Source organism: Streptomyces sp. NPDC090442 (assembly GCF_044769405.1).
Taxonomy (GTDB): domain Bacteria; phylum Actinomycetota; class Actinomycetes; order Streptomycetales; family Streptomycetaceae; genus Streptomyces.
Genome location: NZ_JBIVXW010000017.1, coordinates 1 through 57,671 on the forward strand (window position 1 = coordinate 1; position 57,671 = coordinate 57,671).

46 protein-coding genes, 2 tRNA genes and 1 riboswitch (1 of these 49 running past the window's edge) are annotated in these 57,671 nt (G+C 71.6%); of the genes, 23 read left to right on the forward strand and 25 right to left on the reverse strand.

Annotated elements, in window-relative coordinates; genetic code table 11:
• Nucleotides 1-150, reverse strand: a 150-nt coding sequence (locus ACIQU6_RS14410; RefSeq protein WP_403482042.1) for a helix-turn-helix domain-containing protein, incomplete at its 3' end; no start/stop codon positions are given.
• 257 nt (nt 151-407) lie between these two features.
• On the reverse strand, nt 408-602 hold the full coding sequence (locus tag ACIQU6_RS14415; protein WP_403481927.1) for an ArsR/SmtB family transcription factor: 195 nt from the start codon (nt 600-602) through the stop codon (nt 408-410).
• Between the two features lie 24 nt (nt 603-626).
• Here ACIQU6_RS14415 and ACIQU6_RS14420 point away from each other — a divergent pair, with 24 nt between their 5' ends.
• Complete coding sequence (locus tag ACIQU6_RS14420) at nt 627-794, forward strand: hypothetical protein (RefSeq protein ID WP_403481928.1); 168 nt, start codon at nt 627-629, stop codon at nt 792-794.
• A 557-nt stretch (nt 795-1,351) separates the two neighbouring features.
• Here the strand turns inward: ACIQU6_RS14420 and ACIQU6_RS14425 are convergent.
• A tRNA-Leu gene (locus tag ACIQU6_RS14425) sits at nt 1,352-1,433 on the reverse strand.
• A 480-nt stretch (nt 1,434-1,913) separates the two neighbouring features.
• Between ACIQU6_RS14425 and ACIQU6_RS14430 the strand changes: the two genes are divergently transcribed.
• Nucleotides 1,914-2,696, forward strand: a complete 783-nt coding sequence (locus ACIQU6_RS14430; protein WP_403481929.1) for an ABC transporter ATP-binding protein — start codon at nt 1,914-1,916, stop codon at nt 2,694-2,696.
• Nucleotides 2,697-2,759: 63 nt separating this feature from the next.
• Nucleotides 2,760-5,291, forward strand: coding sequence for an ABC transporter permease (locus ACIQU6_RS14435; protein ID WP_403481930.1), 2,532 nt, complete (start codon nt 2,760-2,762; stop codon nt 5,289-5,291).
• A 133-nt stretch (nt 5,292-5,424) separates the two neighbouring features.
• On the opposite strand, the gene ACIQU6_RS14440 is transcribed toward ACIQU6_RS14435, so the two are convergent.
• The 10 genes from ACIQU6_RS14440 to ACIQU6_RS14485 all read right to left on the reverse strand — a co-directional run bounded on the left by ACIQU6_RS14440 (nt 5,425) and on the right by ACIQU6_RS14485 (nt 17,604).
• On the reverse strand, nt 5,425-6,744 hold the full coding sequence (locus ACIQU6_RS14440; protein WP_403481931.1) for a class I SAM-dependent methyltransferase: 1,320 nt from the start codon (nt 6,742-6,744) through the stop codon (nt 5,425-5,427).
• 201 nt (nt 6,745-6,945) lie between these two features.
• Nucleotides 6,946-8,334: an NAD(P)/FAD-dependent oxidoreductase gene (locus ACIQU6_RS14445; protein WP_403481932.1), complete on the reverse strand. Its 1,389-nt coding sequence runs from the start codon at nt 8,332-8,334 to the stop codon at nt 6,946-6,948.
• Nucleotides 8,335-8,804: 470 nt separating this feature from the next.
• Nucleotides 8,805-9,761, reverse strand: coding sequence for an exopolyphosphatase (locus tag ACIQU6_RS14450; protein WP_403481933.1), 957 nt, complete (start codon nt 9,759-9,761; stop codon nt 8,805-8,807).
• Entirely contained in the window at nt 9,758-10,318 is a 561-nt protein-coding gene (locus tag ACIQU6_RS14455) for a DUF501 domain-containing protein (protein WP_403481934.1), read from the reverse strand. The genes ACIQU6_RS14450 and ACIQU6_RS14455 overlap by 4 nt, the downstream gene beginning before the upstream one ends.
• Before the next feature lie 87 nt (nt 10,319-10,405).
• Nucleotides 10,406-10,879: a septum formation initiator family protein gene (locus ACIQU6_RS14460; protein ID WP_403481935.1), complete on the reverse strand. Its 474-nt coding sequence runs from the start codon at nt 10,877-10,879 to the stop codon at nt 10,406-10,408.
• A 210-nt stretch (nt 10,880-11,089) separates the two neighbouring features.
• A complete protein-coding gene (gene eno, locus ACIQU6_RS14465) occupies nt 11,090-12,370 on the reverse strand; it encodes a phosphopyruvate hydratase (protein WP_403481936.1) in 1,281 nt (426 codons plus the stop codon).
• Nucleotides 12,371-12,685: 315 nt separating this feature from the next.
• On the reverse strand, nt 12,686-13,372 hold the full coding sequence (locus ACIQU6_RS14470; RefSeq protein ID WP_403481937.1) for a transglycosylase family protein: 687 nt from the start codon (nt 13,370-13,372) through the stop codon (nt 12,686-12,688).
• Between the two features lie 7 nt (nt 13,373-13,379).
• Nucleotides 13,380-13,549, reverse strand: a riboswitch (cyclic di-AMP (ydaO/yuaA leader).
• Nucleotides 13,550-13,799: 250 nt separating this feature from the next.
• Nucleotides 13,800-14,903, reverse strand: a complete 1,104-nt coding sequence (locus tag ACIQU6_RS14475; protein WP_403481938.1) for a transglycosylase family protein — start codon at nt 14,901-14,903, stop codon at nt 13,800-13,802.
• A gap of 239 nt (nt 14,904-15,142) precedes the next feature.
• Nucleotides 15,143-16,435, reverse strand: coding sequence for a cytochrome P450 (locus tag ACIQU6_RS14480; RefSeq protein ID WP_403481939.1), 1,293 nt, complete (start codon nt 16,433-16,435; stop codon nt 15,143-15,145).
• Nucleotides 16,436-16,728: 293 nt separating this feature from the next.
• The gene (locus ACIQU6_RS14485) at nt 16,729-17,604 is read right to left on the reverse strand and encodes a LysR family transcriptional regulator (RefSeq protein WP_403481940.1); all 876 of its coding nucleotides are present in this window, start codon (nt 17,602-17,604) and stop codon (nt 16,729-16,731) included.
• A 111-nt stretch (nt 17,605-17,715) separates the two neighbouring features.
• Between ACIQU6_RS14485 and ACIQU6_RS14490 the strand changes: the two genes are divergently transcribed.
• A complete protein-coding gene (locus ACIQU6_RS14490) occupies nt 17,716-19,005 on the forward strand; it encodes an MFS transporter (RefSeq protein WP_403481941.1) in 1,290 nt (429 codons plus the stop codon).
• 36 nt (nt 19,006-19,041) lie between these two features.
• Here the strand turns inward: ACIQU6_RS14490 and ACIQU6_RS14495 are convergent, their stop codons facing one another.
• The gene (locus ACIQU6_RS14495) at nt 19,042-19,533 is read right to left on the reverse strand and encodes an ATP-binding protein (RefSeq protein WP_403481942.1); all 492 of its coding nucleotides are present in this window, start codon (nt 19,531-19,533) and stop codon (nt 19,042-19,044) included.
• A 299-nt stretch (nt 19,534-19,832) separates the two neighbouring features.
• Between ACIQU6_RS14495 and ACIQU6_RS14500 the strand changes: the two genes are divergently transcribed.
• Together ACIQU6_RS14500 and ACIQU6_RS14505 are read left to right on the forward strand one after the other, a co-directional pair.
• Nucleotides 19,833-20,684 carry a helix-turn-helix domain-containing protein gene (locus ACIQU6_RS14500; RefSeq protein ID WP_403481943.1) on the forward strand — a complete coding sequence of 284 codons (852 nt, stop codon included), beginning with the start codon at nt 19,833-19,835 and terminating at the stop codon, nt 20,682-20,684.
• A gap of 8 nt (nt 20,685-20,692) precedes the next feature.
• Nucleotides 20,693-20,884 carry a hypothetical protein gene (locus tag ACIQU6_RS14505; protein WP_403481944.1) on the forward strand — a complete coding sequence of 64 codons (192 nt, stop codon included), beginning with the start codon at nt 20,693-20,695 and terminating at the stop codon, nt 20,882-20,884.
• On the opposite strand, the gene ACIQU6_RS14510 is transcribed toward ACIQU6_RS14505, so the two are convergent.
• Nucleotides 20,872-23,166 carry a tetratricopeptide repeat protein gene (locus ACIQU6_RS14510; RefSeq protein ID WP_403481945.1) on the reverse strand — a complete coding sequence of 765 codons (2,295 nt, stop codon included), beginning with the start codon at nt 23,164-23,166 and terminating at the stop codon, nt 20,872-20,874. The genes ACIQU6_RS14505 and ACIQU6_RS14510 overlap by 13 nt on opposite strands.
• 231 nt (nt 23,167-23,397) lie before the next feature.
• Here ACIQU6_RS14510 and ACIQU6_RS14515 point away from each other — a divergent pair, with 231 nt between their 5' ends.
• Genes ACIQU6_RS14515 through ACIQU6_RS14525 form a run of 3 tightly spaced genes read left to right on the forward strand, consistent with a single transcriptional unit; the run spans nt 23,398 to nt 24,986 of the window.
• A complete protein-coding gene (locus tag ACIQU6_RS14515) occupies nt 23,398-23,628 on the forward strand; it encodes a hypothetical protein (RefSeq protein ID WP_403481946.1) in 231 nt (76 codons plus the stop codon).
• The gene (locus ACIQU6_RS14520; RefSeq protein WP_403481947.1) at nt 23,606-24,115 is read left to right on the forward strand and encodes a DUF6879 family protein; all 510 of its coding nucleotides are present in this window, start codon (nt 23,606-23,608) and stop codon (nt 24,113-24,115) included. The genes ACIQU6_RS14515 and ACIQU6_RS14520 overlap by 23 nt, the downstream gene beginning before the upstream one ends.
• A gap of 25 nt (nt 24,116-24,140) precedes the next feature.
• On the forward strand, nt 24,141-24,986 hold the full coding sequence (locus tag ACIQU6_RS14525) for a helix-turn-helix domain-containing protein (protein ID WP_403481948.1): 846 nt from the start codon (nt 24,141-24,143) through the stop codon (nt 24,984-24,986).
• A 616-nt stretch (nt 24,987-25,602) separates the two neighbouring features.
• Here ACIQU6_RS14525 and ACIQU6_RS14530 read toward each other — a convergent pair.
• The 3 genes from ACIQU6_RS14530 to ACIQU6_RS14540 form a co-directional block, all read right to left on the reverse strand.
• The gene (locus ACIQU6_RS14530; RefSeq protein ID WP_403481949.1) at nt 25,603-26,616 is read right to left on the reverse strand and encodes a nucleoside triphosphate pyrophosphohydrolase; all 1,014 of its coding nucleotides are present in this window, start codon (nt 26,614-26,616) and stop codon (nt 25,603-25,605) included.
• 114 nt (nt 26,617-26,730) lie between these two features.
• Nucleotides 26,731-27,372 (reverse strand): SurA N-terminal domain-containing protein, encoded by a 642-nt coding sequence (locus ACIQU6_RS14535; RefSeq protein ID WP_403481950.1) that lies wholly within the window; start codon nt 27,370-27,372, stop codon nt 26,731-26,733.
• A gap of 316 nt (nt 27,373-27,688) precedes the next feature.
• The gene (locus ACIQU6_RS14540; protein WP_403481951.1) at nt 27,689-28,477 is read right to left on the reverse strand and encodes an HNH endonuclease family protein; all 789 of its coding nucleotides are present in this window, start codon (nt 28,475-28,477) and stop codon (nt 27,689-27,691) included.
• Between the two features lie 128 nt (nt 28,478-28,605).
• Here ACIQU6_RS14540 and ACIQU6_RS14545 point away from each other — a divergent pair, with 128 nt between their 5' ends.
• On the forward strand, nt 28,606-30,057 hold the full coding sequence (locus ACIQU6_RS14545) for a DUF2079 domain-containing protein (protein ID WP_403481952.1): 1,452 nt from the start codon (nt 28,606-28,608) through the stop codon (nt 30,055-30,057).
• Between the two features lie 216 nt (nt 30,058-30,273).
• Here ACIQU6_RS14545 and mfd read toward each other — a convergent pair whose 3' ends face one another.
• The gene (mfd, locus tag ACIQU6_RS14550; protein ID WP_403481953.1) at nt 30,274-33,816 is read right to left on the reverse strand and encodes a transcription-repair coupling factor; all 3,543 of its coding nucleotides are present in this window, start codon (nt 33,814-33,816) and stop codon (nt 30,274-30,276) included.
• Nucleotides 33,817-34,251: 435 nt separating this feature from the next.
• Between mfd and ACIQU6_RS14555 the strand changes: the two genes are divergently transcribed.
• Nucleotides 34,252-35,964, forward strand: a complete 1,713-nt coding sequence (locus ACIQU6_RS14555; RefSeq protein ID WP_403482043.1) for an MFS transporter — start codon at nt 34,252-34,254, stop codon at nt 35,962-35,964.
• A 110-nt stretch (nt 35,965-36,074) separates the two neighbouring features.
• On the opposite strand, the gene ACIQU6_RS14560 is transcribed toward ACIQU6_RS14555, so the two are convergent.
• The 3 genes from ACIQU6_RS14560 to ACIQU6_RS14570 all read right to left on the reverse strand — a co-directional run bounded on the left by ACIQU6_RS14560 (nt 36,075) and on the right by ACIQU6_RS14570 (nt 42,265).
• Nucleotides 36,075-37,046, reverse strand: coding sequence for a cellulose-binding protein (locus tag ACIQU6_RS14560; protein WP_403481954.1), 972 nt, complete (start codon nt 37,044-37,046; stop codon nt 36,075-36,077).
• A gap of 1,224 nt (nt 37,047-38,270) precedes the next feature.
• Nucleotides 38,271-41,252: an SUKH-4 family immunity protein gene (locus ACIQU6_RS14565; protein WP_403481955.1), complete on the reverse strand. Its 2,982-nt coding sequence runs from the start codon at nt 41,250-41,252 to the stop codon at nt 38,271-38,273.
• 5 nt (nt 41,253-41,257) lie between these two features.
• Complete coding sequence (locus ACIQU6_RS14570; protein WP_403481956.1) at nt 41,258-42,265, reverse strand: HNH endonuclease; 1,008 nt, start codon at nt 42,263-42,265, stop codon at nt 41,258-41,260.
• Between the two features lie 488 nt (nt 42,266-42,753).
• Between ACIQU6_RS14570 and ACIQU6_RS14575 the strand changes: the two genes are divergently transcribed.
• Together ACIQU6_RS14575 and ACIQU6_RS14580 are read left to right on the forward strand one after the other, a co-directional pair.
• Nucleotides 42,754-43,287: a YwqJ-related putative deaminase gene (locus tag ACIQU6_RS14575; protein ID WP_403481957.1), complete on the forward strand. Its 534-nt coding sequence runs from the start codon at nt 42,754-42,756 to the stop codon at nt 43,285-43,287.
• An 8-nt stretch (nt 43,288-43,295) separates the two neighbouring features.
• Nucleotides 43,296-43,853: an SUKH-3 domain-containing protein gene (locus ACIQU6_RS14580; protein WP_403481958.1), complete on the forward strand. Its 558-nt coding sequence runs from the start codon at nt 43,296-43,298 to the stop codon at nt 43,851-43,853.
• A 66-nt stretch (nt 43,854-43,919) separates the two neighbouring features.
• Here the strand turns inward: ACIQU6_RS14580 and ACIQU6_RS14585 are convergent, their stop codons facing one another.
• Nucleotides 43,920-45,368, reverse strand: a complete 1,449-nt coding sequence (locus tag ACIQU6_RS14585) for a sensor histidine kinase (protein ID WP_403481959.1) — start codon at nt 45,366-45,368, stop codon at nt 43,920-43,922.
• Between the two features lie 156 nt (nt 45,369-45,524).
• Between ACIQU6_RS14585 and ACIQU6_RS14590 the strand changes: the two genes are divergently transcribed.
• From ACIQU6_RS14590 to pth, 6 genes are all read left to right on the forward strand, one after another.
• Complete coding sequence (locus ACIQU6_RS14590; RefSeq protein ID WP_403481960.1) at nt 45,525-46,373, forward strand: hypothetical protein; 849 nt, start codon at nt 45,525-45,527, stop codon at nt 46,371-46,373.
• A gap of 29 nt (nt 46,374-46,402) precedes the next feature.
• Nucleotides 46,403-46,474: transfer RNA gene (locus ACIQU6_RS14595), tRNA-Gln, on the forward strand.
• Between the two features lie 121 nt (nt 46,475-46,595).
• Nucleotides 46,596-48,080: a bifunctional UDP-N-acetylglucosamine diphosphorylase/glucosamine-1-phosphate N-acetyltransferase GlmU gene (gene glmU, locus ACIQU6_RS14600; protein ID WP_403481961.1), complete on the forward strand. Its 1,485-nt coding sequence runs from the start codon at nt 46,596-46,598 to the stop codon at nt 48,078-48,080.
• Between the two features lie 73 nt (nt 48,081-48,153).
• The gene (locus ACIQU6_RS14605) at nt 48,154-49,128 is read left to right on the forward strand and encodes a ribose-phosphate diphosphokinase (RefSeq protein WP_274915312.1); all 975 of its coding nucleotides are present in this window, start codon (nt 48,154-48,156) and stop codon (nt 49,126-49,128) included.
• 211 nt (nt 49,129-49,339) lie between these two features.
• A complete protein-coding gene (locus ACIQU6_RS14610; RefSeq protein WP_403481962.1) occupies nt 49,340-49,921 on the forward strand; it encodes a 50S ribosomal protein L25/general stress protein Ctc in 582 nt (193 codons plus the stop codon).
• Nucleotides 49,922-50,010: 89 nt separating this feature from the next.
• On the forward strand, nt 50,011-50,601 hold the full coding sequence (pth, locus tag ACIQU6_RS14615; RefSeq protein ID WP_383423166.1) for an aminoacyl-tRNA hydrolase: 591 nt from the start codon (nt 50,011-50,013) through the stop codon (nt 50,599-50,601).
• A gap of 76 nt (nt 50,602-50,677) precedes the next feature.
• On the opposite strand, the gene ppc is transcribed toward pth, so the two are convergent.
• Nucleotides 50,678-53,452 (reverse strand): phosphoenolpyruvate carboxylase, encoded by a 2,775-nt coding sequence (gene ppc, locus ACIQU6_RS14620; protein ID WP_403481963.1) that lies wholly within the window; start codon nt 53,450-53,452, stop codon nt 50,678-50,680.
• 299 nt (nt 53,453-53,751) lie between these two features.
• On the opposite strand from ppc, the gene ACIQU6_RS14625 reads away from it, so the two are divergent.
• Both ACIQU6_RS14625 and ACIQU6_RS14630 read left to right on the forward strand, forming a co-directional pair.
• Entirely contained in the window at nt 53,752-54,738 is a 987-nt protein-coding gene (locus tag ACIQU6_RS14625) for an acyl-CoA desaturase (protein WP_403481964.1), read from the forward strand.
• Between the two features lie 7 nt (nt 54,739-54,745).
• Nucleotides 54,746-55,447, forward strand: a complete 702-nt coding sequence (locus ACIQU6_RS14630; RefSeq protein ID WP_403481965.1) for a TetR family transcriptional regulator — start codon at nt 54,746-54,748, stop codon at nt 55,445-55,447.
• 461 nt (nt 55,448-55,908) lie between these two features.
• Here the strand turns inward: ACIQU6_RS14630 and ACIQU6_RS14635 are convergent, their stop codons facing one another.
• Nucleotides 55,909-56,733, reverse strand: a complete 825-nt coding sequence (locus ACIQU6_RS14635) for a trans-aconitate 2-methyltransferase (protein ID WP_403481966.1) — start codon at nt 56,731-56,733, stop codon at nt 55,909-55,911.
• 195 nt (nt 56,734-56,928) lie between these two features.
• On the opposite strand from ACIQU6_RS14635, the gene ACIQU6_RS14640 reads away from it, so the two are divergent.
• Entirely contained in the window at nt 56,929-57,426 is a 498-nt protein-coding gene (locus tag ACIQU6_RS14640; protein WP_403481967.1) for a MarR family winged helix-turn-helix transcriptional regulator, read from the forward strand.
• A 62-nt stretch (nt 57,427-57,488) separates the two neighbouring features.
• Nucleotides 57,489-57,671, forward strand: the beginning of a protein-coding gene (locus ACIQU6_RS14645) for an SDR family NAD(P)-dependent oxidoreductase (RefSeq protein WP_274915305.1). The gene runs 591 nt beyond the window's last position; the window shows 183 of its 774 coding nt (coding positions 1-183); the start codon lies at nt 57,489-57,491; its stop codon lies beyond the right edge, outside the window.

The following is a 57,671-nucleotide window of genomic DNA, read 5'->3' on the forward strand; positions in this document are numbered from 1 at the left end:
TGCGCGGTAGCGGTCGGCCCACCGCTTGGCCGTGGTCGTGGAGACTTGGAAACGCTCGGCGGCCCTACGCAGGGGCCAGCCGTCCTCGACCACGCAGCGGGCCAGGCGCAGGCGTCCGGTCTCGGTCAGGGGTGCATTACGGTGGGGCACGAGGGCCTTTCTGGTCGCTGGTGCAGATCTCGCAATCCACACCAGGCCAGCAGGCCCTCACCCATTTCAAGGTCTTTCGACCGAGACCCCTGTCACCAACCTCCGTGGACAGAACAGCTAGGGCGCATCTGACGGGCGCTCCGCCCCCCAAGGCCACCGACAACGCCCCCAAGGGGCCGCCGGCACAACTGCCGGCGGCCCGTTCGCGCTGTTCGCCGCAGGCCGGGGCGCGGACCGGCGCCCGGGCCGGCCGGGCGTCAGTCCTCGGGCGAGAGGCGGGAGTTGGCCGGCGGGGCGTGCAGGACGGCGTCCAGCAGGCCCGGGAAACGGCGCTCGAAGTCCTCCCGGCGCAGCCGGCTGGGGCGGGCGCTGCCGTCCAGCCGCGTCGAGACCAGACCGCTCTCCCGCAGGATCCGGATGTGGTGGGAGACCGTGGAGACCTTGACCGGCATCTCCCGGGCCTTGCAGGTCGACTCGTGGACGCCCGCGAGCCGCCAGGGGACAACTGGAACTGCCCCCAACACCTCACCCCCCGCTTCACCGAGGACGAACTCCGCGGTGCGCTGCGCCCGTTCGAGGAGCGGCTCGACCAACTGGAGGCGGAGAACCGACGGTTGCGTGCCGAGCTGGCCGCCCGGGCGTGAGCGCGGCCCGTACCCTCCGACCGCCAGCCCGCCCGGCTCCACCCGGACACCGTTCAGGGCCCTGCGCAGAGAGCGCAGCAGGGTCGGCTCGCAGGTGAGGCCCCCGCGATCCGGTGGAGGCCGCGCCCCGGGGCGCCCTCATGGAGCCGCACCCGCGCCCGGCGCCTCGCGCCGCGCTACGCCCCATGGCACCGTCGTCGAGAGCAGGGAGGATTTGCCCATGGCCGTCCGGTCGTGCGCCGAGGGTGAAGTGCCGGGCGGGCGCGGCCACTTCCGGCGGGGAGTTGCACACGTCGTTGCGACTTCACCTACCGGCGGATCGTTTCTATCGGAGAAAACACCGGCGGGGTTCTCCGGCAGAAACGGCACCCGGCCGTTTGGAACGTCTTCGGATGCGAAGTACGGAAGCGCGCGGACCGCTTCGCGGAGGCACCCGCGCCCTGCGGCCGGTCGTAAGGCGGAGGTTTCCCACCGCGTTCCCGACTCGTTCCCACTTCCCCGTCACCGGGTCGCCCTCACCCCCTGTCTTTGCAGGTAGGAAGGGCCGTCGTAGGCAGTGCCCGGAGCCGGACTTGAACCGGCACGGCCCGAAGGCCAGCGAGGTTTAAGCTCGCCGTGTCTGCATTCCACCATCCGGGCAGGGATCCCCCCATGCCGCCTCAGTTGGAGGCAGAACGAGCGTAGCCCGAGGGGCCCGAAGCGGATCGGCCGCTCAACCCGAGGTTGTCTTATTTTATTGGCAACTGAGGGGGCATCAGCGCCGGCCAGGGCCCCCGGCACATGCCTGAAGCCCATGTTCGCCGGCGGCCGCGAGGACGAAATTCGACCCCGAATTGACGGAAACTCGATGCCTGTGCGGCGGGCCCCTCCGGTCCCTCCGGACACCCGCGCCACAGCCCCTCCGCCACCCCGGACGGCGCCGACGGCCTCAGGGTGGGGCCTCATACCCAGGGATGACGGGGCGGGGTGAGCTAATCCCTGGGGGTGGTTCGAGGACGGTCACACGGGTTGACGTTCCGGGTGGGTGGGCTGCCGGACGATGGAAGCCGATGTTCCACCGTCGCCGCGGCCGTCGTGCCGGCGCGCGGCGGCCCCCTCGTTCGACAGGAGCCCCTTCCCGTGACCACCACCCACTCCGGCGTCACCCTCGCCGACCGCAGCACCGCGGTGGCCGCCCGCGCCACGGATCTCACCAAGGTCTACGGACACGGCGAGACCCAGGTGGTCGCCCTGGACGCGGTCTCCGTCGACTTCCGGCAGGCCCAGTTCACCGCGATCATGGGCCCCTCCGGGTCCGGCAAGTCCACGCTGATGCACTGCATGGCCGGCCTGGACGCGATCTCCGGCGGCTCCGCGCGGATCGGCGACGTCGAGCTGACCGGACTGAAGGACAAGAAGCTCACCCAACTCCGGCGCGACAAGATCGGCTTCATCTTCCAGGCGTTCAACCTCCTCCCGACGCTCACCGCCCTGGAGAACATCACCCTCCCCATGGACATCGCCGGCCGTAAGCCGGACCGCGCCTGGCTGGAGCGGGTCGTGGAGACCGTCGGCCTCTCCGAGCGCCTCAAGCACCGCCCGAGCCAGCTCTCCGGCGGCCAGCAGCAGCGCGTGGCGGTGGCCCGCGCCCTGGCCTCCCGACCCGAGATCATCTTCGCCGACGAGCCCACCGGCAACCTCGACTCCCGCTCCGGCGCCGAGGTCCTCGGCTTCCTGCGCAACTCCGTGCGCGAGCTGGGCCAGACCGTGGTGATGGTGACCCACGACGCCGTCGCGGCGTCCTACGCGGACCGCGTGATATTCCTCGCCGACGGCCGGATCGTCGACGACATGCCCAACCCCACCGCCGACATGGTGCTGGAGCGCATGAAGGGCTTCGACGCCAAGGGCCGCACCAGCTGATCGTCAGCAGCCACCTCCGCCACCCCGGACACCCCGGACCACTCCTGTAGGACTGACCCACCCATGTTCCGTACCGCCTTGCGCAATGTGCTCGCGCACAAGGCCCGGCTGCTGATGACCGTGCTCGCCGTCATGCTCGGCGTCGCCTTCGTCTCCGGCACCCTGGTCTTCACCTCCACCCTCTCCAACGCCCTCCAGGGCTCCGCCCGCAAGGGCTTCGACAACGTCGACGTCGCCATCCAGCGCGGCGCCGCCGACCCCGCCGACGAGGCCCCCGGGGCCCACTCCCCGCTCGACCAGAAGCTGTTGGACAAGGCCGCCGGCCTGCCCGGCGTCGCCTCCGCCACCGGCACCGTCTCCGGCTTCACCGCCATCGCCGACAAGCACGGCACGATGATCGGCGACGGCTTCTCGACCACCGGCAGCAACTACTCCCCCGGCACCGACGGCACCGACGCGCGTTACCCGATGCGCACCGGCACCGCCCCCAAGGGCCCGCAGGAGTTCGCGCTGGACGCCCACACCGCCGACCGCGGCGGGTACAAGGTCGGCGACACCGTCCGGATATCCGTGGACGGCCCGGTCCGCGAGCAGAGGCTGTCCGGCATCTTCACCACCGACGACGCCCGGGTCGGCGCCGGCGGCAGCCTCGCGCTGTTCGACACCGCCACCGCCCAGAAGCTGTTCGCCACCCCCGGTCACTTCGACGAGATCGACCTCAAGGCCGCCCCCGGCGCCTCCCAGACGGCGCTGAAGGACGCGGTGGAGAAGGTGCTGCCGCAGGGCGCCGAGGCCACCACCGGCCGTCAACTCGCCGACGAGCAGGCCAAGATGATCGCCCAGAGCATGGACGGGATGAAGACCGCCCTGCTCGGCTTCGCCGCCGTCGCGCTCTTCGTCGGCATCTTCATCATCGCCAACACCTTCACCATGCTGGTCGCCCAGCGCACCAAGGAGCTGGCGCTGATGCGCGCGGTCGGCGCCAGCCGCCGCCAGATCACCCGCTCGGTGCTGACCGAGGCGTTCGTGGTGGGCGCGGTGGCCGCGGTCACCGGTCTGCTGGCCGGCATCGGCATCGGCGCCGCCCTGCGCTCCCTGATGAGCCTCACCGGCGGCTCGGTGCCCGAGGGCCCCCTGGTGGTCTCGCCCAGCACGATCCTGACCGCCCTGGCCGTCGGCATCGTCGTCACGGTCCTGGCCGCCTGGCTGCCCGGCCGCCGGGCCGCGAAGATCCCGCCGGTCGCGGCGATGAACAGCGTGCACGCCGCCGCCACCACCAAGTCGCTGGTGATCCGCAACACCGTCGGTGCGCTCTTCGCCGGCGCCGGCATCGCCGCGGTGCTGGTCGCCACCGGGATGTCCGACGGCAAGACCACCATGGGCGCGGGCGCCGCGCTGCTGGTGATCGGCGTGTTCGTGCTGACGCCGCTTCTGTCCCGCCCGCTGATCGCACTGGCCACGCCGGTGCTGCGCCTCTTCGGGATATCCGGCGTCCTGGCCCGGCAGAACGCGGTCCGCAACCCGCGCCGCACGGCCGCCACCGCCTCCGCGCTGATGATCGGGCTGACCCTGATCACCGGCCTGACCGTGATCGCCGGCAGCGTCCAGCACGGCATCGACAAGATGGCCACCTCCGCGCTGAAGGCCGACTACGTGGTCTCCATGGCGACCCACTCGCCGCTCTCGCCCGACGTGGCGAAGAAGCTGGCGACCGCCGACGGGGTCACCGCCTCCAGCCCGCTGCGCAACGCCCCGGCCCGGATCGGCGCCACCACCACGTCCCTCACCGGCGTCAACGGCAAGGAGTTCGACCAGCTCACCCGACTCGACTTCACCGAGGGCGCGCTCGGCACGCTGCACGGCGACCGGGCCCTGGTCGACGACACCCTCGCCAAGCGGAAGGGCTGGCACGCCGGTTCCCGCGTCCCGGTGACCTTCGAGGACGGCTCGAAGGGCAACCTGACCATCGGCGGCGTCTACGAGGGCAACCAGGTCATCAGCGGCATCCTCCTGGACAACGGCACCCTCGACCGGCACCAGAAGCACGCCACCGACATGCAGGTGCTGGTCAAGACCGCGCACGGCGCCACCCCCGAGGCCAAGGACTCCCTGGTCAAGGCGCTCGGCAAGAACCCGGCGATCACCGTCGCGGACAAGAAGGACGTCTCCAACGCCATCGCCCAGACCTTCACCCTGCTGCTGAACATGGTCTACGGCCTGCTGGCCATGGCGGTGATCGTCGCGGTGATCGGCGTCGTCAACACCCTGGCGATGTCGGTCTTCGAGCGCTCCCAGGAGATCGGCATGCTGCGCGCCATCGGCCTGGACCGCCGCGGCATCAAGCGGATGGTGCGGCTGGAGTCGCTGGTGATCTCGCTCTTCGGCGGGGTGCTGGGCATCGGCCTGGGCGTGTTCTTCGGCTGGGCGGCCGGCGAGCTGATCGGCGCCTCGCTGCCGACCTACGAACTGGTCATGCCCTGGGGCCGGATGGCCGTCTTCCTGGCGGTCGCCGCGCTGGTCGGCGTCCTGGCCGCGCTGTGGCCGGCGCGCCGGGCGGCGAAGCTCAACATGCTCCAGGCCATCAAGGCCGAGTAGCCGGCACGAGGGGCCGCGCGACGGCCTCCGAACGGCCCGAGGGCCCCGGTCCCCGCAGCAAGCGCGGGAGACCGGGGCCCTCGGTCGTGAGCGGCCCCGCCGGACCCTCAACGGCCGTGGGGCGCCCGCCGGTTCAGCTCCGCCAGTCGCGGGCCCGCAGCGGCATCCCGGCCGCGCCGGAGTCCGGCGTGCGGATCGCCAACACCTGGTTGACCCCTATCCGGTTGCGCTCGAACGACAGCGCCGAGGCGGCCATGTAGAGCCGCCAGACCCGGGCCCGGCCCGGCGAGGTCAGCCGCACCGCCTCCGCCCAGCGGGCCTCCAGATTGGCCACCCACCGACGCAGCGTCAGCGCGTAGTGCTCCCGGATCGCCTCCACGTCCCGCACCTCGAAGCCGACGTCCTCCAACTGCCCGACGGTCCGCCCGATCGGGGCCAACTCCCCGTCCGGGAAGACGTAGCGGTCGATGAACTCGTCGACCTGGTACGTCTCTTCGTCCGCCAGCGGACGCCGGGCGATCTGGTGGTTGAGCAGCCGCCCGCCGGGCTTCAGCAGGGCGTGCAGCAGCCCCGCGTACTCCGCGTACCGGGCCCGGCCGACGTGCTCGGCCATCCCGATCGAGGAGATCGCGTCGAACGGCCCGTCGGCGACCTCGCGGTAGTCCTGCACCCGGATCTCGATCCGGTCGGTGAGGCCGGCGTCCGCGACCCGCTTTCGGGCGTAGGTGGCCTGCTCCTCGGAGAGCGTGATGCCAACCGCGTGGACGCCGTACTCGCGGGCCGCGTGCAGCACCATCGAGCCCCAGCCGCAGCCCACGTCCAGCAGCCGCTGCCCCTCGTGCAGGCCCAGCTTGCGGCAGATCAGGTCCAGCTTGTCGCGCTGGGCGTCCTCCAACGTGCCGGCGGCGCCCTCGGTGGCTTCCCAGTAGGCGCACGAGTAGACCATCGACGGGCCGAGCACCAGCGCGTAGAAGTCGTTGCCGACGTCGTAGTGGTGGCTGATGGCCTGGCGGTCGCGGAGCAGCGAGTGCAGCGCCCCGCGGCGCGGGCGGGCCTCCTCGACGGGCGGCGCCGGCGGGACGGGGAGCCCAGCCAGGGACAGCAGCTCCTTGCCAGCGGCGCGGACCCCGGGACGGGCCAGGGCGCGCAGCGCGGCGGCGCGCGGCGGCTTGGGGGCGGCGCTGCCGCGCTCCCAGATCATCCCGGCGAGCCGGTCCAGCGCCTCGTAGAGGTCACCGTCGACGTCGATGTCGCCGGCCACCCAGGCCCGGGCCAGGCCCAACTCCCCCGGTTTGAACAGCAGTCGACGCAGCGCCCGGCGATTGCGGACGACCAGCACGGGGGCTCCCGGCGGGCCGGACTCGCTTGCGTCCCAGGCGCGAATCCGCACCGGTAGCGGGCCTCCCAGCACCTCCTCGGCGAGCTTCGTGAGCCGTCCAGCGGCACCGGCCATGTCGCACACCTCCGTCATGACGAGTCGGGTGAAGAAGTTTCACCCACCACGTAAACGTCAAGTGGGTGCCCCACTAGTCCCGTTCGCCTGCCAGAGAACAGCACGCCGGTTGCTTTCGGCCACACCCCGGGCACGCCGAAGGGCGCCCGCCCCACGGATGGCGGACGCCCTTCGGGCTGGTCGGGGTATCCGACCGGAGGTTCAGGAAGCCTTGGCCTTCGGCTTGTCCCCACCGGCCGCTGCGGCCGGGGCGGGGGCCGGCTTGGCGGCCTCGTAGAACTCCTCGCGGGGGTTCTCCATGGCGCCGAGCGAGACCACCTCGCGCTTGAGGAAGGTCGCCAGCGTCCAGTCGGCGAAGACCCGGATCTTGCGGTTGAACGTCGGCATCGCCATGCCGTGGTACGCGCGGTGCATGTACCAGGCGAGACGGCCCTTGAGCTTGATCTTCATCTTGCCCATGACGATCATCGCGACGCCCTTGTGCAGGCCCAGGCCCGCGACCGCGCCCTTGTTGGCGTGGCTGTACTCCTTCTGCGGGAAGCCCCGCATGCCGGAGACCACGTTGTCGCCGAGGACCTTGGCCTGCCGCAGCGCGTGCTGCGCGTTCGGCGGGCACCAGGCGTTCTCGTTGCCGTTCTTGCGGCCGACCATGTCCGGGACCTGGGCGTTGTCGCCCGCGGCCCAGATGTAGTCGGTGCCCTGCACCTGGAGGGTGGCGGCGGTGTCGATGTGACCGCGCGGGCCCAGCGGCAGGCCGAAGCGGGACAGCGCCGGGTTCGGCTTGACGCCGGCGGTCCACACGATGGTGTTGGAGAGCACCTCAAGGCCGTTGTTGAGGATCACGTGGCCGTCGACGCAGGAGTCCATGCCGGTCTTGAGATAGATCTCGACCCCGCGGGACTCCAGGTGCTCCTTGCCGTAGGCGCCCAGCTTCGGGCCGACCTCGGGGAGGATCTTGTCGGCGACGTCGACGAGGAGGAAGCGCATGTCCTCGCGCTTGACGTTCTTGTAGTACTTCGCGGCGTCGCGGGCCATGTCCTCGACCTCGCCGACGGTCTCCGCACCGGCGAAGCCACCGCCGATGAAGACGAAGGTCAGCGCCTTGCGGCGGACCTCCTCGTCGGTCGTGGAGTCGGCCTTGTCGAGCTGTTCCAGAACGTGGTTGCGCAGGCCGATGGCCTCCTCCACGCCCTTCATGCCGATGCCGTTCTCGGCCAGGCCGGGGATCGGGAAGGTGCGGGAGACCGCGCCCATCGCGACGACCAGGTAGTCGAAGGGCAGCTCGTACGCATCGCCCACGAGCGGGGCGATGGTGGCGACCTTGCGGTCCTGGTCGATGGTGGTCACCCGGCCGGTGAGGACCTCCGCCTTGGGCAGCACACGCCGCAGCGGGACCACAACGTGACGGGGGGAGATGCTGCCGGCCGCAGCTTCAGGGAGGAAGGGCTGGTACGTCATGTACGAGCGCGGGTCGACGACCGTGACGGTCGCCTCGCCGTACCGCATCTTCTTCAGGATGCGGCGCGCCGCGTACAGGCCTACGTACCCACCGCCTACAACGAGGATCCTGGGACGCTCCGTGGTGCTCATGCAATCGAGTATCCACCCCCACATGGGGGGTCGCTCGTGAGCCCCTTCACAAGAATGACGAAGGCATCTGCTACACTCCGCCGGCTTCGTGACCGACGCCATAGCGCGTTACGGGAACCACGGTATAACGCGACACGTTGGATAGCCCTGTTGATCAGGGCTTGTCCCCCTCTGAGCGGCCGTACCAGGCCCCTCGCGCGCACTCCCGTAACACGGCGAACACCCTGTGAAGGCCCCGAGGTTCCCGGGCAGATGAGTCCTAAGACCTTCGAATGAGGGACGAACGGCGGGTTAGTTCGCCCGGGAGGCGGGTTTTTCATGTGAAGGATTTCACGAACCTTTTTTCCGGGGGCCCTCCCGGAGGCCCTTATGCGCCCCTGAAAACCGCTCAGACGACCCCCCGCCCACCCAAAAACCCCGTCGCGGGCGGGGGTTGTCGCGCCGTGCGCCGACGGTGCACCCGGGCACCGTCAGGCGATGCTCCAGGCGATTCCGTCCAGAATGTCGTGTTCGCTGACCACGACCTCCTCGGCGCCGACCCGCTCCATGATCGACAGCAGCACGAGCGCACCGGCGGCGATGACGTCGATCCGGCCGGGGTGCAGCACCGGGATCGCCGCGCGCTCGGCGTGGGTGGAGGTCACCAGGCGCTCGGTGACCTCGCGGACCGTGGCCAGGGAGATCCGGGAGTGGTGGATCGCCGCGGAGTCGTAGTGGTCCAGGCCCAGCGCGATGGCGGCGACGGTGGTCACCGAACCGGCGAGCCCGACCAGGGTGGCGGCCTCGGTCAGCGGGACGCTCTCCTCGGCCTGGTCCAGCGCCGCGGCGATGTCGGCCTTTATGGCGTCGATCTGGGCGACGGTGGGCGGGTCGCTGAGCGGCGCGTCCGAACCGCCCGACGCGGCGTGGAGGTGGCGCTCGGTCATCCGGACGCAGCCGACGTCGACCGAGCGGGCCGCGCGGACCGCCTCGTCGCCGAGCACGAACTCGGTGGAGCCGCCGCCGATGTCCACGACGAGATAAGGGAGTTGGATGTGCGGGTGGCCGGTCAGCTCCTTGGTGGCGCCGGTGAAGGAGAACTCCGCCTCCTGGTCGCCGGAGATCACCTCCGGCTCGACGCCCAGGATGTCCACGACCCCGCGGACGAAGTCCTCGCGGTTCTCCGCGTCCCGGGAGGCGGAGGTCGCCACGAACCGCAGCCGCTCCGCGCCCAGGCCCTTGATCACCGCGGCGTACTCGCGGCAGGCCGCGAAGGTGCGCTCCAGCGCCTCCGGCGCCAGCCGGCCGGTGCGGTCCACGCCCTGGCCGAGCCGGACGATCTGCATCCGGCGGTCCAGGTCCTTCAGTTCACCGGTGGTCGGGTCCAGGTCGGCGACCAGCAGCCGGATGGAGTTCGTACCGCAGTCGATGGCGGCGACCCGTGTCACTTGGCGTCTCCTTCGGGGGCTTCGGGGGCTTCGGCGCTCTGCCCGCAAGGGGTCACGCAGGGGCCCTTGCGCCACCACTCGGGGAGCATCGCCAGCGCCTCGTCGCCGAGCGGGTTGACGCCGGGGCCGGCGGCGAGCGAGTGGCCGACGAGGACGTGCAGGCACTTGACCCGGTCGGGCATTCCGCCCGCGCTCGGGAAGCCCTGGAGCACCTCGATGGCGTCCCGGCGCCGGATGTAGTCCTCGTGGGCCGCGCGGTAGGCGGCGGCCAACTCCGGGTCTTCGGCCAGCCGCTCGGTCATCTCCTTCATCACGCCGTTGGCCTCCAGCGTGCCGATGGCGGACGCGGCGCGCGGGCAGGTCAGGTAGTAGAGCGTGGGGAAGGGGGTGCCGTCCTCCAGCCGCGGCGCGGTCTCGACGACGTCCGGCTGTCCGCAGGGGCAGCGGTGCGCGATCGTGCGCAGGCCGCGCGGCGGGCGGCCGAGCTGATCCTTGAAGGCGGCGATGTCCGCGGCGGTGGGCTCGGTGGGCTCGGTCTGGGGCGGGGGCGTGTCCATGTGCGCTTTCGGTGAGGGCCGGTGGTGGGTGGCGGGCGGCCGGGGCGGGCCCGCCCGTACAGTCTCGCCGGTCGCCGTCGGTGCGGGCTACCGCCCCGCGGCGACGTCGGTGGCGTCGGCGTCGTCCACGGCGTTCCAGAGCTTGTCGTACCAGGGGCGGTCGGCCGCCTCGGCGCCCTTGGGTGCGGCGCGGACGCCGGAGCCGTCCTGGACGATGTACCCGGTCTCGTCCGGCATGACGAAGTGCAGGTGGCGGCGGGCCTGTTGACGGACGTAGGCCGGGTCCTGCCAGCGGGACCTCTCGTCGCGCAGCCGGTTCAGCGCGGTGGCCGCGTTCTGGGCCTTCCGGCGCTGGTCGGCGATGTCGGAGCGCTGGGAGATGTACTGCCGCATCGGGTACGCGAGGGCGACCACCAGCGAGCACATCACCAGCGCCAGCAGCGCGGCGCGGCCGGTGAGGCGGTTGCGGCGGGGGCGCCGCTTGGCGCGGTAGACGCGGGCGGCGGCCTGTTCGCCGAGCGCCTTGAGCCGGGTCGCGGTGGAGAACCGGTCCGCGGGCACGTCGCCTCCCCTTCAGCTTCCGTCCGTCACACGCGTCACGGCGGTCGTCATGACGCACGTCGTCCCCGGCCACGGTACGGGACCGGGGACGGGGACGTGCGCGCTTCGCCCCGGCTTTGCCCGCAGGTCACATCGTGCGGAGCACCGCGGGGCGGTGGTGTGGTCGAACGCCCGGAGGCGCGGGGCGGCGCCTCCGGGTCGACGCGGGCGTCAGCCCTTGAAACGGGGGAACGCGCTGCGACCCGCGTACACCGCGGCGTCGTCGAGGATCTCCTCGATGCGCAGGAGCTGGTTGTACTTGGCGACGCGCTCGGAGCGGGCCGGGGCGCCGGTCTTGATCTGGCCGCAGTTGGTGGCGACGGCGAGGTCGGCGATGGTGACGTCCTCGGTCTCGCCGGAGCGGTGCGACATCATGCACTTGAAGCCGTTGCGCTGGGCCAGCTCGACGGCGTCCAGGGTCTCGGTCAGCGAACCGATCTGGTTGACCTTCACCAGGAGGGCGTTGGCGGAGCCCTCCTCGATGCCGCGGGCCAGGCGCTCGGGGTTGGTGACGAACAGGTCGTCACCCACGAGCTGGACCTTGGCGCCGAGCTTGTCGGTGATGACCTTCCAGCCGGCCCAGTCGTCCTCGAACAGCGGGTCCTCGATGGAGACGAGCGGGTACGCGGAGACGAGCTCCTCGTAGTACTCGGTCATCTCGGCGGCCGAGCGCTCCTTGCCCTCGAACTGGTACTTGCCGTCCTTGTAGAACTCGGAGGCGGCGACGTCCAGGGCCAGCGCGATGTCCTGGCCGGGGGCGTAGCCGGCCTCCTTGATGGCCTCCAGGATGAGGTCCAGGGCCTCGCGGTTGGAGCCGAGGTTCGGGGCGAAGCCGCCCTCGTCGCCCAGGCCGGTGGCCAGGCCCTTGCTCTTCAGGACCTTCTTGAGGGTGTGGTAGACCTCGGCGCCCCAGCGCAGCGCCTCGGAGAAGGACTCCGCGCCGATCGGGGCGATCATGAACTCCTGGATGTCCACGTTGGAGTCGGCGTGCGAGCCGCCGTTCAGGATGTTCATCATCGGCACGGGCAGGACGTGCGCGTTCGGGCCACCGAGGTAGCGGAACAGCGGCAGGTCGCTGGCCTCGGAGGCGGCGTGCGCGACGGCCAGGGAGACGCCGAGGATGGCGTTGGCGCCCAGCGAGCCCTTGTTGTCGGTGGCGTCCAGGTCGAACATCGCCTGGTCGATCAGCCGCTGCTCGGTCGCGTCGTAGCCGACGAGCTCCGGGCCGATCTGCTCGATGACCGCGAGGACGGCCTTCTCCACGCCCTTGCCGAGGTAGCGGTTGGGGTCGCCGTCCCGCAGCTCGACGGCCTCGAAGGCACCGGTCGAGGCGCCGGACGGGACGGCGGCACGGCCGGTGCTGCCGTCGTCGAGGCCGACCTCGACCTCGACCGTGGGATTACCTCGCGAGTCGAGAATTTCGCGGGCTACGACGACGTCGATGGACGGCACGTTGTCTCCTTCGGGGGTGTCTGGAGTTCTCGCCCCGAGCCTAACGGCCCCGGACGCATCCGCTTGCCCGTGGCCCGCTCCGTGGGACGAAAAAACCCAACAAGCAGGCCGAACTCCCAGTTCACGGGAGGTTTCCGGGCGTTGTTCGCTATGCGGGTAACGCCGCGCCGGGCCGTCTGACGGCACCGGGAACGGCGCGCGTCAGCGGGGGGCTCGGGCGCGGCGCGGCACGGCGCAGGGGCGCCTGGACGTAAGAAGCCCCGCCGCGGCGCGCTCGGGGGGACGCGCCGGGGCGGGGCAGCTTTCGCGGGCGGCTCAGATGCTGAGCTTCTGGCCCGGGAAGATCAGGTTGGGGTTGCCGCCGACGACGGACTTGTTGGCGGCGTAGAGCGCCTTCCAGTTGGTGCCGTGCGCCTTGGCGATCTTGGCGAGGGTGTCGCCCGACTTCACGGTGTAGGTGTCACCGGAGCGGTGCGACTGCTGCGGGGCCGGCTGGGTCTTCTCGACCTTCTCGCGGACCGGGGCGGACTTCTTCTTGGTGGTGCCCTCGGTCTGCTTGCGGGTCTCGGAGGTGCCCTGGCTCTTCTTGACCGTGGCGCCACCGGAGGTGTCGACGTTGGCGGCCGGGCCACCGGCGGTCAGGTTGCCGGCGCCGGCGCAGGACCAGGCACCCGGGCCCTGGATGGCGAGCAGCTTCTCGGCGACGGCGATCTGCTGGGCCTTGGTGGCCAGGTCGGCGCGGGCCGCGTACTGGGTGCCACCGGCGGCGGCCCAGCTGGAGTTGGAGAACTGCAGGCCACCGTAGTAGCCGTTACCGGTGTTGATCGACCAGTTGCCACCGGACTCGCACTGGGCGACCTTGTCCCAGGTGGCGACCGAAGCGGCGGAAGCGGAGGTGGCGCCCATCAGCGGGACGGCGACGGCGGCGCCGGCGACACCGGCCAGGGTGGCGACGCGGACGGCCTTGGAGCTGCGGCGGTGCTTGCCCTTGTTGATCAGCATCGTGCGTTCGTTTCCTCACCGACGCCTACGAGGTGAGCTGTCGGGTTCGGGCCGTGTGAGCTGCCCGGCCGCGTGTGCTGCACACACGGCTTCACCCCAAGCCGGTTGACCCGCTTTCACGGGTGGGGCCGGCACTTACCTTGGGTCCCCCGCTCCTGCCTTCGGCGCTTGCGCGTCGTCGTCCTCCGACCGCCGGCAGGATTCGGCGAGCGATCGAAGGGCCCGCTTTGGCGAGCGGTCCTGACCGTAAGCAAATCCCTGTTGGTGTTCAAACCCCATCTTCTGAACCAAGTTGACCGTTTTTGATCATCAGGGGGGACATTTCCGCAGGTGGACCCCGGTATCGAAACGGGGGACGGGACCCGGCCCATCCCTCGCAACGAGAGCCATATCTCACTTTTACGAAACCGCCCCGAACCGGCGGTAACTACCCCTGCGCCCGCCCGAGATCGAGCAGTTGACCAGGAAGGATGAGGTCCGCGTCGGAGCCGATGACGTCACGGTTGCGGTCGTAGAGCGCGGGCCAGCCGCCCGGCAGGTCGTGGCGCTCGGCGATGACTGACAGGTTGTCACCTGGGCGTACGCGGTAGTCGCCGGCGCCCGCCGGGGGCGTGCGGTGCGCCGCCCCGCCGCGCGAGGCGTGCCGGCCGCTGCCACCGTCCCGCTCGTCACCGGAGCCCGCACCGTCGCCCGGCGCACCGCGGTGCTTGCCAGCGGCGGGCGGCGTACCGGGGTCGACGGAGCCGGACGGACCGGCCGGGTCGTCCGGCGACGCGGACGGGGGCGAGGACGGGACCCCGGGGGCGGACGGGGTCGCGTCCGACGGGTCGGTGGAGGGCCGCCCGGACGGCGAGCCCGACGGCTCCTCGGTCGGCTTCTCGGACGGCTTCCCGGAAGCGGAGGGGGACGGAGTGGCCGACGGCGATCCGGACGGCGACGCGGAGTCCGTGGGGCTTGTGGGGTTCTCGGTGCCTGTGGCGCCCGTGGGGTCCGTCGGGTCCTGGCTCGCCGAAGGGGCGCCCGGGGTATCGGAGTCGGAGTCCGACCCGGGGTCGGCGTCACTGCCGGACGGGGTGGGCGTCGCGGTGCCCGGCCCCGCGTGGCCCGACCTCCCCGTCGCGCCGGACGGGTCGCCGGCGGCCGGGTCGTCGGCCGAGGGGTCGTGCGTGGGGCGCGGGGTGGGCCGGCTGGTGCTGCCCGGATCGACGCCCGGCTTGCGGCCGCCCTTCGTCAGCCCGGCGTCCACCGCGCAGCTCGGGAAGGCGTCCGGGCCGCGGTCGTCGAGGATCGCCTGGGCCACGGCTATCTGCTGGGCCCGGCTGGCCATGTCGGGGCGGGAGGCGTAGGCGGTGCCGCCGTAGTGGTCCCACATCTCCTGGGTGAGCTGGAGGCCGCCGTAGAAGCCGTTGCCGGTGGCGGAGCTCCACATTCCGCCGCTCTCGCACTGGGCGACGCGGTCCCAGGTCGCCGTGTCGGCGGCCTGCGCGCCGCCGGCGCTGAGCAGCGGCAGGGCCAGTCCCGCGCCGGTCACTCCTGCCGTGACAAAGATGGCCGGTGCTTGTCGGGGGCGACGATGCCGGCCGTTCCCGGAACGCATGCGGTTGCCTTTCGCGCGGCGGTTGAGTTGTCGGATCGCGGCCGGGAGGGGTCGCCGTGCCGGCGGCCCGCGACCGACCTCGATCGCCGGACGAAAGGTAGCCGGGGTTACGGGCAGTCACAAGCCGGTGTAGCGGAGATCACGTAATGGTCACGTGACTGACGGATCGTCAATTATGCGACCGTGCCTGGTCGGGACGGTTCCGGCGACGCCTCCGGCGCGCGCTCCGGCGTGAACTCCACCGGCAGGGTGCGCAGTCCGCGCATGATGAGTCCGCCGCGCCACCGCAAATCGTCCGGTTCCGCCGCAAGTCGGAGGTCCGGCAGACGGGTCAGCAGGGTGGCGAGGGCGGTCTGCCCTTCGAGCCGGGCGAGCGGTGCGCCGAGGCAGTAGTGGATGCCGTGCCCGTAGCCGAGATGAGGATTGTCACGCCGCGTGAGGTCGAGCACGTCCGGCTCGTCGAAGCGGGCCGGGTCACGGTCGGCGGCGGCCAGCACCACCAGCACCGGGTCCCCCTCGGCGATCCGCTGCCCGCCCAGCGTCAACTCCCGGGTCGCGTACCGCCAGGTCGCCAGCTCCACCGGCCCGTCGTAGCGCAGCAGTTCCTCGACGGCGGTGCCGAGCAGCTCGATGTCGCCGGCCGCGATCGACTTCTGGAGCAGCTCCCGCTGGGCGGGGTGGCGGAGCAGCGCGTAGGTGCCGTTGCCGATGAGGTTGACCGTGGTCTCGAAGCCGGCGAAGAGCAGCACGAAGCACATCGCGGCGGCCTCGTTCTCGGTGAGGTGCTCGCCGTGGTCGGAGGCCCGGATCAGGCCGGAGATCAGGTCGTCGCCGAGGTCGGCCCGCTTGCGGTGGATCAACTCGGCCAGATACGCCCGCATCTTCTTCACGGAACGGGCGACGCCGCCACGCGGGCCCCCGCCGTGCCGGATCATCATGCCCGCCCAGTCGCGGAAGTCGTCCTGGTCCTCGGGCGGGACGCCGAGCAGGTCGCAGATCGCGTAGATCGGCAGCGGGAAGGCGAACTCGTGGATGAGGTCGGCGCTGCCGCGCCGCGCGAAGCCGTCGATCAGCTGGTCGGTCAGCTCCTGTATGCGCGGCGCGAACGCGGCGACCCGGCGCGGGGTGAACGCCTTGGAGACCAGGCGGCGCAGCCGGGTGTGGTCTGGGGGGTCGATGTTCAACAGGTGCGTCATGAGGTTGGCGCCACGCTCGCCCGGAATGCCCGTCTTGCCCTTTCCGTGCGCGGACTCGGAGTGGTGCACCGGGTTCTTCGACAGCCGCGCGTCGGCGAGCGCCTGCCGGGCGTCCGGGTACCGGGTGACCAGCCACGCCTCGACGCCGCTGGGCAACCGGGTCCGGTGCACCGGCGCGTGCTCGCGCAGCCAGGCGTACGCCGGGTACGGGTCCGCGGCGAACTGCCAGGAGAAGAGCGCGGGGGTCGGGCCGGCGGCGCCGGCGGTCACGGGGCAGCCAGCGGGGGCGGACGCTCCGGTGGGGACGGATGTTCCGGTTGGGGCGGACGCTCCGGTGGATCCGGGCGATCTCGTCGATCCGGTGGAAGGGCGGCCGGTCTCCGGGCCGGCGGCAGGGCCGGTCTCCGGGCGTTTCTCGGACCCGGTCTCCGTGCGGGCGTCGGTTCCGCTCTCCGGGCAGGCGTCGGGCTCGTGGTGCACACCTCGACCGTAACCGGTGCCGCACCCACCCCACGCGCCCGCGCACACCACCCCGCCCCTCCCCCTTCTCTCCGCAGGCGCCCCTACCCCGTCTGAACCCCCAGCCCCGCCAGAAACGCCGCCGCGGCCGGCGACGTCCCCAGCCCGCTCCACACCACCCGCTCGGTCCGCTCCGGCGCCGGCCGCACCCGGACCGTCCGCAGCCCGCCGAGCCGGCGGGCGAACGCCTCCGGCACCATCCCGATCCCCAGCCCGGCCCGCACCAGCTCCGCCATGAACTCCACCGTCGTCACCTCGAACGGCACCTCCGTCGTCAGCCCCGCCGCCCGGAACGCCTCGTCCCGCTGGCGGCGGGCCGCCGACCCCGCCGTCCAGTCCACGAACGTCTCCCGGGCCACCCGCGCCAGCGTCGTCCACTCCCGCCCTGCCAGCGGATGCTCCGGCGGCACCACCACGACCAACTCCCCGCGCGCCAGCACCTTCTCCCGCACACCGACCGTCCGCGCCCCGGGCGTCAGCCCCACGAACGCCACGTCCAAGGTGCCCTCCCGCACCGCGTCCAGCAGCGGATCGCTCATCTCCGTCCGAAGGCTGATCCGCACCTCCGGGTACCGGGCGCGGAACTCCCCCAGTTCTCGGGCGAGATCGACGGCGCTGACGGTCGAGATCGCCCCCACCGCCAGCCGCCCGCGCACCGCGCCGCTCACCGCCTCCACCTCCGCGCGCGCCCGCTCGGCCGCCTGGAGCGCCTGCCGGGCGACCGGAACGAAGGCTTCCCCCGCGGCGGTCAACCGCACGCTCCGACTGGTCCGGTCAAAGAGCCGCGCCCCCAACTCCTTCTCCAGCCGGGCGATCTGATGGCTGAGCGCGGACTGCACCACATGGCAGCGCTCCGCGGCCCGGGTGAACCCACCGGTCTCGGCGACCGCGACGACGTACCGCATCTGCTGGAGCTCCATGCGCGCGATCGTAAGCGCGTCCGTCCCCCTCCGATCCATCACTCAGCACGATCGATGCGATGAAAACAATGCATTGGACCGATCGATGCTCCGGGCCGGACGCTTGACCCCATGAGAACCGCTGCAGCGCGAGAAGAGACCGGACCGGGCGAGAACCCCGGCAGGGACGCGGGCCCCGGCCCGGAGGAACCCACCTCCCGACTGGGGCGCGGCACCCTCCTGCTGATGTCCGTCGCCGCCGGCCTCTCGGTCGCCGGCAACTACTTCGCCCAGCCGCTCCTCGACGTCATAGGCCGCGACCTCCACCTGGCCGCCGGCACCGCCGCCCTCGTCGTCACCGTCGCCCAGACCGGCTACGGCCTCGGCCTGCTGCTCCTCGTCCCGCTCGGCGACCTGCTGGAACGGCGCCGGCTCGCGGTCGTCCTGTGCGCCCTGACCGCCGTCTTCCTGACCGTGACGGCGAGCGCCCCGAACGGCACGCTGCTGCTGATCGGCACCGCCCTGACCGGACTCGCCTCGGTCGCCGCCCAGGTCGTCGTGCCGTTCGCGGCGACCCTGGCGGCGCCCGCCGAGCGCGGCCGGACCGTCGGCACCGTCATGACCGGCCTGCTGCTGGGCATCCTGCTGGCCCGTACGGCGGCCGGCCTGCTCGCCGAACTCGGCGGCTGGCGCACGGTCTACTGGGTCAACGCGGCCCTGATGCTGCTGATGGCGCTCCTCCTCCGCCTCCGCCTGCCGACCCTGCGCACCACCGTCGGCCTCCGCTACCCCGCCCTGCTCCGCTCGACGCTCGCCCTCTTCGCGCACGAGCCGGTACTGCGCTGGCGCGCCGCGCTCGGCGGCCTCACCTTCGCCGGCTTCAGCGTCCTGTGGACCGCGGTGGCCTTCCTCCTCTCCGGCCCCGCCTACGGCTGGCAGGAGTCGACGATCGGGCTGCTGGGTCTGGTCGGCGCGGCCGGCTCCCTCGCCGCCTCGATGGCCGGCCGGCTGGCGGACCGCGGCCTGGCCCACCGCGTCACCGGCACGGGCACGGTCCTGCTCCTCGCCTCCTGGGCCCTGTTGGCCGCCGGCGGCACGGGCGGCGGCTGGTCGCTGGCGGCCCTGCTGATCGGCGTGATCGCCCTGGACCTCGCCGTCCAGGCCGTCCACGTCAGCAACCAGAACCTCATCTACGCCGTCCGCCCCGAAGCCCGCAACCGCCTCAACTCCGCCTACATGACCAGCTACTTCGCCGGCGGCGCGTTGGGCTCCGCCCTGACGTCGTGGGTATGGGTCACCGCCGGCTGGGGCGGGGTCTGCACACTGGGCGCGACCCTGGCGGGGGCCGCGGTGGTGGTGTGGGGGATGGACCGTGCACGGAACACGCGGAGCACCCGGCCCGCCGGCTCCCCGACCGCCTGAACACCCCGCGCTCCTCTACTCCCCTACTCCTTATCCCTACTTCGCTACCTGGCGCAGTGGCATCCCGGCCACGACCGACTTCCCGCACGGATGGCGCGGCACCACCGCCCAAGCGGCGGAGACGGCATCCACGAGGACCAACCCTCGACCGCCACAAGCGGTGTCCGGGCCGGATGCCCTGATCGCCGGGCGGCCGTCTCCCGGGTCGGACACCGCCAACCAGTAGTGCCCGTCGGCGGGCCAGAGGAACAGTTCGACCCGCTGGTCTTCCGGGTCGCCCCCGAGGAGCGTCCCGTGCCGCACGGCGTTGGTGACCAGCTCCGAAGTCAACAGGACCAGGTCGTCCGCCAGTTGCGGGGCACAGTCGACGGGAAGCGCCCCGGCGACGGCCCAACGGGCGCGACGTACGGAAGCGGCGGTGGCGGGAAACGTCCAGCGCGCAGGAACGGCGGGAACGGCGTGGACACGAGGGTCGGCCAGGGACGGCGACGTCGGTGTGGACTGCGACGGAAACGGGATGACGGGCATGGTGGAACCCCTCACTGGCGTCGGATAGTTGGGCGCGTGCGCGCGTCGCGCACGGCGGATACGCGCTCCCGGCGCGCCGGTGGCCTGCCTCCCTGGGCGCGAGCACACCCGCCCCAGGGCAGGCGGGCACGCTCGCGCGGTGCGCTTCCGGCGGTTGCGGTGTGTGGCTTGCGCGTCACTTAACGCTAGCCATCAAGCCGGCAACGCGCCACCTCTCTGGTGGCATTTGCCACCAACGAGTTGGACGGGCGATGAGGCGTCGCGGCACACTGACCCCGATCCGATCCAGAGAGGACGGCATGGCGACGCGACGCACCCCAACTGAGCGTCAGAAGCGCTTGGGAGCCGAGCTGCGGAAGCTCAGGCTGGCCGCCGAAGTGAGCACCGACTACGCGGCCGGCCTGCTGGGCTTGGACCGGACGAAGATCTCCAACATGGAGTCCGGGATCCGCGTCATAACCCCCGAACGAGTGCGCACTCTGGCATGCAACTACGCGTGCTCAGACGCTGCTTACGTCGACGCCCTGGCAGCGATGGCAGACAAGCAGGACCCCGGTTGGTGGGAGGAGCATCGAGGCACGCTTCCGCCCGGACTTCTCGACATCGCAGAACTTGAGTGGCACGCGGAGCGACTGCTCACGGCGCAGACGGTGCACGTGCCCGGCCTGCTGCACACCGAGGACTATGCGCGAGCCGTGTTCGGCGCAGTTCTCCCGCCGCTGTCCCGCTTGGAGATCGAGCTCCGAGTGCACCACAGGATGGAACGGCAACGCATCCTCGATGAGGAGATCGCCCGGCCCTACGTCGGTTACGTCCATGAAGCAGCGCTGCGCATGCACTTTGGAGGCCGCAAGGTCGCCCAAGCCCAACTCGACCACCTCTGCGCCGCTTCGGAGCGCGAGCACATCTCGTTGCGGGTGATTCCCGTCGAGTGCGGCGTCTTCCCGGGCGCAGGGCACGCGCTGCTCTATGCCGAAGGCCCAGTGCCCCAGTTGGACACGGTCCAACTGGACTCGGCGCACGGGCCGGAGTTCACTCACGCCGAGGCTCAGCTCGCCAAGTACCGTGCGCACCTCGATTGGATGACGGAGAACGCCCTGAGTCCCGAGAAATCACGGGACTTCATCCACGCCATCGCGCGACAACTCTAGGAGACCGGATGTCGGACATCACCTGGGAAGAGCCCTTCTGCGGCGAAGGAAACAACTGTTTCCGCCTCGGCACCGACGCCGACGGCAACGCCTACATCGCCATCAACGGCAACGAAGACCACTACCTCACCGACTCCATAGACGCCCTACGCACGCTCGTCCGGGACATCAAGGCAGGCAAGGCAGATCACTTGCTCTGATCCGCTGGTCCGTTCGACTCCGGGGCGGGGGCCTCCCCGAGGGCGCGCTTGGCCCCGGGGTGCCCCAAGGCCGCCGCCTTGCGGTACCAGGCGGTGGCCTCGGCGTCCTCGCCCGCCTTCTTGTGGAGTTCGGCGAGGCGGAAAGCGCCGTAGGCGTCACCGAACTTATAGCCCTTGAGGTACCAGGTACGGGCCTCGTCGGGGCGGTCGTGCTCTTCGAGAAGTACCCCGAGGTTGCCTGCATCCAGGCCCTCACCTCGCTCGGCATCGTCCTGGAAATACCCTATGGCGTCTTCCACGGTGTCATCAGACACAGGGTGGAGGAAATCGGCGGCACACTCGTCGCCCAAAGCGGCCGCACGGCGCATCCAGACCTCAGCGGTCTTGTTCTCACGCAACAGCAAATGGACGATCCCCATGCCCCTTGCGACGGGCTCGTACCGGGCTTCGGCGGCATCCAGATAGATGTGGTGGGCGCCGTAGACGTCACCCTGACCAAGCCTCAGGTCTCCGAGCAGGTGACTGGCCTCCGCACTCCCGTGCCCCGCTCCGGCTGCGAACCAACGCTCAGCTCGATCCCGCAGCAACTTCCCCAGCAGTGTGGCGACTTCCGCGTCCCCTGCCTCCGCCGCAGCCTCAAGGAACGACTCGGCGACCTTCCCCTCACCCCGCTCGGCGAGGATCCGACCGAGCCGACCCGCCGACCGTGCCTCCCCGGCCTCGGCCGCCCGACGGAACCAGCGTTCGGCTTCGTCCCCTTCCCCCAGCGACTCAGCGAGCAGACCGAGGTTGTGGAGGGCGGAGGCGTCTCCGGCGTCAGCGGCACGCTGGAAAGCGACGCGTGCTTTCGCAGCAACCTCGGCGTAGTCATACGCCCCATCCATGCGGGCTACTTCCAGAGCGCAGCCCCACAACGGGCCGGGGACGTCTGGCAATTCCTGGATCGGGGACACCGTCTCAACGTAAAAAGGTGCGGCCCGCCAAGTATCTCCCGTGGCGCGGACGAGGAGCGACAGCAGACCATGACGCCGCTCTACCGCCCAGGCGAAGGCATCCTCGACGGACTCCCGTTCCATGCCTGCCACGTCCGCATACTCCTCGTGGGCCTTAAGGAGGAGGCCCTTGGAGAGCGGGCCAGTGAGACCGCAACGGGCGAGGTCCCAGGCCGCGCGGACCAGGGCGTGGCCGCGCGGATGGCGATCGGGGCGACGAGCACGCCACCACTCGTCCCAGAGGAGGGGGCCCAAGGCGAGATACGCAGCGACGCCCTCCGACCCACTGGACGAGACGGCACCTATCAGGCGCGGATCTCCGGTGCGTGCTGCCTCCCTCGCCAACCGCTCCCGCTCCGCCGGGCCCCACTCTCGCGCCAGTTCGACAATGTGGGCCAGGTCGAGGACTCTGCCGCCGGGCTGGGTGCGGCAGGCGTCGTAGGCGTCCTCCCGCATGGTGGCGACCACGACGACATGAAGTGCCGTCAACTGGGCGAGCAAGCGCGGTTCCAGTCCACCGTCGCCCAGGTGCTCGTCGAGGTCGTCGAGCCAGATGAGGTAACGCTCCGGACGGCCTTGCAGCAGGGCGGGCAGGCCGCGCAGATCCGTGCCGCGGGGTGGCGCGAACACCCTGCGGCCGGCCGAGCCTCTGGCCATTGCCTCCAATGCCGTGCGCGACTTTCCGGTGAACGGCTCGCCGAGCAGCAGCACCAGCCCGCCCCCGCGCGCCTCGCTCAGCGCTGCGTCGAGGTCGTGATCACGGTCGCGGAGCACATAGGCAGGGAGGGGCGGGTGACCGGGGGCGCGATGGGCGGGTCGCACGCCAAGGGCGATCGGGTCGACGCCCCCGGGCGTGGGCCAGCTCTCCGGGTCGGGGAGGGCGCCGGGGTAGGCGGTCGTGTGGAAGGTGAGCGCGCTGATGGCGCCCGCCTGGACGATGGGGCCATGGGCGGTGCCGCCAGAGACGAGGTTGCGGACGGCGACAGGGGTCCCGGCGGGGCCATGGGGCTCGGCGGGCGCGGACGCAGATAACTCGCCTACGAGAGAACGGAGTTCAGCGGCAGCACCGGAGTCGTTCTCCATCAACTCGCGCAGACAGATCTGCCACGTGGGCACGGACTCCGTGTCGCCGGCATACGACCCGTTCGGCATCTCGGGGAGCAACGTACTGTCGTCGTCCCGAACGCGGCGGAACATCTCCACGAGACGCCACCGGACGCCTTCCCACGCCTCGGTGCCCGCTGCGTGCACGAACGTCGTCGCCGCCCTAACCACCAGCTCCTCGTCCACCCACACCCCTCCCCCTCAACTCCCGTCCCCCCAACGGTACTAAGCCGCACCCCCGCAATCGTCACCACCGCATCCAAGAGAGTCGAGCCGCCGCCCTCAAGGCCGTCTCCGCGCGGCCGTGGCCGAGCCAGCGGGACGGGATAGAAGTTCGTGCAAGTCGATGGCACGTCGGGGTCCGTCGGGCGCATGCTCAAACCTGCTGATCGTCACCCACGGCAGGGGGAGGACACCATGGCTCTGCAACGGCTGGGCAAGGACCCGGAGAGCCCCAACAACGGCTCACCGACCGTGTACCTGGATGACGAGACCGGGAACTACATCCTGCAAGGATGGCGGGTGACGGACCCTGAGCGGCTTGGGCAGATGGACATCCCGGCCCATGAAACCGTGATCGAGTTTCCCAGGCGCATGATGCGGTTCTTCCCGGAGGTGAACGACGGTGACGACGGAGCCGACTTTTGAGGAGTTGTTCCGGTCTGCCCGGCACAGTGCCTGGCACTTCGAGAGCAGGGACGCGTACGCGCTGGATGCGGACTATCAGGAGTGGGCGGCGGGAAGCCGCTTCGATCCCACCGAGCGCTGGCCCTGGTGGATCGACCTCGTCTCTGCTTCGGTGGCCCGTGGCGTGGACGTGCGACGCGCGCGCATCGTCTCGGAACCCGTATCCAACTACATTCGATACGAGCACGCGTTGACCAGCGGACACAACATCAAGGCCGGCGAGTCAGTGCGCTGGCTGCCCCGTCGGCAGGCTTCTCCGCTGCTGCTGCCGGGGAACGACTGCTGGGTCTTCGACCGGTCGTCCGTGCTCTTCAACCACTTCAACGGTGACGGCGAAATGACCGGCGAGGAGTTGGTGACCGACCCCGCTGTGGTGCGCGCGTGCGTGACGGCCTTCGAAGCGGTCTGGGAACGGGCGACTCCGCACGAGGAGTACCGGCCGGTCTGACCGCACGCACCCGGAACACGCGAACGTGACGTCATCGTCCAGCATCCAGCAAGCCCGAGCAGCCCTCGGCAAGCGTCTGCGCGAGATCCGGAAGGACTCAGGTCTGACAGCGCGGGAGCTTGCCGCTCGGGCCGGCTGGCACGAGAGCAAGTGCAGCCGTATCGAGAACGGCCGTACCGGTCCGTCCGACGCTGATCTGCGGGTGTGGACGCTGCACTGCGGCGCGCAGGAGCAGACGGCCGATCTCATAGCCACCGCACGCAACATCGACGGCGCGTATGTCGAGTGGCGACGTCTGGAACGGTCCGGCCTCCGTCGGGCACAGGAGTCCGTCCTCCCGCTCTGGGAACGGACTCGGCACTTCCGCGCCTACTCATCGTGGCTGATCCCCGGCCCCCTCCAAACCCGCGCCTACATCGAGGCGTTGCTCAGGGCGATTCGCGACCGGCGCACCCTGCCCGACGATCTGGACCAGGCCGTTCAAGTCCGGGTGGACAAGCAACGCGTCCTCCACGAAGGGCCTCGCCGCTTCGCCATCCTGCTGGAAGAGAACGTCCTACGGCACCGCATCGGCGGAGCAACGACCATGTCCGGCCAACTCGGCCACCTCTTGTCCGTGGCCGCCCTCCCCAACGTCAGCCTGGGAGTGATCCCGCTCGACGCGGACCGCACCGCGCTGTGGCCGATAGAGGACTTCTGGATCTTTGACCACACCCAAGTCAACGTGGAACTGGTCTCCGCCTTCCTGACCATCACGCAGCCACACGAGATCAGCATGTACACCCGCACCTTCGCTGACCTGGCGGACTTGGCTGTCTACGGCGCCCCGGCGCGGGCGCTGATCACGGCGGCAATCGACTCCCTCGGGTGAGCAGGCGCAAGTCCGCGCAACTTCGTTGAGGCCAACTCCCCGCCGTCTCTAGCGTTGTTGCCATGCGGACCACGTGCGGGGACGGCTAGGTGCATGCCCAGCCCGGCACGTGAGTCCGTCACGTCTGTCCGGCGGAAGGTCAGAGCCGGACAACTTCCGCGCCGGTGACGGAAACCCTGGACAGGTAGAGCGCCGGGACGGGTGCCCCAACCGCAGAGAAGCCACTCTGCGGCTTATTGGCCATGCCCTCGACGGTACGGCGGCGTGGCCTCTCGCGAAAGAGGAGGTCAGTAATTGAGCGCTGCGAGTGTCGATACCTATGAAACGCGCACGCCCGACGCCGAGGGGTGGCGCGGTATCCCGTTCCGTCTTCCCAACGGCCTGGAAGCTGATGGCGGGAAACACGACGGTGGCCCCATGCCACCCGAGGCTCCGCGCGACCCGCAGCCGCAGCCGCAGCCGCAGCCGCAGCCGCAAGGAGGAGACGGCAAGTGACCCCGGTCCGCCCCCTTGGCGAAGTGACACTTCGGCGGTGAGGGCGTAACCACCGGCTCCGTCCGTGCACTGCGGTGCGTGGACGGAGCTCTGTGTTGTCCGCCCCTGCTCACCGGCGGAACTACCCCGCGCTCCCCTCCGCCGCCAGGACCGCGTCGCGGTAGGCGCGGGCCGCGGCGCGGAGGGCCGCTTCCGGGTCGGTGCCCTCGGATTCGGCGCGGACGGCGAGGGCCAGGAGTTCGTAGCCGATGCCCGGGCCGGTGGGGAGGGGCACGGTCAGGCCCGCCGTGCGGGCGCGGGAGGCCAGCTTGGCGGTGAGGGCGAGGCCGGGCTGGGCGAGGGGGACGCCCTCGGTGACGGAGTCGCGCTGCTTCTCCTCGGCCTTGGTGCGGAGCCAGTGGGCCTTGACGTCCTCGGGGGTCTCGGCGGTCTCGGTGCCGAAGACGTGGGGGTGGCGGTGGAGCAGCTTCTCGACGATCGTGCCGGCCACGTCGTCGACGGAGAACGGCTCGTCGGGGTCGTCCTGGGCGATCCGGGCGTGGAAGACGACCTGGAGGAGCACGTCGCCGAGCTCCTCGCGGAGCGCCTCGCGGTCGCCCTCCTCGATGGCCTCGACCAGCTCGTACGCCTCCTCGATGCCGTACTTGGCGAGGTCGCGGTGGGTGCGGATGCTGCTCCAGGGGCACGCGGTGCGGATCTGGTCCATGACCTGGACGAGGTCGAGCAGGCGGGCGCCGGGGAGGTCGTAGGAGCCGGGCAGCAGCTCCAGGTCGGGCATGGTCTCGCGGCCGGAGCCGGCCAGGCGGGCCAGGCCGTCGGTGAGGGCGCTCTCGCCGTCGGCGGAGGTGAGGACGACGGCGGTGCGGTCGCCGGGCACGACGTCGTCGACCAGCTCGCGGGCGGTGGGGGTGGCGATCTCCACCGCGATGCCGGCCTCGTGGAGGTAGGGAAGCTGGGGGTGGTCGGGGTCGGCGCACAGGACGCGGTCGGCGGTGCGCAGGGTCTCCCACGCGGGCCAGGAGAGCAGGCCGGGGGCGACCCGGTGGCTGGTCGTGAGCAGGACCAGGCGGCCGGTGCCGGGGGCCTCGGCGTGGGGCACGGCGGCGGGGGTGGCGTCTGCGGCGTCAGCGTTCACATCAACGAACGTAACGCACGGGACTGACAGTGCCCCGGGCGCCTGGACGCGAGGGCGGCGGCCGCCCCGCGACCCCGAGGGGAACGGGACGGCCGCCGCCCAGGTCCGCCGCCCCTACGCCTGCTGCTGCCGCGGCGTCGACGGGACGATCCACGGCTCCTTGGTCTGGCTGAGGATCACCTGCTGGTCGTCCCACGTGCCGTAGCGGGGGTTGACGTCGACGCCCAGGGAGCGGGACGTCTTCGCCAGGGCCTGGACGAGGGTGCGTTGGCCGGTGGGCGTGGAGCGGTCCGCGTGCAGGTGCTTGGCGAGGCCGTCGAGGAGGAGTTGGTTGCGGACCACCGCGTCGACGCGGTCGGGGGCGATGCCCTGTTGGAGCCACATCTGCTTCAACCGGGCCGGGCCGCCGGCCTGTTCCTCGGCCGCCGCGCGGCCCTTTTGGACGTCGGCGCGGGTGACCGTGACCCCGGCGTCGGCGGCGCTGCGGGCCAGCACCTCGTCGAAGATCATGCCGTTGAGGGTGGAGAGGCCGAGTCGGCCGGTGTTGGCGATCAGTTGGTTGCCCTCGGGGGACGCGGCCTGGGCGGCGCGGACGTCCTTCACCCGGGTCTGGAGCTGGGCGACGGTGATCCGCTTGCCGTCCACGATGGCGGCGGCGCCCGGGTGGGCCTCGGAGCCGCAGGCGGTGAGCAACGGGGTCGCGGCCAGCAGAGCGGCGGCGGCGGAAACGGAGAGCGCTGTCCTACGGCGGAACACATGGCCTCCCGGCGGATGCAGATCGTGCAACGGAACTGACAACGACGGAACTGACAACGACCGACCTGGTAACGACCTTGAGTGATCGATGCTAGGGATTCGGCGTGGCGCAGGCCACTGCTTCGGCCAACGAGCCGCGAGGAGGTCGGTTCCTTCGGCGGTGGTCCCTTCGGGCCGTCGGCTCGCCCCGCTGGCCGCCCCGGCCGCCCCCGGGCCCGGCCCGCCCCGTCCGGAACCCCCCACACCCACCCAGCCCCCGACCCGGATCCGCGCCCACCACGGTCCGGGCCAGGGGCCTTCTCGCGCCCGTGCGGCGCTACTTCGCCGTGAAGCGCTCCGGCGCCTGCGTCGGGTTCCCGCCGCCCGGCAGCGCCTCGCGCGGACAGGAGTTGAGGACCTTCGCCATCGCGGCCTTCTCCTCGCGGGTCACCCACAGCTCGTACTTCTTCTTCACCGCCACCTGCCGCGCGACATAGGTGCAGCGGTAACCGGCGTACGGCGGCAGCCAGTCCGCCGCGTCCCCGTCGCTCTTGCGGCGGTTGGCCGACGCCTCCACCGCGATCAGGTTCAGCGGATCGTTGGCCAACGCCACCCGCTTGCGGCCGTCCCAACTCCGCGCGCCCGTCTGCCAGGCGTCCGACAGCGCCACCACATGGTCGATGTCGATCGTGCTGCGCCCCCGCTGGTACTGCAACGCCTTCCCGGTGTACGGGTCCTTGGGCAGCGAGCCGGACACCACCACGCACTGCTTCGCGTCCCGGAACTTGGTGCCCCGCAGATCCCGCTTGAGTATGTCGTCACGGGTGCCGCAGCCGTTGCCGTCGGTGTCCGCCCAGGCCGTCCCGAAACGGTTCCGGGCGTAACCGGACTTCGTCCCCGCCCGCTTGACGGTCAGTGAATCCAACGTGCGCAGCGCGCTGCCCGGCTCCCCCTGCTTCCCGCCGCCCCCGGGAACCGACGCACCGTTCCCGGCATCTGAGGAGCCGCCACCGTGCCCGGAGCAGCCGGTGACCGCCAACAACGCGGCCAGAGAGGCAACGGCGAGGGCACGGGGAGTACGGGAGCGGGCGGCGGAGCGGCGGGCGATCGACTTCACGTCGGACATCCAATCCATGAGCGTGGCAACAGGGTTGCGGGACAGGTGAGCAAGGGGAGGGGCCGCCGGCGGACGCCGGATCGGCCCACATCCCGGTCGTATATCTTTTCGGAAAATCGAGAGTGAGGACGCCGCTCATGGACACGGCCGCAGCGACGGCGGCGGACGGCCGCTCCGGGCCCACCCCGTACCCCGCCGCACCGCACCGGCCGACCGCCCCTCAGATCCCGTCCCGGCTCGCCGCGCTCCGCGCCCCGCGCCTGGACCCGTACTGGATCGCCGGCCTCTTCTTCCTCGCCTACGCCGCGCTGTCCTTCTGGCGCTACCGCACCTTCTCCACCGTCTCCTGGGACCTGGGCATCTTCGAACAGGCCGTCCGCGGCTACGCCCACCTCCGGGCCCCCCTCGTCGACCTCAAGGGCCCCGGCACCAACATCCTCGGCGACCACTTCAGCCCCGTCCTGATCCTGCTCGCCCCCTTCTACCGGCTCCTCCCCTCCCCCCTGACCCTGCTCACCGCGCAGGCCGCGCTGTTCGCGCTCTCCTCGATACCCGTCACCCGCGCCGCCGCCCGCCACCTGGGCCGCCGGTGCGGGCTCGCCCTCGGCCTCGCCTACGGCCTGTCCTGGGGCGCCCAGAAGGCAGTTGACTTCGACTTCCACGAAATAGCCTTCGCGGTACCGCTGATCGCCTTCGCCCTCGACGCGGCACTGCGCGGCCGCTGGAACACCGCCGTGTACTGGGCCGCCCCCCTCGTACTGGTCAAAGAGGACCTCGGCGTCACCGCCGCCGCCATCGGGGCGCTCGCCCTGCTCCGCGCCCGCCGCCCCGCCCCCCTCCCGCTCGCCCTCGTCGCGTTCGGCCTGACGGCCACCGCCGTCACCCTCACCCTGCTCATACCCGCCTTCAACGGCTCGGGTTCATACGATTACTGGGCCAAGCTCGGCGACCACGGCGGGGCCGCCATCCCCCTCGACGTCGCGCTCCGCACCCTGCTGTGGGTACTGCTCCCCACCACCGGCCTGCTCGCCCTGCGCTCCCCCCTCCTCCTCGTCGCCGCGCCCACCCTCGGCTGGCGCTTCCTCTCCCACGAACCGCACTACTGGGGCACCGACTGGCACTACAGCGCCGTCCTGATGCCGGTCGTCTTCCTCGCCCTGGTCGACGCCCTCCCGCGCGCCCAAGCCTCCGCGCGCCCCTGGCTACGCTCCTACGCCCACCACCTGCCCGCCGCCGTCCTCGCCACGGCCCTCGCGCTCACCACGACGCTGCCGTTGGCGCGGTTGGGCGAGGCCGCGACGTACCGCACGCCACCGCCGGCGGTCGCGGCCGAGCGGCTGCTCGACCGGATTCCCGACGGGGCGACGGTCGAGTCCGACGTCCGCCCGCTGAGCCATCTCACGGGGCGGACGCATGTCTACTGGGCCGGCAACACGGGGGCGTTGGCGCCCGCTTACGTTGCCGTGCAGGCGCATGACGGCCAGGAGGCGGAGAAGGCGCTGACCGATGCGGAGGCCAGGCATCCGCGCTCGACGTACGTGGTGGTGGGGGCGGCGGGAGACGTGGTTCTCCTCCGCCGTTCTCTTTGATCCTCGCCGTTGTTGATGCCTCGCCGTGGGGGTTGCTCGCCGTTGGTGGGGGGGTTGTTTGTGGGGTGGGGCCGGCGGTGGGTGGTGGTGGGTACCGGGTGTGGGAGGGGGCCTCCGGCCCACCCCGCAGACCCCCGGCACCACACCACGGTCAGTGGGCGGCGTCCCCGCCCACACAACAACCAACAACAACGGCGAGGAAGCCAAACGCGCGGGTCAGCTCAGAATCGTCGTGAGGAACTCCCCAACCCACGCCAGCAGCTCACGCCCCACCACCGGCTTGCCCCCGATCCGCCCCGTCGTGGGCCGCGGCACCAACACGTGCCGCGTCGCCGGCTTGAGGATCGTACGGGGATGCAGCCGCTTCAGGCGGAGTTCCTGGGACTCGCGCAACTCCACCGGGCCGAAGCGGATGTTGGAGCCCTGGAGGGTGATGTCGGTGACGCCGCAGGAGCGGGCCAGCATCCGCAGACCGGCGACCAGGAGGAGGTTCTCCACCGGCTCCGGCAGCTTGCCGTAGCGGTCGGTGAGCTCCTCACGGACCGCCGCGATGTCCTCCTCGGAGTTGGCCGAGGCGATCGCCCGGTACGCCTGGAGGCGCAGTTGCTCGCCCGGCGCGTAGTCGTGCGGAACGTGCGCGTCCACCGGGAGCTCGATCTTGACCTCCAGCGGGGGCTCCTCCTCCACGCCGCCCTCCAGGGACGCGCGGTAGTCGGCCACCGCCTCCCCGACCATCCGGACGTACAGGTCGAAGCCGACGCCCGCGATGTGGCCGGACTGCTCGCCGCCCAGGAGGTTGCCCGCGCCGCGGATCTCCAGGTCCTTCATGGCCACGTACATACCGGCGCCCATCTCGGTGTGCTGGGCGATCGTGGCGAGGCGCTCGTGCGCGGTCTCGGTGAGCGGCTTCTCCGGCGGGTAGAGGAAGTAGGCGTAGCCGCGCTCGCGGCCGCGACCCACCCGGCCGCGCAACTGGTGCAGTTGCGAGAGGCCGAAGTTGTCGCCGCGCTCGACGATCAGGGTGTTGGCGTTGGAGATGTCGATGCCGGATTCGACGATCGTGGTGGAGACCAGGACGTCGAACTTCTTCTCCCAGAAGTCGACCACCACCTGCTCCAGTTGGGACTCGCCCATCTGCCCGTGCGCGGTCTGGACGCGCGCCTCGGGCACGATCTCGCGCAACCGGGCCGCGGCGCGGTCGATCGACTCGACGCGGTTGTGGATGTAGAAGACCTGGCCCTCGCGGAGCAGTTCGCGGCGGATGGCCGCGCCGATCTGCTTCTGCTCGTAGGGGCCGACGAAGGTGAGGACCGGGTGCCGCTCCTCGGGGGGCGTGGTGATCGTCGACATCTCGCGGATGCCGGTGACCGCCATCTCCAGGGTGCGGGGGATCGGCGTCGCGGACATCGTCAGCACGTCCACGTTGGCGCGCAGCTTCTTGAGCTGCTCCTTGTGCTCGACGCCGAAGCGCTGCTCCTCGTCGACGATGACCAGGCCCAGGTCCTTGAACTTCGTCTCGGAGGAGAAGAGGCGGTGGGTGCCGATGACGATGTCGACGGCGCCGTCCTTGAGGCCCTCCAGCGTCGCCTTCGCCTCGGTGTCGGTCTGGAACCGGGACAGCGCCTTGACGTTGACCGGGAACTGGCCGTAGCGCTCGGTGAAGGTGCCGTAGTGCTGCTGGACGAGGAGGGTGGTGGGCACCAGGACCGCCACCTGCTTGCCGTCCTGGACCGCCTTGAAGGCCGCGCGGACCGCGATCTCGGTCTTGCCGTAGCCGACGTCGCCACAGATCAGCCGGTCCATCGGGACCGACTTCTCCATGTCCTCCTTGACCTCGGCGATCGTGGTGAGCTGGTCGGGCGTCTCCGCGTACGGGAACGCGTCCTCCAACTCCCGCTGCCAGGGCGTGTCCGGGCCGAAGGTGTGGCCGGGCGCCGCCATCCGCGCCGAGTACAGCTTGATCAGGTCGGCGGCGATCTCCTTGACCGCCTTCTTGGCGCGCGCCTTGGTCTTCGTCCAGTCCGCGCCGCCGAGCCGGTGCAGCGTCGGCGCCTCACCGCCCACGTACTTGGTGACCTGCTCCAACTGGTCGGTGGGGATGTAGAGCCGGTCCCCGGGCTGGCCGCGCTTGGCCGGCGCGTACTCCACCAGCAGATACTCGCGGGTGGCGCCCTGGACGGTGCGCTGCACCATCTCGATGTACCGGCCCACGCCGTGCTGTTCGTGGACGATGAAGTCGCCGGCCTGAAGGGTCAGCGGATCGATCTGCTTGCGGCGGCGGGCCGGCATCCGGGCGGCGTCCTTGCCCGCGGCCTTCTGGCCCGACAGGTCCGTCTCCGTCAGCACCGCGACCTTCAGGCCCGGATCGACGAAGCCGTTGTCGATCGAGCCGCACGCCACGTGCACCACCGACGGCGCGATCGCGCCGAGATCGGCCTCCAGCCGGGCAGCGATGCCCTCCCCGCCCAGCACCTCGACCGTACGGGCCGCCGGGCCGTGCGCCTCGGTGACGAACACCGTGCGCCAACCGTCCGCCAGCCACTGCTTGGTGTCGGCCAACGCCCGCTGGGTGTCCCCGCGGTACGTCTCCGGGGCGTGCATTCCCAGCTTCAGGGTGTCCCCGTCGCCCTCCACCTCCTCATCGGCGGCGAACGGCGAGACCGACCACCACGGCATGCCCAACTCCCGGGCGTGCTCCCGGACATCGGCGATGCCCCACAGGGACGCCGCGCCCACGTCGATCGGCGCCTTGCCCCCGCCGGCGCTCGCCGCCCAGGACGCCTGGAGGAACTCCTGGCTCGTCGCCACCAGGTCCGCCGCCCGGGTCCGCACCCGCTCCGGATCGCAGACCACCGCCATGCTGCCGACCGGCAGCACGTCCAGCACCAGCTCCATGTCGTCGACGAGCACAGGGGCCAGGGACTCCATGCCCTCGACGGCGATCCCCTCGGCGATCTTCCCCAGCAGCTCGCCCAGCTCCGGATGGTCCTCGGCCAGCGCCGCGGCCCGCTCCCGCACCTCGTCCGTCAGCAGCAGCTCCCGGCACGGCGGCGCCCACAGGCCGTGCTCGGCCACCTCCAGGGAGCGCTGGTCGGCGACCTTGAAGTACCGGATCTCCTCGACGTCATCGCCCCAGAACTCCACCCGCAGCGGGTGCTCCTCGGTGGGCGGGAAGACGTCCAGGATGCCGCCGCGGACCGCGAACTCGCCGCGCTTCTCGACCAGTTCGACCCGCGCGTAGGCGGCCGCCGCCAGGCCGTCGACGACCTCCTCCAGGTCGGCCGTCTGCCCCGTCCGCAGGCTCACCGGCACCAGCTCGCCCAACCCCTTGACCTGCGGCTGGAGCACCGAGCGGATCGGCGCGACCACGACCGAGACCGGGCCGGCCGTCGGGTCGTCGGCGCTCGGGTGCGCCAGGCGGCGCAGCACCGCCAGGCGCCGGCCGACGGTGTCCGAGCGCGGCGAGAGGCGCTCGTGCGGCAGCGTCTCCCAGGACGGGAACTCCACGACGGAGTTCTCCTCGCCGGCCGGCATCAGCGAGCGCAGCGCGGCGGCCAGGTCCTCCGCCTCCCGGCCGGTGGCCGTCACCGCCAGTACCGGGCGGCCGGCCTGCCGCGCCAGCGCCGCCACCGCGAACGGGCGGGCGGCCGGCGGCCCGACCAGATCGACATGCGGGCGGTGCCCGTCGGCCGCGGCCTTGACCGCTTCGGCGAGCGCCGGGTCCCGTACGACGGCGTCGAGCAGACCACTCAGGCTCATGAAAGGTTTCCGTCCCAGCGAGGCGAACAACGCGACCGGTCCGCCACCCCTCGCATAGGCGCCGACGGGCGCAATCGGACCAGGGCTGACCACCTTACGCTTGCCCACCGACAACCAGCCGCCCCGACGACCGCCCGCCGCCGTCCCACCCTGCGAGAAGCCCCGTTCCGCCCGGCCACCGCGCGTGCAAGGGTGTCCCCGGAATCGTGCCGACTACACGTATACGCGCCGACCCCCCGTACCCGCGCCAGCCGCGACCGGGCGACGGGTCGGCCCGCACGGCAGGAGGGGGCCCCGGTGAACCGCACCACCCAGGACAGCCACGGCGACAGCCACGAGACCGACCAGAACGGCACCGCCCCGAACGACGGCACCGGGAACCGACCATCCGGCGCCCGCACCGAAGCCCGCCGCGGCCCCGTCGTCGCCGCCCTGATGCTCGGCATGGCGCTGGCCGCCCTCGACTCGACGATCATCGCGACCGCCGTCCCCCAGATCGTCGGCGACCTCGGCGGCTTCGCCGTCTTCTCCTGGCTGTTCTCCGGCTACCTCCTCGCCGTCACCGTCACCCTCCCCGTCTACGGCAAGCTCTCCGACACCCACGGCCGCAAGCCGATCCTGCTCACCGGCATCGTCCTGTTCCTCATCGGCTCGCTGGCCTGCGCCGGCGCCTGGAACATGGGCTCCCTGATCGCCTTCCGGGTCCTCCAGGGACTGGGCGGCGGCGCCCTCCAGGGCACCGTCCAGACCATCGCCGCCGACCTCTACCCGATGAAGGAACGCCCCAAGATCCAGTCCAAGCTCTCCAGCGTCTGGGCCGTCTCCGCCGTCGCCGGCCCCGGACTGGGCGGCCTGCTCACCACCTACGGCGACTGGCGCTGGATCTTCCTCATCAACCTGCCCGTCGGCACCGTCGCCCTCTGGCTGATCGTCCGCCACTTCCACGACACCCGACGCGACCACCCCACCACCACCGGGCAACGCACCCGCGTCGACTGGCCCGGCGCCCTCGCCATCTTCGCCGCCGGCGGCCTGCTGCTCACCGCCGTCGTCCAGGGCGGCACCGCCTGGCCCTGGCTCTCCGCCCCGTCCCTCCTGCTGCTCGCCGGCAGCGCCGCGGCCACCGCGGCCACCGTCCTGATCGAACGCCGCGCCGCCGACCCGATCATCCCCGGCTGGGTCTGGCGCCGCCGCACCATCTCCGCCGTCAACCTCGCCCTCGGCGCCCTCGGCCTGCTGATGGTCGCGCCCGCCGTCTTCCTCCCCACCTACGCCCAGGCCGTCCTCGGCCTCGCCCCCACCGCCGCCGGCTTCGTGCTCTCCGTGATGACCCTGAGCTGGCCGCTGTCCACCGCCCTCAGCAGCCGCGTCTACAACCGCATCGGCATCCGCAACTGCGCCCTCCTCGGCATCGGCGCCGCCACCCTCGTCCTGGCCGCCTTCCCCCTGCTCCCCTACCCCGGCGCCGCCTGGCAGCCCGCCCTGCTCATGCTCGCCCTCGGCGCCGCCCTCGGACTCTTCCAACTCCCGCTGATCATCGGCGTCCAGTCCTCCGTCGGCTACGCCGAGCGCGGCACCGCCACCGCCTCCATCCTCTTCTGCCGCCAGGTCGGCCAGTCCCTCGGCGCGGCCCTCTTCGGCGCCATCGCCAACGCCACCCTCAACGACCGCCTCACCCAAGCCCCCACGGCCATCCGCGCCGGCCTGCCGCACAACCTCGACGCCGTCTCGCACGCCCTCCAACACGCCGGCACCCTCGTCACCGGCGCCGCCGACTACCTCCGCCGCGCCGTCGCCACCTCCGTCGAGCACGTCTACCTGGGCGCCGCCGGGGCCGCCGCCCTCGCCTTCCTCGCCGTCCTCCTCCTCGCACCCCGCCGCTTCCCCCTCCACGCCGAGGCCCGTCCGGGGGCGGGGGCGGCTCCCCCCTCTGCCGCATCGGACGGGGGCCACGCGCCCGCCCCGGAGGGCGGCGAGGACAGTGGGAACGGCGACGACAACAGGAGCGCCCGGGACGTCAACGCCAGGGGCGGACGAGGCAGGAGCGAGGGCCGGGGCGGGAAGAACGGCGGGGGCGGCGCCACGGACGACGCCGGCGATGCGACGGGCGATACCACTGGCAACGCCTCGGGCCTGCGGACCGATTGATCGCCGCTGGCGCGCAACGGCCTGTGGCCCGGGCCGCGGACGGGCCGCCGCCCTCCGCCAAGACCGTCTGCGGCCCGGGCCACCCGGCCGCGGGATCGACGTCGTACCGGCTAACGCCGCCCCGAACCGCGCCCGTCCACCCGCGGCAGCTCCGTCTCCAACGTCTCCTCGTCGTCCGGATCGTGGTCCGCCCGCGCACCGGCCCCGCCCCCCGAAGCGGAACCAGACCCGGAAGCGACGGGAGCCCCCGCCCCCGGGTCGACGAAGTCCGCCGGGTCCTTCCCCGTCAACGCCGCCAGGCTGTTGCGCACATGCGTCATATGGATCCGAAGCTCCTCGCGCTTCTCGTCGTGCTCCCGCACGACCCGCTCGGCGGCCCGCTCGATCCGCTCCGCCTCGACCCGGGCCTGCGCCAACAGCTCCACCGCCTGCGCCTCGGCGTCCTCGGACCGGTGCCGCGCGGCCTCCTCGGTCTCCGCCGTCAACCGCCGCCGCTCGGCCCGCACCGCCTCGCCGTGCGCCTCCAACTCGGCGACGCGCTGATCCATCTCGGTGTCCAGGCCCGCCAGTTCCCGCTCCAGGGCGTCCCACTCCTCGGTGTGCCGCACCTCCTGGTCCTTCAGCAACTGCTCGGTGCGCCGCCGGGTCTCCGTCAGCTCCGCCGCCGCCAACGTCCGCAGCCGCTCGGCCTCCTCGATGGCCTCCGCCACGAGCTGCGCCACCTCTTCGGCGGCCGCCTTCTCGATGCGCCGCGCGTCCTCCTCGGCCTCCGCGCGCATCCGCTGCGCCGCCTTGTCCGCCGCGGTCTGCGACTCCTGCGCGAACCCGGCCGCGTCGTCATGCGCCTGCTCCGCGTCCGCCTCCGCCCCGGACCGCAGCCGCGTCGCCTCGGACTCCGCCGTCGTCAAGATCAACCGGGCCTGCTTGCCCAGCGTCTCGTACGTCTGCTCCGGAAGCTGCGCCACGTACGCGTGCAATTCGGCGAGTTCGGCCTCCATCTCGTTCGACAGGACCGTCAACCGGGCAGCGCGCTCCCAGCAGGAATCACGGTCGATCGAGAGCCCCTCAACGCGCCGATCCACGTCCTCCGGGCGATAGCCGCGCCCTCGCACGGTTTCGAACCCGTATGGCGAAACCGAAGTACTCATCCCTCAAGCCCCTCTCCCTGCGCACGCAGTCGCGCGGACCCGCATACTTCCGCACAGTCCCGCGCACATCTTTCTGGATCGGCCCGAAGCGGCTTCATCACGACACTCCGCCCATTCCCTCCCCCAAGGATGCGTCATTTGCCACCAGAAGCCGGAATTGGATCTTCGCCCGCGAGGGGGGTTGGCCGGGACCCGCCCTGACGCCCTCGACGGCACAACGCCGCCCCCACGCCACGGTTACGGCACCCCTGCATTCCGCCGGCTTTCACCCACTTCCGCCACCCGGGCCGCCACGCACCATCCCGACTCCACCGGCACCTCCGACTTCTCCGGCATCTCCCACACTCTGCCGATTCGCCGACTCCACCGGACCTGCCGGCACTGGGTCACACACCATGGCGACGGGAGGGGCGGCCGGACCCTGCCGGCACCGGGCCGCCCGCCGTGACGACGGGAGGGGCGTTCGCGGCCGGGCCCGGCGTTGTTGGCCAGGGCACGGTGGGGCGGGCGCCTTGCAGGCTCCGTATTGATGGAGGTTTCCGTGGTTCCCAGCCTGTTGGTGGCCACCCGTTGGGCCGGGCGCGGTCCGCTGCCTTGTGCGCCGCCGCCTCCTCTTATCCGGCAACGAACGTAAGGCGGCGGAGAGTTCCACGTTCCGTTACGCATCGTAATCGGTGAGTGAGGAGTGGGCGGCGGGCTGTGGATGGGGCGGGCCGTGGCCGGCCAAGTGGTCAACGACGCGGACGGTGGGTCAGCCGGCGGGCCGGCCGCGGGCGGCACGCTGCACCAGGGGACGCGACCGCGTAGCCGCCCCCGGCCGAGACGGCGGGCAAGTCGCCCGCGGCGCCGGGGCGGAGGGGCCGTCCCGGAGCCCGCCCGCAGGATCCGGAGCGAATTCCCGGGCATTCCTCATCTGACGGACCAGAGGCGCCCGCACCGAGGACGGGTTCCGGGACAGCCCCTCCGCCCCGGCACCCACCGGAGAGTAGGCGAGACCACCCCAGCCACCACGAAGCCGGACAGACAACAGCGCGGGGCGACCACGACCCACCCCACCCCGCCGCCACGGCCCGCGACCACCCACCGGCCGGGCCCGGCGGAAGGCAACCACCACGCCGGCCACAACGTGGGAAGGCCCACGCATCGCGCCACGCACCGCTACAACAGGCCGTCCCACATCTGTTCCAGCAGCACCGACCACCACGTCTCCGGCGACCCCAGCGCCGGCGGGTCCAACGCCACCAGTTGCGCCTGGAAGTCCACCGTCCACCGGCCGGCCTGCTCGGGCGTCAGCCCGTACCGCAGGCGCCACATCCGCCCCAGCATCGCCAGGCACCGCACGAACTCCGGCAGCCCGGTGTTCACGAACTGCGGCGCAACGGACTGCCCACCGGGCCCCGCCTCCAACGGGACCGCGACGATGTTCGCGGTCCCGTACTGGACGCACAGTTGGCGACCGAAGTCGTTGCCCATGACCAGGTACGAGCCCGCGTCCGGCGCCGGCTGCACCCGTCGCTCCGCCGCCAGTTCCGCCAGCGTCGGCACCGGACGCCCCGGCTGCGCCTGCGCCCAGAAGAACGGCCCGAAGTCGACCGGCAGTCCGGCCCACACCAGCGTGTGCGCGACGACCTCCGGCACGCCCTGCCGGGAGACCGCCCGCTGGTCGAAGCGGAAGATCCCCTGCGGCCCGAACGACTGCTCCAGCTCGTGCCCGATCGCCTGCGGCGGCGCCGGAGGAACCGGCTGCACCTGCGACGGGTGCGGCAGCGGCACCCGCACCGGCGCGGGCCGCGCCGGCCCGTCGGCGACCTGGTGCAACTCGCCCTGGTGCTCGACCAGATGACGGACGCCCTGCTGCCGCGACGCATGGTCCCTGCCGTACGCGGCGGTGTGGCTGATCCGCACCTGCGGCCAGGACTCCCGCACCATACGGGCGCAGTAGCCACCGGGCAGATCGCAGCACTCCAACTCGGTGTGCAGCTCCACGACCTGCTGCGGCGGGACGTTCATCGCCCGCAACTCGTGCAGCAGTTGCCACTCCGGGTGCGGCGTACCAGGCGCCGAGCGACGCACGATCTTCTGCTCGCTGCCGTCCGGTGCGCGGTAGCTCAGTACGGCCATGTAGCCGGGGCCGACGGTCGGTTGGCCACTGGGCGGCTGCGGATAGCCGTACGCGCCGGAGGCGGCACCCTGCGTCCCGGCGCCCGGTCCCCCGGGGCCCGGTGCACCGGGCGGGCCCGGCGGCGGGCCGGGCTGCGCCGGCGGCGCCATCGGCGGAGCGGGCGGCATGCCGGGGCCGGCGGCGGGCGGCGTTCCGGGGCCGCCCGGGCCGGCGGCCGGCGGCATGCCGGGGCCACCCGGGCCCGCTCCCTGCGGACCGCCCGGGCCGCCGGACAGCACGGCGCCGGACGCGAGCATCGTGGCCGCGGCGTGCACCCCGCCGTCGGCCCCCGCCCCGCTGTTCGGCGGCGGAGGAGGCGGACCGCCCTGGCCGCCCGCCGACGGGCCGGCGTGCCCCGACGCACCGGACTGGCCCGACGCTCCCATGGGCCCGGGCCCACCAATCGGCCCGGGAGGGGGCGGCGGAGGAGGCACCCGGGGACCGCCAGGCCCACCGGACCCACTGGCCCCACCAGGTCCGCCGGCCCCACCGGCCCCACCGGCGGCGTCGCCCGGGCCGGGCATCGGGGCCTGGAGGGCCGCACCGTCCGCGAGCATCGTCGCGGCGGCGTGCACCCCGCCGCCCCCGGAACCGGCCGCGCCACCAGCACCTTGATCGGCGCCCTGGCCAGGTCCCTGACCGGAGCCCTCGCCGGACCCGTCCACCGCGCTCAAGTCCAAGTCGGCGGAGTCCAGTTGGGACACGAGCTGCGTCGGCACGTAACCGCCGGCCGGCGCACCGGCCGCCGCCGGCCCCGGGGACGCCGAGCCGGATGCGGATGCCGGGCCGGACGCCGGCGCCTCACCAGGGCGCGCGTCGGGCGGCGGCGGAACGTCGGCGATCGGCGCCCCGGTGGGCGGCGGCAGGTCGCGCAGGTCGGCCGGTGCCACGGACGGCGCGGGCGGGGCCGGCGGCATGCCGGGCGGCGCGGGCGGCGTCGGCGGCGGTGCGGAGGGCATCGGGGGCGCCGCAGGCAGCCCACCGGAAGCGTCCCCGCCCGCCCCGCCGGGCGCCTGGCCGGCCCGCGGGGGCAGTCCGGGAGAGATCTTCGTACGCGGCAACTGGCTGTCGCGTTGCAGCAGTTCGGTCTTGGCGTCGGGGCGCACCCGCGGCGTCGACGGGGTGTCCTCGTCGTCGGAACCGGCGAGCGGCGGCGCGAACACGGTCTGCGGCGGCGCCACCGAAAGGCCCTCGCCGGCCCCGCCCGCGGTGGTGTCCGCGGCGGCCCACGGCGCGTCGTCCCCCGAGAGAGCGGGAGAAGCGGGCGGGGGCGTGGCGTGCGCGGCGTCCGACCCGGCGTTCACGCTCACGTCGGCCCAGGCGTCCGCCGTAGCGGGCCCGGGGACGGCCCCGGGAACAGCCTCCTCCCCAGAGGACCGCCCAGCGTCACCCCCGGAAGCACTCACGGATTCAGCACCAGCACCGAACCCATCACCAGAACCAGACTCCGCATCAGCCTCGGCCCCAACCGCCGCCCCAACCCCAACGGCAGAGCCAGCACCAGAACCAGCCGAGGCGGATCCAGCCGAATCGGAACCAGAACCGGACGCGGAACCGGAACCGGCCCCGGAAGCGCCCCCGAAGGTCCCGCCCTTCCGGACCCCGATCCCCATCGCGTCCGCCGCCTCCTGGAGCCACTCCGGTGGCGTCAGCAGGAACGACGTGGCCTCCAGGTCGATCCGTTGCGGCGGTTCCGCCGCCCCGTACCCGGCGTCCGCCGGTGCGCCGTACTCCTCCTCGTAACGGCGGATCACCTCGCCCACCGGCAGCCCCGGCCACAGCGTCGTCTCCCCGCTGTCCCGCGCGATCACCAGCCGGCTCCGGCCGCCCTCGCCCACCGGGCCGTCCTCGCGGTCCTCCGCCCAGGCCACGAAGCCCAACGCGAACTCCCGCACCCGCACCTCGCGCTGGAACGCCGGCGGCACCTCGCCGTTCACCCACCGCTCCGCGCGCTCCTGCGCCTGCGCGAACGTCACCACCGCGATCAGCCCCCCACCGGCACGGCGTACGCGAAACCGCCGTCCACCATCAGGTTCGCCACCGTCTCCAACTCCGGCGGATTCCCCGCCAGCCGCTGGAGGAAGTCATCGAAATCCGCACCACAGGGCAACATCAGCCGCTCCACCCGCTCCTGCACCGACCACCCGTCCTGATCCCGGGCGTCGTCGTAGGCACAGAACCACACCGAGCCCGACGCCTCGCCGCGCACCTTCACCGCGACCACCCCGCCCTGCGCGAACGCCACCCCCAGGTAGTCCTTGGTGAAGTGGTCGCGCAGACACTTGTTCACATAGACCAGGTCGTTCACCGCGGCGTCGTCGCGCACCGTGAAGAACGGCTGGTCGACCAGGAGTCCCAACTCCGCGTCCAGCGCCGCCCCTACGGGCGCACAGCCGCCCGCCGCCTTCAGGAACGAGCGGTACGCCCCCGGCAGCCGGTAGCCCAGCGCCTCCTCGGCCTGCACCAGTTGCTCCTCGGCGACCGCCAACTCCCGCCGCGGCAGCCCGAAGTGCACCGGACGCGTCTCCTGCAGCGGCCGCGTCCCGCGCTTGTCATGCGCCACCGCCGCCGTCGCCAGCCCCGCGTGGTGCCGCAGCAGCGCCTTCACCTCGACCGGGACCAGCTCCATCCGCCGGGTCCCCGCCACGTGGTGCCAGGTCCAACCGTGCGGCGTCGCCACCGACGGCACGTCTATCCACAGCTCGTGCCCCTGCGCGTGCAGCGCCGCGTTCGCCGACACGAAGTCCGTCAACCGCAGCTCGTCGACGCCGAAGCCCTCCGGCGGCTCGGCGATCTCCGCCGCCGCGCGCGCGTACGGCGAGAAGTCCGGGAAGCCGTTCCCGTCCATCCGCACGCCCGCCGGATACCGCGCGGCCCGCACCGGATCCGGGAAATGCACGACCTGCCCGGCGTAGGCCGAGTTCGGTGGCACGGGACGTCCTCCGGCCTGGAGGCCGGGGTGCGCCCCCAGCCCTTGCCGACCTGTCGTCATCGCGGTTGCCCCCTGGCTGAAGCTGGCTTTGGGGCACAGCCTATGCGGTGCCGCAACACCCCCTCCCGCCACCCGACCACCGCCCCCCAACGCCGCCGGAGCGCCGCCGATACGGGGCGACATCTCCCCTTTTCGCCACCCGCCCGCTCCCCCGGCAGCGCCTCCCGCCCGCGCCCGCCCCAGCCCCCGGGCGCCCCTCTTTGCACCTTGGCGCCGCGACACCTCCCGTTTGCACCCCTGGCCCGCACCCCAACTCGTATTCCAACGGCACCGTCCGTCAGCCCCGTGACACCCTCACCTCACCCACCCCGCCCGCCACCCTCCACACCCACCACCGCACCCCGCCCACCAGGGCCGTTAACGGCCACCCGACGAACCGTCACATCCCAGTGACATCCCCGACAGCGCGCCCGACTACCGCAACGCCCAGCACATTTGGCAATCTGACCTCCGCAAACCGGGGGGATTGCAGGGAGGGAAGCACCACCATGACCACCACCGCACACCACACGTCCACCGCCGGCGACCCCCGCGCCAGCGGCGACCCCCGCATCGGCTGGAGCGGCACCGCCGACACCGACCGCGCCCCCACCCTCCACCACCGCCGCGACGGCATCCTCCCCACCATCGGCGCCGCCCTGTCGGTACGCGGACAAACCCTCACCTGCACCGCCAGCAAGGCCGAACAGCCCCCCACCCTCCACCCCCTCGTCCAGGACTTCCTGGACACCCTCACCACCGCCCAGCGCGACCGCTTCACCGGCCGCTGCCCCGAAGCCGTCCTGCTCTCCCGCCACCTCACCGCCGTCGAGAGCAACCGCGGCAAACGCGCCTCCCGCAAACCCCTCACCAACGGCGAGGCCCGCCGCTCCCTGAAACACTCCAAGATCACCGCACGACACATCCGCGAGGACGGCGACCCCCAACACGGCAGCTACGCGCCCCCCTGCCGCTCCTGCGACGCACTCCTCGCCCACTTCGGCGTCATGCCCATCGGGGCCACGACGCCCCAAGGGAGCTGACCACCACCATGCCGCCCACCCCCCGCACCCCCGCCCCCGACGGCACCGGCTCCACCCGCTTCCCCGCCGCCGTCGACATCGCCCTCCAGGACGCCGGCTGGCAACCCGGGCGCTGGGACATACACCAGGCCGAAAGCTGGGCCGACACCCTCCGCGCCCACACCTCCCCCGCCGGCCACCGCCACACCGTCTTCCCCGCCGCCGTCGAAGCCTGGGCCGAATTCGGCGGCCTGCGCATCACCGGCCCCGGCCCCGGCCGCCACATCGCCCCCACCCCGTTCGTCATCGACCCGCTGCTCGGCCTCCACCTCGCCCGCACCCTCGGCGACCTCGGCCGCGCCCTCGACACCCACGTCGCCCCGCTCGGCCAGGAACAACTCCCCGACACCAAGGCCACCCGCGGCACCACCCACCCCCAGGCCACCCTCGCCATCGACACCGAGGGCCGCGTCTACAGCCTCGACCACACCGGCGACTGGTACCTCGGCCCCGACCTCGACCAGGCCCTCGGCACCCTCATCCTCGGCACCCGCCCCAGCCGCCTCACGGTCGCCAACGACGCCTGACGCACGCCACGTTGATCAACGGGCCGACGACCGGCCCACCGGCGGCACGGACGACCGCCCCGCGCCTCAGACCGCCCGCGCCGCCGACGCCCCCAGCGGCACCACCGCCGACACCCGGAAACCCCCCGCCTCCGTCGGCCCGGACACGAACACGCCGCCCAGCGCCGACACCCGCTCCCGCATCCCCACCAGACCGTTCCCGCCGCTCGGCAGACCCGCGTCCGTCGCCCCCCGCTCCGACGGCCCGTTCTCCACCTGCACCGCCACCTCACCGGCCCGATGCGCCAACCGCACCCGCGCCCGCGCACCCGGCGCGTGCTTGTGCACGTTCGTCAACGCCTCCTGCACCACCCGATACACGGTCTGCTCCACCCGCGCCGCATACCGGGACCCACCGGAACCCCCCGCGGCCACCTCCCCCGCGTCACCGTCACCATCGCCGTCCGCGGCCCCCTGCACCGCGAACTCCACCGCCATCCCGGCCGCCCGGGACTGCTCCACCAACTCCCCCAACTCCGACAACCACGGACCGTCCCCCTCCGGCTCCGCACCGCCCGCCGACCCACCGGCCGCCGCCTGCGCCACCGCGCCCCCGGCCGCCTGCTGCGACACCCGCGACGCCACCGCCGCCAACCGCTCCGGCTCGTCCGAACCCCCCGACCCGAGCACCGCCGAACCCTCCGCGGTCCGCAGCACCCCCAACATCTCCCGCAACTCCGTCAACGCCTGCCGCCCCATGTCCCCCACCAAAGCGGCGTTCCGCGACGCCTTCTCCGGATCCTTCAACGCCACCGCCTGCAACGCCGCCGCATGCACCACCATCAGACTCACCCGGTGCGCCACCACGTCGTGCATCTCCCGCGCGATCCGCGTCCGCTCCTCGTTACGGGCCCACTCCGCCCGCTCCTCGGCCCGCTCCGCCAGCAGCGACAGCTCCCGCTCCAGACCGTCCGCCCGCTCCCGCAGGCTCTCCACCAACCGCCGCCGGGCACCGACGTACAACCCCCACAACACCGGCGGAGCCGACAGCACCAGCCCCACCGTCAGCGCCATCAACGCCACGAACCACACCGGCGGATGGAAGCCCGGCTCCGTCACCACGTCCTGCCGCATGCTGAGGAACGTCGTCAGCACCGTGCCCGCGACCGTCATCCCGGCCAACAACCCGATGATCCGCCGCGGCACATCCGACGCCGCCAACGAGTAGAGCCCCACCACGCCCAGCAGCACACCCATCTCCGCGGGCATCACGGCGATCGACACCAGCACCACCGCGACCGGCCACCGCCGGCGCACCAACAGCACCGGCCCGGCCACCAGTCCCAGCAGCACCCCCACCGCCACCGGCACCCCCGCCGTGTGCGCGAACGGCACCCCCTCCGCCGCGCACTCCGCCGTCGACAGCACCGCCAGCACCACGTCCAGCACCGCGCTGCGACGCCGCGCCCACCACCAAGGACCGCCCCCCGGCGTCCCTCGCGCAGCCACGCTCTCACTTGCCCCCGTTGCGGTCATACCGACCAGCGTACGGGCGCCGCCCCCGCTTCCCGGGGCTCCGCCCCAGCACACTGACCGGCCCGTTACCCACCACTACGGCCAGTTATCGCTCGAACTGTTGAATCGCTCGCATTTTCGCCCCTCCGCACCCCGCACCCCCACCAACCTGACCCCATGCCCCACGACCACCCCGACTACGAAGCCCTCCGCCCGCACGCCGTCGCCCTCCGTCGCACCGGCCTCAGCCGCCGCCAGATCCGCGACCGCCTGAACCTCCACAACAACGACCTCCTCAACCGCCTCCTGGACGGCACCCCGCCCCCGGAGTGGACCAAGCGCCCCAACGCCAAGGACGACCAGCGGGCGAGGGCCCGCGAGCTACGCACGCAGGGCCTGACCTACGACCAGATCCAGCTCGAACTGGGCTGCTCGAAGAGCTCGATCTCGCTCTGGGTACGAGACCTGCCGAAGCCTCCCCGACGATCACCGTCGGAACAGGCCCGGATCGCCAGCCGGAAACGCTGGGACCACGAGTTGGCCGTGCGCGACGAGGAACGCCAGCGCACCAAGGACGCGGCGGAGGCCGAGGTCGACACCCTGTCGGACCGGGAACTGCTCTTCGCCGGCGCGGCGCTGTACTGGGCCGAGGGCATGAAGGACAAGTCGTACGCCCGGCGGGAACACATCGTCTTCGTCAATAGCGACCCGGGCGTGATCGAGGTCTTCCTGGCCTGGTTGCGGCTGCTCGGCGTCGAGCCGGAGCGGCTGCGTTATTGCGTGATGATTCATGTCACTGCAGACGTGGCCGCCGCCGAGCACTACTGGGCCGATCTCGTAGGCGTCGACGTCGCCGCACTCCAGAAAACCACGATCAAGAAGCACAATCCGAAGACCGTCCGCAAGAACACGGGAGCGGGCTATTACGGCTGCCTGGTGATCCGCGTGCTGCAAAGCGCTGACCTATACCGTCGCATCGAAGGCTGGTGGTACGGCATAGTGTTGGGTGCCAAGCGGGCAGCCTGACGGGATGTCCGGTTTGGCCCGCTTTACGTTCCCCTGTGGTGTAATTGGCAACACGGGTCACTTTGGATGATTTGTTCCAGGTTCGAGTCCTGGCAGGGGAGCAAACACGGAGTTCGGGTCCTGACCATTCGGTCAGGACCCGCGCTCGTTTCCCCCTCAATACGCCCCGGTATCCTTCGGGTGTCCACCACCCGAAGAAGCCAAGAAGCCGAAGGGCATCCCGTGAGCGCCAACCGCCCGGCCGCCGTCGTCGTTCTCGCAGCGGGTGAGGGAACCCGCATGAAGTCGACGACCCCCAAGGTCCTGCACGCGATCTGCGGCCGATCCCTCGTCGGCCATGTCGTGGCCGCCTCCCGTGAGCTGGACCCCGAGCACCTCGTCGTGGTCGTCGGCCACGCCCGCGAGCAGGTGCGCGAGCACCTCGCCGCGATCGATCCCGCCGCTCGTACCGCCGTGCAGCACGAGCAGAAGGGCACCGGCCACGCCGTGCGCACGGCGCTGGAGGAGCTGAGCGGGGACGGCATCACGCTCGACGGCACGGTCGTCGTGGTGTGCGGCGACACCCCGCTGCTGACCGGCGAGACACTGGCCAGGCTCAGTGAGACGCACGCCACGGACAAGAACGCCGTGACGGTGCTGTCGGCCGAGGTGCCGGACGCGACGGGCTACGGGCGGATCGTGCGGGACGAGGCGTCCGGCGCGGTCACCGAGATCGTCGAGCACAAGGACGCCAGCGAGGCGCAGCGGGAGATCCGGGAGATCAACTCCGGGGTGTTCGCGTTCGACGCGCGGCTGTTGGTGGAGGCGCTGGGCAAGGTGCGCACGGACAACAGTCAGGGTGAGGAGTACCTCACGGACGTGCTGGGGATCCTGCGGTCGGCCGGGCACCGGGTGGGGGCCGCGGTGGCGGCGGACCACCGGGAGATCCTGGGGATCAACAACCGGGTGCAGTTGGCGGAGGCGCGGCGGCTGCTCAACGCGCGGCTGCTGGAGCGGGCGATGCTCGCCGGTGTGACGGTGGTGGATCCGGCGTCGACGTGGGTGGACGTGTCGGTGACGTTCGAGCAGGACGCGACGGTGCAGCCGGGGACGCAGTTGTTGGGTTCGACGCATCTGGGGTCGGGTTCCGAGGTGGGTCCGCAGTCGCGGCTGAAGGACACGGTCGTGGGTGCGGGGGCGTCGGTGGCGTTCACGGTGGCGGAGGGTGCCGAGGTCGGGCCGGAGGCTTCGGTGGGTCCGTACGCGTACCTGCGTCCGGGGACGGTGCTGAGCGTGAAGGCGAAGGCCGGGACGTTCGTCGAGATGAAGAACGCGCAGATCGGTGAGGGCACGAAGGTGCCGCATCTGTCGTATGTCGGTGATGCGACGATCGGTGAGTACACCAACATCGGTGCGGCGAGCGTGTTCGTGAACTACGACGGTGAGGCGAAGCACCACACGACGGTGGGGTCGCACTGCAAGACGGGCTCGGACAACATGTTCGTGGCGCCCGTGACGATCGGGGACGGCGCGTACACCGCGGCCGGTTCGGTCATTACCAAGGATGTGCCCCCGGGTTCGTTGGCGGTCGCGCGCGGCCAGCAGCGGAACATCGAGGGTTGGGTCGCGCGCAAGCGGCCCGGGAGCGCCGCCGCGCAGGCCGCTTCGTCCGCTCGCGATTCGGAGTCGGGTCAGGGTTCTGACGCGGCGTCCGAGGGTGAGCGGTGACTGTGCCGACGGGTATGCCGTGCGGGGCGTACCGTGATGAGCGCACGCAAACCGTGATGCAAGGAGATGTGCTGTGACCGGGATCAAGACGACCGGCGAGAAGAAGCTGATGCTCTTCTCCGGCCGCGCCCACCCCGAGCTTGCTGAGGAGGTCGCGCACCAGCTGGGTGTGGGCCTGGTCCCGACGAAGGCTTTCGATTTCGCCAACGGTGAGATCTATGTCCGTTACCAGGAGTCGGCGCGCGGTGCGGACTGCTTTTTGATCCAGAGCCACACGGCTCCGATCAACAAGTGGATCATGGAACAGTTGATCATGATCGATGCGCTGAAGCGGGCCTCGGCCCGGAGCATCACCGTGGTCGTGCCGTTCTACGGGTATGCGCGGCAGGACAAGAAGCACCGTGGTCGTGAGCCGATCTCGGCGCGGCTGATCGCGGATCTGATGAAGACGGCGGGCGCGGACCGCATCGTCACGGTGGATCTGCACACGGACCAGATCATGGGCTTCTTCGACGGCCCGGTGGACCACCTCTTCGCGCTGCCGGTGCTGGCGGACTACGTGGGCGCCAAGGTGGACCGCGACAAGCTGACCGTGGTGTCGCCGGACGCCGGCCGGGTGCGGGTGGCGGACCGCTGGTGCGACCGCCTGGGTGCGCCGCTGGCGATCGTGCACAAGCGCCGGGACAAGGACGTGGCGAACCAGGTCACCGTCCACGAGGTCGTCGGTGACGTCAAGGGCCGGGTCTGCGTCCTGGTCGACGACATGATCGACACCGGTGGCACGATCTGCGCGGCGGCCGAGGCGCTGTTCGCCAACGGTGCGGCGGACGTGATCGTGACGGCGACGCACGGTGTGCTGTCGGGTCCGGCGGCGGACCGGCTGAAGAACTCGAAGGTGAGCGAGTTCGTGTTCACGAACACGCTGCCGACGCCTTCGGAGTTGGAGCTGGACAAGATCACGGTGCTGTCGATGGCGCCGACGGTCGCGCGGGCGATCCGTGAGGTGTTCGAGGACGGTTCGGTGACGAGCCTCTTCGACGAGCAGTGAGTTTCGTCGCGTTGGGTCGGTGGTCGGCGGTGGCCGGCTAGATCGACTTTGGGGCGGCCTTTCTGGCCGGGTAGACTCTTGGGGTTGCTCGGCGAGGGAGGCCGCCCTTTTTGCGGTGGTGCTCCGTTATCGACGCGCTCTTCGTAGCTGGTCTGTCGTGGGCCGGGTGACGCCCCGCAGAGGTTTTCATTGAGATACGAGGAGTGCTGGCATGGCTGAGATCAAGCTCACCGCTGAGTCCCGGGACGAGTTCGGCAAGGGCGCGGCGCGTCGTCTGCGCCGCGAGGAGAAGGTTCCGGCGGTCATCTACGGCCACGGCGCGGAGCCGAAGCACGTGGCGCTCGACAGCCACGCGCTGATGATGGCGTTGAAGACGCCGAACGCGCTGATCCGTCTGGAGATGGGCAGCGAGAGCGAGCTGGTGATCCCGAAGGCCGTGCAGCGTGAGGCGATCCGTCGCTTCCTGGTGCACGTGGACTTCCTCGCGGTGAAGAAGGGCGAGAAGGTCGCCGTCGAGCTGCCGATCCAGACCGAGGGTGAGCTGGCCCCGGGTGGCAACCTGCTGGAGCACCTGCTGAACACGCTGCCGGTCGAGGCCGAGGCGACGCACATCCCGGAGTCGGTCACCGTCTCCATCGCGGGTCTGGACGCCGGTCACACGGTGCTGGCCAAGGACATCGCGCTGCCGGCCGGTGTGTCGCTGGCGGTCGAGGAGGACGCCCCGGTGCTGCAGGTCGTCGCCGCGCAGGCGGAGGCTCCGGCCGAGGCTGAGGGCGAGGGCGAGGAGGCCTGAGTCTCCGCGCGGTAGTTTTCTTCCCAACCGCCGTCGCGGCGCCGTCCGGCGCCGGGCGGCGGTTGGGTCGTTTTTGAGGAGACGTGGACATGACGGATGCGGCGAGCCCCTGGCTCATCGTGGGGCTGGGCAATCCGGGCCCGGAGTATGCGGGCAACCGCCACAATGTGGGCTTCATGGTGGCCGATCTGCTGGCGGAGCGGATGGGCGGCCGGTTCAAGTCGCACAAGGCGCGGGCCCAGGTGGTGGAGGGGCGGATCGGTCCGCCGGGTCCGTTGAGCCGTCGGGTGGTGGTGGCGAAGCCGTCGTCGTTCATGAATCTGTCGGGTGGGCCGACGACGGCGTTGCGGGACTTCTACAAGGTGCCGGTGGCCAACATCGTGGCGGTGCACGACGAGTTGGACATCGATTTCGGTGCGTTGCGGTTGAAGCTGGGGGGCGGCGACAACGGGCACAACGGGCTGAAGTCGATCACGAAGTCGTCGGGGGCGGAGTACCACCGGGTGCGGTTCGGGATCGGGCGGCCGCCGGGGCGGATGCCGGTGGCGGATTTCGTGCTGAAGGACTTCTCGTCGGCGGAGCGCAAGGAGTTGGACTACTTCGTGGACCGGGCGGCGGACGCCGTGGAGGCCCTGGTCATCGAGGGGCTGGAGCGGGCGCAGTCGACGTACAACTCGTAGGCGGTGCGCGGGGGACGGCGGCGGGCCCGTCCGGAGCGGTTGCTCCGGGCGGGCCCGTCGTCGTGTGGGGGTGGGGTCAGCCGGTGTTGCGGAGGCCGGCGGCGACGCCGTTGACGGTGAGGAGGAGGGCGCGGGAGAGGAGGGGGTCGGGTTCCTGGCCGGCGGTGGCGGCGTCGCGCTGGCGCTTGAGGAGGGAGACCTGGAGGTAGGAGATGGGGTCGAGGTAGGCGTCGCGGACGTGGAAGGTCTGCTTCAACACGGGGCTTGCGTCGAGGAGTTCGTCCTCGCCGGTGATGCGGAGGACCTCGGCGACGGTGAGCTCGTGTTCGGCCTTGAGGGTGTCGAAGACGTGCTTGAGGTCGTCGGGGACGAGGGTGTCGACGTAGTGCTGGGCGATCCGCAGGTCGGTCTTGGCCAGCGTCATCTCGACGTTGGAGAGGAAGTTGCGGAAGAAGTGCCAGTGGTCGTGCATTTCGTCGAGGACGCTGCCGAGGCCGGCTTCGCGGGCGGCCTTGAGGCCGGTGCCGACGCCGTACCAGCCGGGGACGATCTGGCGGGACTGGGTCCAGCCGAAGACCCAGGGGATGGCGCGGAGGCCGTCGAGTCCGGCGCCGGAGTCGGGGCGGCGGGAGGGGCGGGAGCCGAGGTGGAGGTCGGCGAGCTGGTCGACGGGGGTGGAGGCGAAGAAGTAGGCGGGGAGGTCGGGGTCCTCGACGAGGTGGCGGTAGGCGTGGTGGGCGGCGTCGGAGACGGTCTCCATGGCGGCGTCCCAGCGGGCCAGCGCCTCGTCGGACTGGCGGGGTGCGGTGTGCAGGGCGGATGCCTGGAGGGTGGCGGCGACCGTCAGCTCCAGGTTCTCGCGGGCCAGTGACGGGACGAGGTACTTGTCGGAGATGACCTCGCCCTGTTCGGTGACCTTGATCTCGCCTTCGAGGGTGCCGTAGGGCTGGGCGAGGATCGCGTCGTGGGAGGGGCCGCCGCCGCGGCCGACGGTGCCGCCGCGGCCGTGGAAGAGGCGCAGTCGGACGCCGTGCCGGTGGGCGACGTCGCGCAGCAGGCGCTGGGCGCGGTGGATCTCCCACTGGCTGGTGGTGATGCCGCCGAACTTGGAGGAGTCGGAGTAGCCGAGCATGACCTCCTGGACGTCGCCGCGGAGTGCGACGAGGCGGCGGTAGGAGGGGTCGGAGAGCATGTCGTCGAGGAGCTGGTCGGCGATCTTCAGCTCGTCGGTGGTCTCCAGGAGGGGGACGATGCCGATCTTGGCCCAGCCGGCGTGCAGGTCGATGAGGCCGGCCTCGCGGGCGAGGACGGCGGCGGCGAAGACGTCGTCGGAGCCCTGGCACATGGAGATGATGTAGGACTCGATGACCTCGGGGCCGAAGGTCTGCTTGGCCTTGCGGATGGTGCGGAAGACGCCGAGGGTCTTGGCGCCGGCCTCGTCCAGGGGTGCGGGGCTGGGGGCGAGGGGGCGGCGGGAGCGGAGTTCCTTGGCGAGCAGCTTGCGGCGGTAGTCGCGGGGCATGTCGACGTAGCGCCAGGATTCCTCGCCGAGGCGGTCGAAGAGCTGACCGAGGGCGTGGTGGTGGGCGTCGGCGTGCTCGCGGACGTCCATGGTGGCGAGCTGGAGGCCGAAGGCGCCGATGGTGCGCAGGGTGCGCTCCAGTCGGCCGTCGGCGATCAGGCCGCCGCGGTGGGCGCGCAGCGAGGTCTGGATGAGGGCGAGGTCGTCGAGGAGTTCGCTGGTGCCGAGGTAGTCGTGGCCGGGGACGTGGGGGGTGTCGCCGGCGAGCCGGTCGCGGGTGTTGAGGAGCTTCTGGCGGATGCAGGTGGCCTTGAGGCGGTAGGGCTCTTCGCTGTTGAGGCGCTTGTAGCGGGGGCTGATCTCGGGGAGGAGGTCGAGGTCCCGCTGGAGCGAGGTGAGGAGTTCGTCGGTGGCGCCGCAGTTGCGGATGGAGTTGGAGAGGGCGCCGCGGAGCTCGTCGATGTGTTCCAGGGCGTCGGTGATGCCGTGTTCGTGCTGGAGGATCAGGACGTCCCAGGTGACCTGGGGGGTGACGTTGGGGTTGCCGTCGCGGTCGCCGCCGATCCAGGTGCCGAAGGTCAACGGGCGGGTGCCGGCGGGGAGTTCGGTGCCGGCGCGCTCCAGTTCGGCGGCGAGGTCCTCCAGGACGTCGCCGACCGCGCCGCGGCCGAGTTCGTCGAGGTAGTAGATGGCGTTGCGGGCCTCGTCGGTGGGTTCGGGCCGGGCGACGCGGAGTTCGTCGGTCTGCCAGATGAGGTCGATGTTCTCGGCGAGGCGGAGGTCGGTGCGGCGGCGGTCGGCGGCCTCGGTGCGGTCCAGCAGCTCGGCGATCTTGCGGAGCTTGGTGAGGACGGAGCGGCGGGCGGCCTCGGTGGGGTGGGCGGTGAAGACGGGGCGGACGCCGAGGTTGCGGGCGGTCTCGCGCAGGTGCTCGGGGTCGGCGTCCTTGAGCATGTCGGCGGTGCGGGCCAGGATGCCGCCCTCGGCGGCGCGCCTGGCGCGCAGTTCGCGGCCGCGGTGCACCTGCTCGGTGACGTTGGCGAGGTGGAAGTAGGTGGAGAAGGCGCGGACGAGCTTGGCGGCGGTGGTCAGGTCGGTCTCGCCGAGGAGCCGGGCGGCGGCCTCGCCGTCGGTGCGGGTCAGGGCGCGGACCCGTTCGACGAGGTCGAGGAGGTCCTGGCCTTCCTGCCGGACGAGGGTCTCGCCGAGGAGGTCGCCGAGGCGGCGGATGTCGGCGCGCAGGGCACCGTTGTCGCCGGCGGCGGGGGTGGCCTTGGGGGCGGCCTTGGGGGCGGCGGACTCGGCGGGGGTGTGGTCGGCACTGCTCACGGATGCGGCTCCTTGCGGGGATGGTGCAGTCATTGAGCACGTCTGTGCGGGGTGCGGACCGCGCTGTCCGACGCCCCCAGGATAGGTCTCTCCCCCTTGCCCGGGATCACACCGTCCGCAGGGTGGGCATCGGGCGCGGGCGGCGGGGCGGGGCCTGTCACGGCCTTGCCCGGGGTGGTGTCACTGCCATACTTACGAGACCGTAGGTTACGGTCCCGTAGGGCCGTAGCCGTGCCCCCGAGCCCCCCGACGAGGGACACCACATGACCGCTGGTCCCAAAGCCGTGGAAGAGTCGCCGATGCCGCTTGACGCGCCCGCCGGTTCCTCTGCCGCCTCCGCCGTGCCGTCCGCGACGCTCGGCGGTGAGCAGCGCAGATCCCTGGAACAGATCACCCTGCTGTTGTTCATCGCCGTGCCGTTCCTGGCCCTGGTCGCGGCGGTGCCGCTGGCCTGGGGCTGGGGCGTGAGCTGGTTGGACCTCGGCCTGATGGTGGCGATGTACTTCATCGGCTGCCACGGCATCACCATCGGCTACCACCGGTACTTCACGCACGGCGCGTTCAAGGCGAAGCGTCCGCTGCGGATCACGCTGGCGATCATGGGGTCGCTCGCGGTGGAGGGGCCGGTGGTCCGCTGGGTCGCCGACCACCGCAAGCACCACAAGTTCTCCGACGCGGAGGGCGATCCGCATTCGCCGTGGCGCTACGGCGAGACGGTGCCGGCCCTGTTGAAGGGTCTGTGGTGGGCGCACATCGGCTGGATGTTCGACGAGGAGCAGACGCCGCAGCACAAGTACGCGCCGGACCTAGTCAAGGACCCGGCGATCCGCCTGGTCTCCCGCCAGTTCGTACTGTGGACGGTGGTGTCGCTGCTGACGCCGCCGCTGGTGGGCGGGCTGGTGACGTGGTCGTGGCAGGGCGCGGTGACGGCGTTCTTCTGGGGCTCGCTGGTGCGGGTGGCGCTGCTGCACCACGTGACGTGGTCGATCAACTCCATCTGTCACGCGGTCGGCAAGCGGCCGTTCAAGTCCCGTGACCGGTCCGGCAACGTGTGGTGGCTGGCGGTGCTGTCGTGCGGGGAGTCCTGGCACAACCTGCACCACGCCGATCCGACCAGTGCCCGGCACGGGGTCATGAGGGGCCAGGTGGATTCCAGTGCCCGGCTGATCCGCTGGTTCGAGTGGGCGGGGTGGGCGTATGACGTGCGGTGGCCGAGCGCGGCCCGGATCGAGGGCCGACGCAAGGACGGCGCCCGGGGCGAGGGGAAGGCCCCGCTGGGGGCATGATTGACGGGTGGCGATCGACAGCAGCGCGAACAACGGCAGTAAGAGGAAGCCCTCGGGGGGCTCCGCGCCCTCGTCCTCGGGGGGCCGGCGGGCCCGCCGGGTGCGGATGACCGGTGCGGAGCGCCGTGAGCAGTTGCTGGACATCGGCCGCACGCTGTTCGCCGAGCGCGGCTACGAGGGCACGTCGGTGGAGGAGATCGCGGCGAAGGCCGGGGTCTCCAAGCCGGTGGTCTACGAGCACTTCGGCGGCAAGGAGGGGCTGTACGCGGTGGTCGTGGACCGCGAGATGCGGCAGCTCCTGGACATGGTGACCGGCGCGCTGACCGCCGGTCACCCGCGGGAGCTCCTGGAGCAGGCGGCGTTCGCGCTGCTCGACTACATCGAGACGTTCACGGACGGCTTCCGGATCCTGGTGCGGGATTCGCCGGTCGCGCAGTCGACGGGCACCTTCGCGTCGTTGATCAGCGATATCGCCACGCAGGTCGAGGACATCCTGGGCCTGGAGTTCAAGGCCCGGGGCTTCGACCCGAAGCTGGCGCCGCTGTATGCGCAGGCACTGGTGGGGATGGTGGCGTTGACGGGGCAGTGGTGGGTCGACACCCGTAAGCCGAAGAAGGCGGAGGTGGCGGCGCACCTGGTGAATCTGGCGTGGCACGGGTTGGGGAACCTGGAGGCTCGGCCTCGGTTGATAGGGCACCGGAAGAGCTGAGCGGTCGTCCTGCGGGGGCATCCCACGTTGGGGGGTGCGGATGGTTGAGCCTTCCGCCGCTGGGTGTTGTGTGGTCGCGCCGGGCTGTTGGGGCCCCGCGCGTGGCGGCCGGGGTCGTTCGCCCCTTCTCCGGTGGGTGGGGGTCGGAGGCGCCACGGGCGGCTACCCCGCCGTCTCGGCCGGGGTCGGCTGACGCGGGCGCGTCCTGTTGTGGTGTGGGGTGTCGGCGGCCGTGCGCGTGCCCCCAAGGGGACGTTGCCGGCTGCGGATTCGGCGATCGTTCTTCCGCCGCTACGGCGAGCAGCCCTCGTCGTCAGGGTTCGGCGGAATGGGTACGGTGTTGCGCCGCGACGTGCGAAGTGCTCGGCGCGGATCCGCGCCGGCCTCGAACCAGCAGCCTTCTCCTGCCTCCCCAGGCCGGCGGCGAGCTGGATGTGGTCGAGGCCGGTGCTCATGCGGAGCTATCGGCCGGCGGGCTTCCGGGCCACCGCGAAGATGCGGCGGAACGGGAAGACCGTGCCGTGCGGGCCGGTGGGGTAGGCGCGGCGGAGTGCGTCGCGGTATTGGGTGAGGAAGACCTCGCGGGCCTCCGGGTCGTTCTCCAGGGCGGTGAGGACGGGGCGGAGGGCCGTGCCCTTGACCCAGTCGAGGACCGGGTCGTCGCCCTGGAGGAGTTGGACGTAGGTGGTCTCCCAGACGTCGACGGCGCAGCCCAGGTGGGTGAGGCGCATGAGGTAGTCGGCGGGGTCGAGGATGTGGACGAAGCGGCGGCCGTGACTGGTGAGGCGGTCGCGCCACTGGGGGGAGTCGCACAGTTCGCCGAGGAGGGCGTGGCTGGGCGAGGTGAAGTTACCGGGGACCTGGAAGGCGAAGGTGCCGCCGGGGGTGAGCGCGTCGATCCAACGGGCGAAGGATTCGGGGTGGTTGGGGACCCATTGCAGGGCCGCGTTGGAGACGATCAGGTCGTAGGGCTCTTCGGGGATCCAGTCGGTGGCGTCGGCGGTGGCGAAGTCGAGGTGGCCGCCGCCGGGGGTCGGGCCCGCGTGGGTCTCGGCCTCCTTGAGCATGTCCGGGGAGTTGTCGAAGCCGGTGATGTGGGCGTCGGGCCAGCGGTCGGCGAGTTGGACGGTGACGTTGCCGGGGCCGCAGCCGAGGTCGGCGATGCGGGCGGGGCGGTCGGGGCGCGGCAGTTGTGGTATCCGGGCGATCAGGTCGTGGAAGGGGCGGGTGCGATGTCCGGAGTGGTGGAGGTACTGCTGTGGGTCCCACGTTGGTGCGTCGTGCATGTTCGATAACCCCTTTGCTGGTGCAGGGCCGGGCACGCTTTTAGTTGTGGAGCGTTCCTATCGGTGAGCGGTCGAGTTCTGGCCATCTCTGGCACTCGGGCCCACGATGCCCAATCGCCCACAGAAATATATCTTCGCATCAAGATGCTTGACGTCAAGAGACTTAACATCGACAGACCCTTTACACTGATCGCCATGGAGGACGAGGTCGATCGACTGGTCGCAGCATGGCGCCGCGAGCGCCCGGACCTCGACGTGGAGCCGCTTGAGGTGCTCAGCCGCGTCTCCAGGCTGGCCAGACACCTCGACCGGGCCCGCCGTCTCGCGTTCGCCGAGGTCGGGTTGGAGCCCTGGGAATTCGACGTGCTCACCGCGCTGCGACGCGCCGGCGCCCCGTACCAACTCTCCCCCGGCGCCCTCTTGACCCAGACGCTGGTCACCTCCGGCACGATGACCAACCGCATCGACCGGCTCACCAAGAAGGAACTGGTCGAGCGGCTGCCGGACCCCAGCGACCGGCGAGGTGTGCTGGTCAGGCTCACGGCCAAGGGGCGCGACAAGGCCGACGAGTCGCTGGCCGGGCTGCTCACGCAGGAGCGCGCAATCTTGGCCGAACTCTCACGGCAGCAACGTCAGGAATTGGCCGGTCTTCTGCGTCGGTTGACCGGACCGTTTGACAACGTGCCGGTTTAGGACCGAGGTCGACCCTTAGGGTCCTCTTGCCTGGTAGCCATGGGGTGGGCTTGGATCGCGGGATGAGCCACCAGGAGACCGTGGGGCGACGGTTCGTTCGGCGGACGGTGCTGGTCACCGGTGCCGCCGGCGGTATCGGGGCGGCGACCGCGCACCGGCTGGCGGTCGAGGGCGCCGCGGTGCTGCTGCTGGACATCGACGACGCCCGCGGGGAGCGCACCGCGAGACGGATCCGGGCGGCCGGC

Bases quoted from the DNA above. Each gene is read 5' to 3' on its own strand.
- ACIQU6_RS14415 (WP_403481927.1), bottom strand. From the start codon at position 602: ATGCCGGTCAAGGTCTCCACGGTCTCCCACCACATCCGGATCCTGCGG.
- ACIQU6_RS14435 (WP_403481930.1), top strand. From the start codon at position 2,760: ATGTTCCGTACCGCCTTGCGCAATGTGCTCGCGCACAAGGCCCGGCTG.
- ACIQU6_RS14440 (WP_403481931.1), bottom strand. From the start codon at position 6,744: ATGGCCGGTGCCGCTGGACGGCTCACGAAGCTCGCCGAGGAGGTGCTG.
- ACIQU6_RS14445 (WP_403481932.1), bottom strand. From the start codon at position 8,334: ATGAGCACCACGGAGCGTCCCAGGATCCTCGTTGTAGGCGGTGGGTAC.
- ACIQU6_RS14455 (WP_403481934.1), bottom strand. From the start codon at position 10,318: ATGGACACGCCCCCGCCCCAGACCGAGCCCACCGAGCCCACCGCCGCG.
- ACIQU6_RS14470 (WP_403481937.1), bottom strand. From the start codon at position 13,372: ATGCTGATCAACAAGGGCAAGCACCGCCGCAGCTCCAAGGCCGTCCGC.
- ACIQU6_RS14485 (WP_403481940.1), bottom strand. From the start codon at position 17,604: ATGGAGCTCCAGCAGATGCGGTACGTCGTCGCGGTCGCCGAGACCGGT.
- ACIQU6_RS14490 (WP_403481941.1), top strand. From the start codon at position 17,716: ATGAGAACCGCTGCAGCGCGAGAAGAGACCGGACCGGGCGAGAACCCC.
- ACIQU6_RS14495 (WP_403481942.1), bottom strand. From the start codon at position 19,533: ATGCCCGTCATCCCGTTTCCGTCGCAGTCCACACCGACGTCGCCGTCC.
- ACIQU6_RS14500 (WP_403481943.1), top strand. From the start codon at position 19,833: ATGGCGACGCGACGCACCCCAACTGAGCGTCAGAAGCGCTTGGGAGCC.
- ACIQU6_RS14505 (WP_403481944.1), top strand. From the start codon at position 20,693: ATGTCGGACATCACCTGGGAAGAGCCCTTCTGCGGCGAAGGAAACAAC.
- ACIQU6_RS14515 (WP_403481946.1), top strand. From the start codon at position 23,398: ATGGCTCTGCAACGGCTGGGCAAGGACCCGGAGAGCCCCAACAACGGC.
- ACIQU6_RS14540 (WP_403481951.1), bottom strand. From the start codon at position 28,477: ATGTCCGACGTGAAGTCGATCGCCCGCCGCTCCGCCGCCCGCTCCCGT.
- ACIQU6_RS14545 (WP_403481952.1), top strand. From the start codon at position 28,606: ATGGACACGGCCGCAGCGACGGCGGCGGACGGCCGCTCCGGGCCCACC.
- mfd (WP_403481953.1), bottom strand. From the start codon at position 33,816: ATGAGCCTGAGTGGTCTGCTCGACGCCGTCGTACGGGACCCGGCGCTC.
- ACIQU6_RS14555 (WP_403482043.1), top strand. From the start codon at position 34,252: ATGCTCGGCATGGCGCTGGCCGCCCTCGACTCGACGATCATCGCGACC.
- ACIQU6_RS14570 (WP_403481956.1), bottom strand. From the start codon at position 42,265: ATGACGACAGGTCGGCAAGGGCTGGGGGCGCACCCCGGCCTCCAGGCC.
- ACIQU6_RS14575 (WP_403481957.1), top strand. From the start codon at position 42,754: ATGACCACCACCGCACACCACACGTCCACCGCCGGCGACCCCCGCGCC.
- ACIQU6_RS14580 (WP_403481958.1), top strand. From the start codon at position 43,296: ATGCCGCCCACCCCCCGCACCCCCGCCCCCGACGGCACCGGCTCCACC.
- ACIQU6_RS14585 (WP_403481959.1), bottom strand. From the start codon at position 45,368: ATGACCGCAACGGGGGCAAGTGAGAGCGTGGCTGCGCGAGGGACGCCG.
- ACIQU6_RS14590 (WP_403481960.1), top strand. From the start codon at position 45,525: ATGCCCCACGACCACCCCGACTACGAAGCCCTCCGCCCGCACGCCGTC.
- ACIQU6_RS14610 (WP_403481962.1), top strand. From the start codon at position 49,340: ATGGCTGAGATCAAGCTCACCGCTGAGTCCCGGGACGAGTTCGGCAAG.
- pth (WP_383423166.1), top strand. From the start codon at position 50,011: ATGACGGATGCGGCGAGCCCCTGGCTCATCGTGGGGCTGGGCAATCCG.
- ACIQU6_RS14625 (WP_403481964.1), top strand. From the start codon at position 53,752: ATGCCGCTTGACGCGCCCGCCGGTTCCTCTGCCGCCTCCGCCGTGCCG.
- ACIQU6_RS14635 (WP_403481966.1), bottom strand. From the start codon at position 56,733: ATGCACGACGCACCAACGTGGGACCCACAGCAGTACCTCCACCACTCC.
- ACIQU6_RS14640 (WP_403481967.1), top strand. From the start codon at position 56,929: ATGGAGGACGAGGTCGATCGACTGGTCGCAGCATGGCGCCGCGAGCGC.